This window comes from Bradyrhizobium niftali (genome assembly GCF_004571025.1).
In the GTDB taxonomy this organism is placed as follows: Bacteria; Pseudomonadota; Alphaproteobacteria; order Rhizobiales; family Xanthobacteraceae; genus Bradyrhizobium; species Bradyrhizobium niftali.
Map to the genome: position 1 here is coordinate 1 of NZ_SPQT01000044.1, position 49,535 is coordinate 49,535.

Sequence of the window (49,535 nt, forward strand, 5' to 3'; positions counted from 1 at the left end):
GGCTACGCCCGAGGCCCGAGATCGCGCGCACGATGGCGGCGCAGTCGGAACGTTTGGCAAGATCCTTCACAAAGGAGCGATCGATCTTGATCTTGTCGAACGGAAAGCTGCGCAAGTAGCTCAGACTGGAATAACCTGTTCCAAAATCGTCCATGGCGATGGAGACCCCGAGCTCGCGCAGCTGGTGCAGGATCGCGAGATTGGCTTCAGTCTCCGCGAGGAACACTGACTCGGTTATTTCGAGCTCGAGCCGCTTGGGCGGCAGGCCCGAATTGGCCAAGGCTGAGATCACCACCTGGACCAGATTGCGGTTACGGAATTGTGCCGGCGACAGGTTGACCGCGAGCTTGACTTCGGACGGCCACTTCACCGCTTCGTTGCAGCCTTGGCGGAGTACCCACTCGCCGAGCGAGACGATCAGTCCGATGTCTTCTGCCACCGGAATGAACTCCGCCGGCGAGATCATGCCCTTCTCCGGATGGTGCCAGCGCAGGAGCGCCTCAAAACCTGAGATCTTGTCGCGCGCGAGGTCGATCAGGGGCTGGTAGTGCAGCTCGAACTCGCCATTGGCAAAGGCGCGGCGCAGGTCGAGCTCCAGTTCGCGGCGCCGCTGTACCTGGTGATCCATCTCGCGCTCGAAGAAACGTTGCGTGCCGCGGCCATCTTCTTTGGCGCGATAGAGCGCCATGTCGGCGTTGCGCATTAGTTCCTCGCTACTCGTACCGTCGCCTGGTGAGAGCGCAATTCCGATCGAGGCGCCGATCATCACGTCATTGCCGTCGATCTCATAAGGCACACTCAATATCTCGATCAGCCCGGCGGCGAAGTCGCTCGCCTGCTTCGGTGACATGTCGTCAGCCAGGATAACCGCAAACTCGTCGCCACCAAGCCGTGCCGCCAGATTCTTGCCGGCTACTTGCGAGCGCAGCCGGTCGGCGACCTTCGTGAGCAGGCGATCTCCCATAGGATGGCCAAAGGTGTCATTGACGTTCTTGAAGAGGTCAAGGTCGATGCACAGCACCGCGACGCGTTTGCCGGCGGCATTGCTGCCTTCGAGCGCCTCGCCAAGCCGCTCCTGGTGGAGCGCGCGGTTGGGCAGGTTAGTCAATCCATCGTGGAGCGCCATATGAGCAATGCGGGCCTCGGCCTTGCGCCGTGCGGTGATGTCGACCACTGCGATCAGGTAGCCCTCACGCTCCTCAAGCATGAGGCGTCGCCCGAAGGTAAGCACACAAATCTCGCTGCCATCGGCTTTCACGTGACGCCAGTGATGTTCGGACTGGTAAGTATCGTCGACGTCCCGCAGCGCTTGCGTATAGCTGAGCCACTCGTCCTTTGGCCAGATCTCGTGAACTTTCATCCGCAGGAAGGTCTCGCGCGCGTAACCGTAATGTTGCACCGCTGCGTCGTTAACTTTCACAAAGGCCATCGTCTCGGCGTCCAACGCCCACATCGGCATTGGATTGCTGTCGAACAGCAGCCTCAACGAAGCGTCTCGGCGCTTCGAGGGCGTGACGTCGGAAATAACCAGGGAGAGGATACCGCCGAAGGCGGTAATTGCCAACCGCAAGCTGCGTTCATTGCTGTCAATCTCGAACTGGTCACCCCGGTCGTCCTTAGCCGCAGCTTCAACGATGGCTCGTGGGGTAAACTGAAAAAGGAGATCGACAAGCGATCCGGTGTGACTGGATGGCAGGTGCGCGATCTTCGGCGGACCTTCCGATCCATGCTCGCGCGCCTCGGAATATCGCGCGAGATCGCAGAGATCATGCTCAACCACGTGACCGGTGGGGGCACAACTGACCTCGACGAGATTTACGACAGGTATGATTACCTGCCCGAGAAACGCGCTGCGCTGCAAAAGCTCGAAGCTCACGTAAAAAAATTAGTAGTTGCGTAGGAAGTCCTACGGCTCAGAGGGTATCGGGTGTTTTAAGCTCGTGCTTGACCTGCTCTGCTTTGATCTGCCGCTCGGCCTCGTACCAGAACTCATCCATACGCCCTTCGGGCTTGCCGGCTTCTTCCCAGAGCTTATACGCGCGTGCTCGGATATCGTCCTCGTAGGCATGCGTCATGTGAACCTCCCAATGAGGCGCGGCCTCGAAAGCGGGCCTGCTGGTTTGCTCGCCTAGCATGGCAGCATGGAGCTGATCGAGCCTGCCCTTGATCTCATCTGCGAAGCTTGCCAGACGCTCCGCCGTCGCCTCATCCCTGATCAGGACGGTCGCGCGGCTGGCCAGTTCGAGTTGATGTTGCAGCTCCTTTGAAGTTCTTCCCGATGGCCCATGAGCTGCTCCGGCTGCTAATATGACGCCGCAGAGCGAGGAATGTTCGTAGGCTCCCATTGATCCGGGGCCTAAGGAGTTCTTCGGTCGTAATTGTCGCACGGCCGCGTTGCTTCAGAACGCGAGGCCCGTCGTTCTGTGCAGTGCCGATCGGAACCGATTGGTAACAGGTGGATTAGCTTTCGGGAGCATTCCGGAGCGGGTCCGCCGATGGCAATCGACGATTTCAAAGGGACAAGGCCGATATTTCTTCCCGAGCAATTTTTTCTGGGACGGATCGAAGGTTGGGCGGTGGTAGAAAGTCTGGTGGGCGGGTTGCTGAAGCGCGCGACAATCGCGGCCCACGGTGAATTCGAGTCAGACACGCAAATCGTTCTATTCACCGAGACTTACACATTTGATGACGGACATTCTGACACATTGCATTGGACGATACGAAAGGGCGACGAGGGTAGGTACACTGGATTGGAAAACCGACTTGAAGGCGATGCAATAGGTGAGCAAGCAGGTTGCGCCTTTCATTGGAAGTACACCCGCGACACCCCGCAACTCGGGGGCAAATCTTTCAAGCTGAACTTCGACGATTGGTTCTATGCAATCGACGATCGCGCCTGCATCGTGCGCGGGAGTGCTGGACGTGCGGGCATTCCGTTTGCGACGGCGCACATAACATATCGGAAGTTATGAATAACCGTCGCGTGTTCTCCGGTACTTGCGGGCTATGCGCGCCTTAGTCCGGCGACGAGCGGGCCGAGCTGCTCACGCGCCATGTCTTTCTGAGATTTTTCGAGCTCCACGCCCTTCATGGGGCGCGGCCCCATGCTCCGTTTGCCCCGGCCCATCCACAGTAAGCCTTGCGATTCGCCGCGGGCCGCTCCAGAGCTCGACCACCGGATGCGCTTCGAGGAATTTCAATGATCGACGTCTCGCATCGGCGTCGTCGCTGCATTCTAGCTCGTAGGTCGCGTGCGCGACTCCCCAGAGATCGACAGCGTATGCCACGTAACGCCTGGTCGTGCACTCAGACGGCGATGGCGGATCGGCGAAAAGACAAGGCTCCTGAATTCAATATGGATCAGCTTGTTTATTCCTGCCAATTGCAGAAATCTTAGACCGATCAAGCGCGCGATATGCCATTGCCTAAACGAAAGCGTCCTGTTAGTTGGCCGGCCCGGCTCGAGACGCTTTTCGCGATGCGAGATTACGAGGCTACCACCGATCGTCACTCGATGCGACAGGTACCGTTACCTACCTGCACAACGCTCCGCGCTGCAACAGCTCGAAGCTCATGTGAAAAAATTGCGCGGTTAACGAGCGCTTCGGATAAGCTCTCCTCGTCGGCTGACTTAACAGCCGTGCGCACGGCTCCAACAGGAGTACGACGCATGACTGGTAAAGCAGTGGTTACGTTCAAACGACTTCGCGGGCAATTCGGTGTTCCTTATTCACGAACTCATTTAGCACGCTTGGAAGATTGCGGAAAATTTCCGTCCAGCTTCAAACTGTCGGATCACCGGAATTCACCAATCGTCTGGTGGGAGGATGAGATCATCGACTGGCTTGAGAAGCGTGCGATGGCCAGCACCGACAGCTCCTAAGGGAGCGGGCGGCCCGACGAGGCCAGCATCCAACACTGGTCGAACGCTGGCCGCCTCCTCGGAGGCCGCCATGCGCTTCACAAAGGACAGATGTCTTAGTTGCGGAACACCCCAGCGTCGCCGTGCAGTCGATTCAAAATATTCCAATCTCGATGAGACGGGCAGAGTCACGTTCACCGAATACTGGTTTTGCTCAGAGGAATGCTACGAAAAGGAAATCAGCAAATATCTCGAAAAAGAATATGCATTTGACGTCAACGCCGACGGCGACCAAGTATGTATCCAACGGCCTTCGATGCGATCCAGAATTTATCAGGGCACAACGAAAAATAAACACACACGCGGTGTTCGCTTGTTTCGTTCGCAACCTGATGAGAAATCCTGCGTCGGTGTCCGTGCCCTGGCAACCATTTCTCCGTGAGTCACAGATGACGGAGCATCAACATCGAAAGATGTTAGAGCGCAATCGTACTCTCTTCAGTGTTGACGGGCGCGAGGCCGAAACGCACGAAGAGCAAGAGCACGAGCCGCTTCAGGGTGCCACTTCTCCTCCTCCGATCGCAGCAACGGGAACGCTATTGAGAGCAGCATCAACCGAGGACAGTGCTTCCCCAGCTGAAACTTCAGCTCCACAACAAAGCAACGGTGACCCCAGTAAACCCGCTAAGTGGAAGCGTGGTGCTGACCACTACAAATAGCTCTCACAAATAATTGTCTCCCAGCCTCGCTTGTACGGTGTGCCACATAGTGCATCACGAGTGAGCTAGATCCCACGTAGCTGCCGTCTATTTTCGCCTTCTAAGGCGTTGTAGCTATGCTCCATGAACTCTCGGTGGTCCACAAATCCCATTAGACGTGACGGTCAGGTCGTATCCGTTCGACCGAACGTCGCTGGCGATATTGAAATCCTCAAGTGCCTTGGACGCTACACCGTTCTGACGGCAGAAGATATCGCCGCGCTCACGAGACGCTCCTACAGCGCGGTAATCGCGGCTCAATCTCCTCAAGCGCGAACCAAATAAATTCATCCAGGTACACCGCAGTCGATTGGAAAGTCCGAGGCTGTATCAGTGGTCGGCACAAGCACTGCATCTCACCACTAAAGGAATCGCCAAGCTTCAGGAGATCGGTTTCGAGGTCGCACCGCGCGAACTCGATCAAATCCGTCAGCAACTGAAGGCAGAGGAGGCCGCCTTCTCAACAGCCAAAAAGCCACGCCAGAAAAAACAAGTCGACCTTGCGCTGGTACATCAGGTGAAGGCGCAAGATAGAATATTGGACTATCGAGAGAGAAAAGGCCCGCGGGAATGCGGGCCTGAAGTTTTTAGATTACACGCACTGTAAGCTCAAATGAAGCGGATGGCACTGCTCGCCAAACGCGCTATGCGCAAGCGAGTACCTACTCAGTCTCGGAACGTTCGCGATCTTGTCCGTGCGTTACCGAAGGCAGTCGCATACGCGACAAACTCAAGGGCGAAGAAACCGGGTCAATCGAGCGCAGCTCCCCCCGGTTGCCGAGCTGGCGCCAGGTCTCCGATCGTGTCTGCCCGCCCGCGTGGGAGTAGCGAACAACCGCTTTCTGGAGTCGTTCCACCTCGTGGACGATCTCCCGGACTGCTCGCTCATATGGTGGATCAGGCCTGTTCTTCAGGTCACTCAGCTTCTCGGTCAAATGCCACAGCGAATCGTTTACCTCCGCATAGAAAGGGTTACATCTCTTACGTGCGTCTTTGAGCTTCTCTCCAGCTGACCAAGTCACTGTAGTCAGGCTTACAGACTCTTCAGCGGAAACATCACCGTCGAGCTCGACCGCCTCTCGTGCAAACACCTTTACGCTCAGATCGGTGTTTCCATTCCGATTCAATGTCTTCAGATAGAGCACGCTCGCATTCCAGACATCGAGGATGCCATAGAGTAAAGTCGTCGTGTTGGCGACAGTAGTCACAGTGCCATCCGGATTCTTGATCGTAAGTGGACTGTTGACCGTAAGCTGTGTCCAGCTCCCGTGCACCGGTGCCGGAACATCATCAATGCTCCAATTGAATCTTGCGTTCGCCATCCCTCGCGCTACAGCGAAGATGGGCTGCTCTACCATTTGCTCGTGCTTGAAGAAGTCGAAAGCAGACGGCGGGCACATCAGTCCGGGCTTCACCACGAAGGAGGTCGAGTTGGGCTCGTCGAAGTGACCTTTGTCGATGGGGTCACCTTGCGTGGTCTGAATGCTGCGATGCGCCGCATCAAGCAGCGGGAAGATGTTATCCCGTCGCATGCTGTTCGTTGTGGAGTTGCGAATATGCGCCGCAAGAAGCGCGTTGAATGCCGGGTAAGCGGCACTGGCTGGCTCTCCAGTTACACGCGAATAGGTCTCCGCGAGAGTGCTGCCTCCCGCGCGAATAACCTTCTCTAACGGAATCCCGCGCTGGTAGACGAGATAATTGATGAACAGTATTGCACAACCGTAGGAGTAGATATCTTGGTCGGTATTCTTGGTTGTCGTTACGAAGTCGAAGCGCGGCGAGTTACCGCTCCCACCGTTCAGCCACTGATTGATTCGGGGCCCCTGACCGGCATCATAGTAGCCTCGCGGATGCAGAAGCGCGCCCAGCAAGTTCGACAGACCTTCTCCCGGTGATGCGCCCGCGTCCCATCCGTAGCCGGTGAACCCCATCAGGATTTCGGCCAGCTCCGCCACGAAGACGAATCTCGGGAACTCAATGACCGCGGCATTCAGATCTGGACCACTGAGGGGTGGCGGATCTGGAGGGAAGAGCGATGGAGGTGGAGGCGGAGGGGCCGTGAACGCTCGCCGTATCCAGATTTGACTGCTCTCTTCGGTCTCGTAGCCATAGTTCCAGCCATTGGCAGTCGCTGACGGGTCATCTTTCAAGACGACGACCCAAATGGAATGCGGCGAGCTCATTCCCGCTGCGAAGTTCGTACTGAAAAGCTGATTGAGCCTAAATAGGTCCGCTTCGCAGGTTGCTCCGATGCTTTGAGCACGCTGCCGGGCGCCTGGATCGTCTTCGCAGGTGACGAGGAAGTTCTTGGTCTCGGCAACTATCTCGTAGCCAGAAAAAAAGCCCGGCATTGCGTGACCTCCTTAAATTGAATCTCAGTATTCATCATTTGATCTTGTACGAAGAACTGACGAGCATGCGTATGAAGCTGTTCACATCAGGTGAGAGATAGCTGTCCGACTGCACGCTCCCCGACAGCTTGCGTTTGTTGTTTCACCCATACAAGCGCAACACCTGCTTTACTTTCGTAAAATACGAAAAGGAATTTAATGAAAAACGGAAATTGATTGCGGGTGCGACCCATCGTCAGACCGAGGTTTTGAGCCACGTGCTTGGCGGCGTTGCGTTCTGAACTGTCTGATCTGCCTCTACCGGTATCCTAACTAGAACAGCACCGGCACTGGCCCGTTTTAGCCCTAAGTGGCCTATTGGAGTTTGGGAGCCGCCGAGTTTGCAAAGCCTGGCAGCAAGCGCTACGAGGCCATTCCCCGCTGTGACCGGGGTGACGAGTGTCCTCGACCTCTGCCCGAGGTAATCAATCTAGTCGACCCATAGGAGGCCGAGAGCAGCAACAGAAAAAGCGCCCTAGCTGCTTTGTATCTGGCGGCGGCGCGGCTGTTCTCCCGACCCGACATCACGATCCTCTCTTCGCAGGTGCACACGCGCCAGGTCCACCTTCGGCCTCGCCGTTCTAAGGCGATATCAAAGATTTTGAGTTGGTCAGGCATTGCGCTGCGAAAGAGCGAGGGACGGTCTGAGAATAGTCGAAATGCCTGACCCGATCCACAGGTGCCGACACCCCTTTTTATGCGCCCGGGGGGAATTTTCGCTCGAATGAGGTGTTTGAATTACTCTTGGCTGCTGCAAAATTGTTTGAAGGTTAAAGGACCTCGGTATAGCATCGGAGGTCCGGCTTTAATGAAAGTTTTTAGAAGTGCCGCCTCATTGGCGGGTTCACATATACGCCCCCCGCAGCACGGCACGTCCTCCTCCGGAGATCACGCTCATGTCTTCTCCCAGCAAGATTGCGCTCTTTATTGATGGGGCGAATCTTTACGCGACGGCAAAGACGCTCGGTTTCGACATCGACTACAAGCGCCTGCTGAACGAATTTCAGAGCCGCGGCACGCTGTTGCGCGCGTTCTACTACACCGCCATCATCGAGGACCAGGAATACTCCTCGATCCGCCCCCTGATCGACTGGCTGGACTACAACGGCTACACCGTCGTCACCAAGGCGACCAAGGAGTTCATCGACGCCTCCGGCCGCCGCAAGGTCAAGGGCAACATGGACATCGAGCTTGCCGTGGATGCCATGGACCTCGCCGAGCACATCGACCAGATGGTGCTGTTCTCCGGTGACGGCGACTTCCGCTCCCTGGTCGAGGCCGTCCAGCGCCGCGGCGTGCGGGTCACGGTGGTCTCGACCATCGCCAGCCAGCCGCCGATGATCGCCGACGAGCTGCGCCGCCAGGCCGACGTCTTCACCGATCTCGTCGAGCTGCAATCCAAGCTCGGCCGCGATCCGTCCGAACGCCCCGCTCCACGCGAGCGCGAGCCGCGCTATCATACGCAGCAATTCCCGCGGCGTGAGACCGTCGTGGGACCGAAGGGAAATGATAGCGTTTTTGAATCCTGAGCGAGACCGCTCAGGAGCAGGCGGCCACCGATCACCTTGGGACTCAGGCGGCTAAGCAGCGTAACCGGATACTTCTGGCCCAGCTTCCCGAAAGGACAGCTCAGCCCTCCTTGGAATCTGAGCCGCGAAATGAAGAAGCCCAAGTCCCGCGTTGAAGATACGCAACTCGACAAGCGCGCCGACATCGTGCCAACGAGCGGCTACGCGATGATAGGCGACGGGCAGTTCAAAACAGTTCATTGATGAGGCAGCGGCAAAGAAGGCGGCCACGGACTTGCTTGCAAAATATCCGATGCTGAAGATCGAGATCTATGACGCAGCATCGAAGTCACGGGCCTCAGTGAAGTAAGAAGTCGAGCCGGTGCTATCGCGGCGACGCCTGTTTCGTGGACAATCTGTACGGCACGCCGCCTGCGACCTGCCATTAGAAAGCCCACCCCAAAAGCGAACGTCTGAAGAGTTCACGCCGTAGCCGAGAGCAGAACCTTTGCGTTCCTGCTCGACCAGCAAGAGAAGATCGGGATTGAACTGACGGCCCTTCGAGAACAAGCCGCGCAAGAGTTGGAGGCGTTTTCTACTCCGAAGCGAAAGCGCCATACGAAGGCTGAAATCGCCGCACAAGAATAGAAGATCTAGATCGTCCCTGCCTCAGGGGTAGAGCGTTTAGGAAAGGCCCGCGGGAATGCGGGCCTCAATTTTGCGACCAGAGATCCCGAGTTGTGGCAGCTCGATTGAGCATGAAATCCTAGTCCGTTGTCCGCAGGAGTAGTGAAGCGCTACCTGTCCGCCGGGCACAGCTGGTACCTGTCTCCGTCGTGCCGCTCCACATTCATTCGCGCCATGTAGTTGACTTTGACTTCCTCCGAAGGACAGAGACAAGGCGGCTTGTTGCCATAGTGGATCTTCCAGCACTCGCTTGCGGTGGCATCAATGAGCTCCCAAGCAATGACATTTTCCGTCTGAACAAGAACGCTAGGACCAGGAATCGCTGTTGTACGTGTCCCTTCAACTCTGCACGCAGGCGACAGAAAGACTTGCGCGGGATCGAGTTCGGTCGGGTAGACCCGAAAAAAACCCTCTACGGTCGCATAGTCCTTTACGACCGCTCGCACCATTGCCTTCGTATAGACCAGCGTGGTTCTCACGCGCATCGACGGGACGGACACCCACACAGGTAAAACTTTTCTTCAGCACATACAACAGCGGATGCTCTTGAGTGGTCTTGGTAAGCGACACGAATGGTATCTTGTTCACCGCAGCGATGACCCAATCGTCGTTGTAGGCGACGGTTCCCAGCGACCCATGTAATCCTCCTATGGGTGCAGAATCTACAAGTGCTGCCAGGCGAAAGAAATTGATTCTCGGTCGGCGCAAGCTCCCTCAGCGAGCTCACCGGCGGGAGCCGGTCGAAGATGGCTGCGAGACACCACCGAAGCACGAGGTGTCGAAACGGCCGGAAGACATGGGCACATATCCGGAAGGCCTCGTCATCCGCGACTTATAGGTCCGCTCGTAGGTTGAACGCGGTTCGGGCGCTTCCATCGAGCAGATCGGTCAGGCGATCTTACGCAACTGTATTGCGCTCTTAACTTCGAAGGGCCGTGTCGCTCTTATCGAGCACAAGGCAAAGCAACAGGCCTCCAGTCGATCGGAATCAAGATGACTACAACCACGCCGTGAGCTAGGATTACGCTTGTTTTTGCGCTGCCGAAGGCGTGGGTCTTCGATTCAAGCTCGAGCAAAGATCCGAACGAAGCATCGTGGCTAGAGTCTTCTTGTCCATGAGGAGGGTCCCCGATGGGTGTCAATGAAACTACTCCATCGGTAGTCGTTACAGGCGTCCTTTCTGTAGACGAAGCGTCGCTTGATGCGACTATGAGGAATTTCAAGAAGGGCGATAAAATCGGGGTTAAGTGGCCTCAATCGTCCGATCAGCTCATCTCTCTTGTACAAGAGGTAACGAGGAGGTTTGACAAGGAGCACATTGCGGGCGTTGGTGCCGACGAATTCATAAAGAGTGCCCCCGAAGCGTTGCGCAATACGTTTCGCGACCGAGCAAAATGCGAAAAACGCCTCCCCGAATTGATGGACATCATGAGTGACTTCGGGAAGTACAGAGAAGGGCGTCCTGACTTAGAAGAGTATTATCTAAATTGCAGAGCGGGAGCGATCAAGTTCTACTTGCTACGGGCCAACTTTTTTGCCCATTGGAAGCTAGGGTACTTAAGTTCTTGGGTGGGGCTGAGTAGACTTGGCCTGAGCGCGCCCGCGGCGTGGAAGCCGTACCAGGGCATGCCGTCTGATAAATTCTATCCGTTCCTGTACGACGAATACAGAACCCAGCATATTTCGAGTATCCGTCTTGTGAAGATTGGAAACTATGAAATTACCTGCCATGGGTGTCCGGATTGGATATACATCGATATACCGGAAGCTTCACTCGACCGCAGTGGTAATTTGTGCGCTGGCGAGGACGTGCTCTGTCGGTGGGCTATACCTCAGGTCGAGCTTTCCGGGCAATTGAGAATTCCGCCCCCCGATTCGTACAATGGAGAATGGGTCGGTTACACGGCGTAGCGAGCCTCGCCTCCTCCTGCGCTGCCGGCCGGAAGCGGGAACGCAGGACCGTTCGATTCACCAACAGCTCAATGAGCAAAACGGACTGTTCATGAAATCGCGCAAACCGGGAAGAAGGATTAGCCGACTGTTTTGCCGGCCCACAAACCTGCCCTTACATGCTACAATCGACACATGTCTTCCGATATATTCGACGGCTCCGATCGAAGCAGTTGGCGGAGAATCTTGGCTCTGGTCTGGGTCTTGCTCTTTGTTCCCGCGATTTATTTTATTGGAGTTGGCGTGCTTCTCGGCAACGGAATAGATCTGGACCGTAAGCGTAGCTCTGCGGCCCTTTTTAATGGCGCTTGACGTCTATTTTGTTCGCGTGGCGCGTCGCCGCGGTTTCCATGTGTCGGACAAAGCGTTGACGGCGGCCTCGAGCGCCTTGATGTCGATCACGTTGGGATCGAACCGCTCCGGGCCCCAGCGGCGCATATGTTCGTGCTCCGGATGAGCAGCGTCGCTGATGGCGTCGAGGTATTCGGCATAGCCTGGCGCACCGCCGACGTCTTCCGGAGGACAACGACCGGCGGCCTCGAGCAGGAAGGGCATGCCCTCCGTCGTAGTGTTGTCGAACCATTTTTCGAGCTTGATCACATGGTCCCAGCTGTCGCCGAAGTCATAGAGATAGTGGATCGTCTTGGCGCCGGTCTCTCGAACGATATCGCAAAGCCGCGCTTTACGGGCATCCATGGGCTGGTGGCCGTAATCATTGTCGGGGTCGGGAATCCCCCAATGTGCCTCACCAGCGAAGAACTCGAAGAGGTGACTGTTCGTCCAGCCGAATGCCTCCTGAAGCGTCAGATGCAACCGATCAAGGCGCAGGGTGACGGGTACGACAAGGCGACGCATCACCTCCGGCTTCACATCCTTGAGAGTTACCTTGATCCGGACCGCGGTCGTGTTCAGGCTCATGCCGCCAGCCTCGGATCGTGTGCATGCATCGTGTAGATCGACGCCCAAGGGAGCAGTTCGTCCAGTCGCGCCGCAGGCCAACCATTGACGAGTTTCGCGAGAACATCAGCGAGCCAATGCTCGGCACTGACGCCATTGAGCTTACAGGTCTCGATTAACGAAGCCAGAACTGCCCAATTCTCGGCGCCCTCGTCGCAACCGGCAAAAAGGGAGTTCTTGGCGTTGAGCTTGATCGGCCGCATCGCACGCTCGACAGCGTTCGTGTCCATCTCGATGCGCCCGTCATCAAGATAGAGCGTCAAGCCGTCCCAATGACGCAGCGCGTAACGCAAGGCCTTCGCCGTGTCGCTCTTCTGTGCAAGGTGATCAAGCTTGGCCTCAAACCACTGCTTCAAGGCTGTAGCCAGAGGTCGGGCATGCGCCTGCCTGCCAGCACGGCGCTCGACATCTGATCGGCCGCGGAGCGCTTTTTCGACCGCGTAAAGTTGGGCGATGCGCTCAAGAGCCTCGCGGGCAACTGGAGCTGGCGCCGGAGCGGCCTCGCGCTCGATCTTCACAAACTGGCGCCTCAGATGCGACCAGCAGAAGGCGAGCGTCCCGGACAAGGCGTCCCCACGCGTCTCTCGGATCATAGTCTTGTAAGCCTGATAACCGTCGCAGTGGATGATGCCGCGAAAGCCCTCAAGCAGCTGCAAGCCATGAACGGCTCCACGGCCCGGTGCATAGGCATAAACTACTCCGGGCGGATCAGGCCCGGCCCAGGGCCTGTCATCGCGCGAGAGCGCCCAGAAGTAGCCGGTCTTGGTCCTGCCGCGCCCCGGATCCAGCACCGGTGCCGGCGTCTCATCGACACAGAGCTTCGAGGAGGCGAGCAGAATCTCGCGCAGACGATGCCACAGGGGTTTCAACTCCTGGGCGGCGTAGCCGACCCAGAAGGCAAGCGTGGAACGGTCGATGGCGATACCGTGCGTCGTCAGCATCTGCGCCTGGCGGTAGAGCGGCAAATGCCAATGATACTTGGCGTCGATCACATGCGCGACGAGCCGCTCGGTCGGCAGTCCTCCCCTGATCAATCGCTCGGGAGCAGCATGCTGGAGGACGACGCCGTGACAGGCGCGGCAGGCCAGTTTGGGGCGGCGGGTGACGATGACGCGATACTGCGCCGGTACGACGTCCAGCCTCTGGCTCTCATCGTGACCGATCTCAAAAAGGTCGCCTGCGCAGCACGGGCAGCAGGTTGCAGCGGGCATCAGGGTCTCGATGATGCGCGGCAAATGCTCCGGCAGCTTGCCACGATTGGCCCTGCGCTCGGCAGCTCTCTTCTCGCGTGCTTTGGGATTGGCGCGGTCCTCGGCTGCCTCGAGAGCCGCGACAGCCTGATCGATATCCTCCAGAACAAGCTGGAGCTGATCAGCGTCAAGCTTTTCCGAGGATCGACCGAACTGCGCGTCTTTTGCAAGCTTGAGCAACCGCTCGAGCCTGGCGCAGCGATCCAGCAGAGCCGCGGCAAAGGCACGCAACTCGGCTGGATCGCTCGGCAGCTCATCAGGCAAATCACTCATTGGCCCGAGTCTGCCATGCTTCGCGCCCCGATGCAGCGAAGATTTTATGTCCTACGCAAGCGCTTTCGGCTGCGGGATTCGAGGCGCATGCATGCGTGTCCAATCCATGCCGGCTAGAAGCGCGGACAACTGCGCGGCGTTCATTCGCATGACGCCGTCAACGACCGGCGGCCACTTGAAGGCGCTGCCCTCAAGCCGCTTCCAATACAGCACGAGGCCACTACCATCCCAGACAACGATCTTCACCCGATCAGCGCGCTTCGCACGGAAGACCACCGCCACGCCCTTCATCGGATCGTGGCCCAGCGTCTCCTTCGCCAACAGCGCCAGGCCATCCGCGCCCTTCCTGAAGTCTACAGGTCGGGTCGCAACGTAAATCATGAGGCCAGCAGGAGCCGTCAGCATGAACGTGTCCGGCGCAACGCAACAAACACATCACTCAACACGGCAAGGCCAGGCGTCCCTCGCACCTCAACTCGTGCCCCATGGAGCTCAACCGTCACAACGGCTGCTTCCGGCGACCCGGAGGGAGCTGCAGCCACCGATGGCGACGATTCCGACACCAACGGCACAAACGACAGTGCTCCCGCCGCAGCTGGCAGCACCAGTTGACCTGAACGCGCCCGGCGCCGCCAGTCATGCACCTGCTGGGGCCGGCAGCCATGGCGACGTGCGACATCTGTTACGATCGCGCCCGGCTCGAGACTGTCCGCGACAATCTGCGCCTTCAAATCATCTGGCCACTGTTTCCGGCCGCCGCCGGCGTACACTTCTATGCGCGGTGACAACGGTCGTCTTATGTCGTCCGAATGGTCGTCCATTGTGAGCACCCTTGCAGAAGATGACTCTTCTAACGGCGCTCACAGGTCTACGCACAAACAATCTGATGGGCCTCGCTGCCCCGCTTACTCTGGACCTATTCTCCCTTTCTCTTCTCCTTTTCCCAGCTGCCCTCTTGATTGGCGCAATAGCAGGCTTCAGACGGCCATTCTCATCATGGCTCGTCCTTTTGCCTCTCCTCCTCATCTTTACTTATTTGTTTGGCGCAATGAAGCAGCCAGTTTGCTGTAGGCAAACGTCGACTCCCCCGCTTGGATCATATTCAGTTGTTTTACGCTCGACGCCATCAAATAAAGATGTCGTTGGAGTACCTGGAATGAGCAGGTACATGGATGCGGAATTTGGAGTGTCTTTCTGGTATCCAAGCCAATGGACTGTATCGGAGATAAAATTAACTGACATCGAAAAGGCGCACTATCCTGAAGGCCGCATTCAAAGGCGACTCTTTGTCTCAAATCACGACAAAGGATTCTACTTTGATGAGATCAATTCCGCGACAAGCTCACTAACATCTCCAGCGGATCGAGGATGCGCGCTGACCTATTCTCTTAATCTGCAAAATGACGCGTGGATGCAGCAAACCACTGGCTGTGATGGCGATCCCACACCCGTTCCGGCCGCTCTCGTGGAACAGTCATTTTATACCACGGGTGGTCTAAGAATTTTAAATGGTGCCTCTCGGTTCCAGACCGAGCTCCTCGTGCCCCTCACCGCTTGGAAGTTTATAGACGTAAGTTATGAGGGGTCGCTTGAAGTTGGTTCGCGCATGAGTACGCTACCAATTGTTACCTCGATTTCGTCCCTCGAATTCGACCAGGCCACCAGCGTGGAAAAAGAAATACAAGTCATTCAGGCCGAGCAAGATTCTTATGCAGGTCAGTGAGTAATTTTATGGACCTCTGATCGTGTGTTCACACCACTGGTACTCAAACTATCCAGTGACCCCACTGACCAAAGTGCTGAGTCAGGGCAGTGTCCAAGTCGACACCTTGAGTGCTCGCGCCAATTGTGAGAGGTTGATTCTTTTGTCGGGTTCCGTTCGAAAACAGAAACGATGGATAGATCATTGTGTTCAAACAGGCCAGCGTCAGGATTAGTTCTAATATAGCCACTGTCTGGGCTGGTCCCCAAATAAGTACCAACGAACTGTGTGCCCCCATTGTGGCTATATTGTCCAAATCCGTCGTAGTCCGAAATCGCCGACAGGTCCACGCCAGTAGTGGCGGTCCCAGAATGAACGCGATAATCAACTCCATATGAGATAGATTCTGCGGGCGGCGGGCTGCTAGTTACCGTAATACTCAAACTGGAAATTGCTTGCCCGTGATGACCGTCATCAACGGTGTACGTAAATGTATCTACGGCGCCGCTGCTCGTGGCCGACCTTAACGGTTCTGTCTCTGTGTAAGTGTAATTTCCAAATGCATCGAACGTGAGCGCGCCGAATGCGCCCGGAATGGTTGCGGAGCTGTTGGGCGCAACCGTGACGGTCTTAGTCCCGAATTTGACCTCGGTCACATGCAATGCGTGGTGAATGTCCGGGTCAGTATCGTTGGCAAGCACATTGCCGATGATCGAATGGCCCTTTTGCACGAGCGCAGAATCAGGCGACGCTTTCAGATCACTCGATCCATGAATCGTCACGGCGACATCTTGGTTGGCTATGCCGCCATGGCTGTCGTTGACCTGGACCGCCGACGTTACGATCAACGTTTCATCCCCGTTTAGGAAATCAAGTGCGTTGTCTGCGATCGTGTAGCCCCAGTCGATCTTGCCGTTGTTACTGTTGGCCGAATCTGGCACAAGCAAAAAAGCCTTCTCGAAATTAAACAATTGATCGTCGAGCAGCGGAAGACATGTCCTAGTGAATCCTGGTACGTTACGGTCTGATGGACAACGCTGGCCGTCGGCCTGTCACCAAGATCCGCATCGGTGAACGCAATTGCTCCGTTCGCGATGTCAAGCGCGAGGCTTCCTGTAACGTTCGGAAGTTCATTGATCGTCGCGGCGATAATCGAGTGCGCCTTGTCAATCAGCGGCGCGTGATTAGTTTGGACAATGGGCCCGGTCGTGAAGGACCCATCGGTGCGCATATCAAACCCTTGCGTGCTAGAACCGACAACCAAGCGGTCTGAAAAATCTAACTCGAAGGTGTAGTTCGTATTTGGAGAAAGTGTGTTTGCCGGGATCAGGGCTGTCGTAGACGAGGAGCTTTGAAAGTCGTCCTGAAAAACGACCTGATGAGTGGTAGCATTCCAGATAGTGAGAAATGTAAAGCCAGTTGTCACGTGGGCATCGGGCGCGAATGAGTTGTAATGCACCGTGAAATCGTTGGCAGGATTGAACCCGTTCAGACTGCTATAGTTCGTTACGAACGGGACCGCGCTAGTGAAATAGTTTGCCTGATACGAGACGCTGCTTGTGGAGCTGATCTGATTTCCAACGGCCGTGACAGTGTAAGTCCCGAACGGATAAGCGGCCTCCAGATTCGAGAACGAGGTAAATGCCGGAGAGCCGAAGTCAAACGTCGTCGGTGCAATGAGGCCCATTGTTTGCGGTGAGCCGGGACCTGGATAACTTGCGCTGGCGGCACTGTAATCACCGGCCGTTAAGAATGTCGCGCCGATGCTGAAAAAATAGAACCACGGCACCAGCGGAGCGGTGTCGCTGGTTTGATCGAAGACGGTATTGTCGAAGATGTAGGGACTGATCTGGTCAGTTGTGGTGCCGCCGGAAGTGAAAGCCGTCAGGAATAGCGGATTAAGAAATCCGGGATATGCCCCGGAAATCCCGGTCAGTTCATGTGTTCCCGCTGACGTTCCGTCGGTCACCCACAAGCCAAAGTCTTTGGTCGGATTGAAAAACACATGGCCATTGAAGCTGGCAAAGTTTGCGTTACCCTCAATGCTTGGCCACAGCCCGCCGGATGTCAGTTGGTGGGTGCCGGCCGCCGTACCGTCGGTGACCCACAGGTCAAACTGCCCGTTTGCATCTCCGCCAATGAACACGACCTTGTTGTTAACAATGGTCATGTTGCGAGGACTAAGCCCGTTGGAATAGGCGCCGCTGATTCCGGTGATCTCGTGCGTACCGACCGCCGTTCCGTCGGTGACCCACAGACCAAAGACCCCGCTCGCATTGAGGCCATTGAACAGAACTTTACCGTTATAGATGGTGAAATCGGGATCGGGGTTGCCAACATTCGAAAAGAGGCCACCCGAATTCGCGCCGCTGATGCCGGTAAGCTCGTGCGTACCGACCACGGTCCCGTCGGTCACCCAAAGATTTAAGTTGCCGTTCGCATCTTTGCTCTCAAACAGCGCCTGGTCATTGAAAACGGCTAGGTGACTGCCGCTGATGCCAATGAGTTCGTGCGTACCTACCGACGTCCCGTCAGTGACCCACAAGCCTTGGCTGCCGCTCTCATCGGAGCCGAAGAAGAGCACTTCGTCGCCGAAAACTGTCATAACCGAAGGATTGACACCTGCGAGATTCGCGCCGCTGATGCCGGTGATTTCATGCGTACCTGCGGCCGTCCCGTTGGTCATCCATAGACCTTTGACACCGTTCGCATTGACACCACTGAACAGAACCTGGCCGTCAAAGGCTGTAAAATCCGGGTTCACAGTCGAAAAGAGGCCGTTCGAATTCGCGCCGCTGATGCCAGTAAGCTCGTGTGTACCGACCGCCGTTCCGTCAGTTACCCACAGACCAACGGCCCCGTTTGCATTGAATCCACTAAACAGGATCTTGCCGTCAAATACTGTTATGTACCTCGGCGAAAGCCCGCCCGGATTTGCGCCGTTGATCCCAGTGAGTTCGTGCGTCCCGGGGGCCGTCCCGTCGGTTACCCACAGACCTGCAGTGTTGTTAGCGTCGAAGCCCTCAAACAGAAGAAATTGATTTTGCATAGCGTTCCTCCCGGGTTGCCACCAGGCCCACACGCTTATTAAGTCTTTGTTTTTGGCCTGACCGGTTCGCGAGCCATTCGCTCCGGCATAATAATTAATGCGACGAGCACGAACCTCGCCGTTTAGGAATAGCTACGTCAGCGAATCTAGCGCAGGGGTAGTGCACAACCGCAGCGCCGTCTCTGCGGTGCCTGCCGATGGCATTGATGCTGCCAGTTGAGGAAACGGAGACGTCGGTGCGTCGCCGTTTTGTGGACAGCTATCAGGCGCGCAATTACGCCCGTTACAATTTGATGCCCTTTTTTATGGGTAAGCAAAGGAGAAATTGCACGTTTGACGCGAAGCGCACTCCTTCCACACTCAATTACCAGCCTCGTTGTCGATCGACTGAAAGAACACAAGTCCCAACGCCGCCGCATCGAATAGACCCATCCGGCGATCCTCGCTCATCCACGGCTTGCGAGGTGGCGGAACGTATCGCTCGAACGCCGGAATGTGCTTCGCAATGAGCTCAGCCAGGCGATGTTTGTTCGGGCATTCATGACGCTCGAACGCGGCTCGGACCTGATCGCGCGAGTATGTAAAAACCGGAATGTCGCGGCCTTCGCTAGCCCAGCGATCGATGTATTGAGAACACGACGTGCTGGCGTTGGTTCATACCGCGCATCGACGACGGCGTCGTCGCGCTTCCCTCGCATCCTCGCTGGGGCGATGAGAAAGACAACTATCGCAAACAGATCTGCAGCGGACCGAAAGCAGCGAGGTGACGCGATCGGTCCCAAGCCAGGCGCGCTCTCGCGGATGCCAGCTTAGTCGCCGCATTGTGAAGGCGCGTCATCGTAAACACCGACTGCGATGATCTCGTAGGGCATTGACCAGCGCAGCGCATCGCCGCCATGGCGGATGCGCCAGGAGACCAAGGCAAGGTCCACTCGCGGAATTCCGAGCACGAGCATGCAGTCGCCGACCTGCAGTGACTTCTGCTTCTCGTCGGGTGCGGTGCCTGCGACGAAACCAACTCGGCGATCATGAACCAAGAGTTCTTGTTCGTCTTCCTTAGCCGAATAGATAGCCGCAGAGACAAACTCACCGTCTTCCTCTCGGTGGAATCGTTTGCGAAGCTTGAGCATGAACTTCACGTAGTTGAAGCCAACCATGCGCATGCGGAGACGAACGCGATCCTCCGATGGCGTGATTTCAAACGTGCTCCGCTCGTACCGCGAAAACGCATCCTCAGCCTCTTTCTCCTCATAGCCCGCGATCGGCTGGAGAGTGTCGCGAAGGTCTTGACCGCCGAGATTAAGGATCGGATGGACCTCAAACACGTGCGGCGGATTGGTGGGCGCGGGTCCCTCGTACGGAGCCCCAGCTCCAGACTGTTGAATATGGCTGTTGTCGCCGCCGTGCTCCGGCCAGATGCGCCAGACGCCGGAGAGAGCAATGCTTTGGCCAGTCCCCTCGACTGCGTGTATTGCATCGACGGCCGCGGGGACACTCTTGGCATTTTGAATTTCAGCGACAGTAGCCAAGCCAATCTCCGGCGCCCGGCCCGCGACGTGCATATCACCGTCCTTGCTGCCCGGATTCGGCCTCTTATGCGCCGCATCGACGATGTATTGTGCGGAGATCGTTAGGCGGTTCTTGTACTTCTCAATGAAGCTTCGATTGAGTTCGAGAATATCGTCCGCGTATGACGGTGCGATGGAAAATACGAAAAGAGTCGCGCACACTAAACCCGATAATTTGTTCACGCTGATCCCTCCTTCAAAATGCATCAAAATAACTCAATCGAGCCGCTCGCGGCTCTAGAAACGCGTCGAAGAATAGCTCAGCCGGTCATGGCTTAGCAAGATCAGAGGTAGTCTCTCAAACGTAACGCAACTGACGTCTTGGCGGTTTGGGCGTGCACCTGCGCGCGGACCGTTTCGGTCATTATTCGTTGAGATCGAGTGGTTGTTAAGGGTTGATTTAGTTCCGAGCCTAATCATCGGTGAGCCACCAGAGATTCGATCATGCGATTGCATCAGGTTACTGCAAGCAGCAGCGAAGTACCGATGCCTCCCGTGATGCTGGACCCCGGGGATTTCTCCAATCCTGATCGAGACGAGGTTCGGGCGCTCCTGAAGACGAACGGCGAGCGAAATAGCACCACTTGGCTGGTCGTGGGCGCGCTGGTTGTGGGCTTTGGCGCGGGATGGGCTGGTGGCTTTGGATGGTACAGCTCCGTGGCTCTCTGGTCCCTCAGTCCGACCACTCAAGCACAAACGCCTTCGCGTCGAACTGCCGAAACAAAGTCTGGCGGCAGCGGCGAAAGCCTGCGAAAGGCGGCATCGCCTCTTGCTATGCGACGGCCGCCAACCGTAGGGGCGGTTTCAGCAACCGGAGCGGCCATTTCCGCCAAGACCGCCGCCGCTTGGTCAGATGCGGTTCGCCCTTCTCTTGGCTCTGGGGACACCGCCTCCGCGGCTGTCCAAGCGGACACGACGGTGACCGGCTCGATAGCCCCCACCAGCACACCTCCAGCGCCTACGCCGGAGACAAGACCGACAACCATTGCGGGTTGGGCGGTGTTGGACGTTCGAGGCGGAACGGCGGTTCTCGAAGGACCCGATGGCGTTCGGATGGCAATCCGCGGGGACACAGTCCCCGGCATCGGACGGATCGATTCGATCGTGCGTTGGGGCAACCACTGGATAGTGGCAACCGATACCGGAAGCGAAGAACCGCAAGCACCGGGATGGAGCAAGTGCTTGACCATTCGCATGAGCACCCTAAGCCGGCACCCCGATTACCCTGGAGAAGATTAAGTGACCAAAAAGACGAAAAGCAAACGCAAAGAGTACACCAAGGACGACGTCAAGCTCCTCAAAGCACATTCCAAGGCCCGCACCCGCGTGGCCAAGTTCTCGAAGTTGATGAAGCGATCCGAAGGCTCGTTGAGACAGAAGGCTCGGAGCCTTGGAGTTGGACTAGGCCATCAGCGTTAAACGAAAAGGCCCCGGCGTGTTCACTCGCCGAGAATCTTCTACGCATTCCGCCACTTCCCGCTTACGCCAGTCGGCTCGCGCGCAAGGTGTTGGCAAGCGAACACGTATTTTCTAGAGCGGGTGCTCGACCATCATCGGCGCCTCGCGAGCTCGGTACCATCCGGGGCATCTACAGAAAACCCAGCCTCACAGCGTTGAGGCCGCTGCCACGATTTCGCCTCGGGGCGATCGGCTAATTCATCAGTGTCGTGAAGCGATTCGCGTGAGGCATTTGGGATGCCCGACTTGACGCTCTGGAACAAGCTAACTCGCAGGGAGCAGAGAATTGTCATTAAACTGTTCGGCGGAGGTTCCACGCAGGGCGACAGTCTGATCGAGACGGCCAACCTCATGCAGCTGGGCCTCGTCACTGAGAACGGTTTAACCTCGGCCGGCCTTGAGGTCTTCGTCGCTGCTTTCAAAGCGCAACGTGACGCGCGTCAGCGAGAGTCGCTGGCGTAAATCGCGCGGCGCTAGCAGAACGGCAAGTGCGTATCTTGCAGCGAACCAGCAGGATTGCTTCGTTCTATCGGATATGGCGCGGGAAAGCGGCGAGATGTCGGGCGGCCACGATCGGCACAAGCTGCGTCATCCTACGGATCTCATCGATAGAGGAAGTCGTCGGCGCAGGCGCCCCGAACTTGCGATGCGTTCGCGGATCTCATCAGCGCTCTCGATCTCACACCGCCCCACCGTCTAATTCAGGTTAGCGCAGTTACTCTGGCCGCTTAGCTTCGGCGATCGATGAAAGGCATAGGTCAGTCCCCGCGTTTGCGGTGACAGAGGACATCGGGGTCGGCCCAGCTCTCGGCCCCGCCTTAGCCACCGCTGAATAATAATGAGTTCGGGCGCCCCATGCCGCGCCGGACGTGGCGAACTTCAAGAATTTATCTTTTCTCTGCTCCGCGCAAATAGCCCTGCGACCGCTTTATCGGTCGCAGGGCCGCCGAAAGCCGCCAGATCCCCTGCGAATAGCTTCGAGAGATACGAGCTCTAGCGCCAGAATCCTGAGGGTCCGTCATTTCTTACTTGGCCAGTGGCTGGAGCTAGCAGCCGTTAGCTGACGACTTAGCTAGAATCTAGCTGAGGCGCCGTTCCGGCAGATCGCCGATCTTCACTCCATGGTTCAACCCGCACGTTGAAACGACGTAGCCCACCACGCCGTCCTTCGATTTGACGAATGCCACCGTGGATTGCCCACCGGAGAACGTGATTTGTCCGGACGCGATTTCCAGCGCTGCGTTTTCACCCAGGTAGTGATGGAGGGTGATCGGGCGTTCCGTGACTTCAATCTCCAGTACATAAGTGAATATGATATCCTTCACTTGGAAGCGCTGGCTCAGATTGTCGACAACGAAGAATCCATCCATCAGAACAATGACTTGACCGTTGAAGGTCTGGCGTTTGGTCGAGTTACGGACCTCGGGGGGCAGTTTGTCGATGATGTGGGATTGAATACCCTCGCCGGTGTAGGGCAAGCCGTCAGGCGTATAGACCGTGGATGGATTCGTGACCTTTCGCTCATCTTCCACCACGCGAACGCGGGCGTCGACCGCGGTGAAGTTGTAGAATTGGCCGATGATGGTGACAGTACCAATCCATTCAAAGGATTCCGCCTCGGCCAAATCCATGCACGTCAGGTTCAGCGCTTTAGCCTTGGTGCGAGCCGTTCTTGTAAAGCCGTTCGCAGCAACTACGATTCCGTGATGGATCCCGGTCTTTTCGCACTTCTTAGCGAAGGCCTCGATCTGAGGAACTCCCACCTTTCGCCCTTGGTCCCTGCACTCAATGGCGGTCAGGTTCGCCCCGTGATGGGTATGACGGATAATCACCACGTCATGTTCGCGAAGCCGCCCGGTGTCCTTGTCGGGCAACCGTAAGGAGGAAGCCACGGTCACTCCGTCTTGGTGCGCGAACATCCGCTCCAAGCCAGCGACTAGATTATGGAAGCGCTGCCCGGTTCGTTCAAGAGAGACGGTTTCTTTCACGTGCAGCGAGACCGAACTTTGGACCACCCAGAACTAGAGTTTTGCGCTTCTTTCACGGTGGCGGGCTGGTGGCGCCATCGCGGTTGTGCAGTAAAATCGGCGGCCTGTTGCCGACTGCCCCATGCGGGCGTTCTTCATTGTAGTATCTGCGCCAAGTCTCTACCTTTTCCTGGGCGTCCGCAAGGCTGAGGAACCAGTGGGCGTTGAGGCATTCGGCCCGGAAGCGACCGTTGAAAGCTTCGATGAAGGCATTGTCGGCAGGCTTGCCGGGCCGCGAGAAGTCCAGCGTGACGCCGCGCTGGTAGGCCCACAGGTCAAGATCGCGCGACACGAACTCGCTGCCCTGATCGACGCGGATCGTCGCCGGGAAGCCCACTTCCTTACAGGCCGTTTCCAGGATCGCCACGACGTCGCTGCCGCGGAAGGTGAACCGAGGCTGCAGCGCCGGTGAGAAGCGGGAGAAGATATCGACGATCGTGAGCACGCGCAGCTTGTGTCCCGTCGCCAACTGATCGTGAACAAAATCCATCGCCCAGGTCTCGTTCGACCGAGTCGCCGGCCGGCGATCATCGCGCAGCTTGGCCTTGCCCCGGCGCTTCGGCGTTTTGTTGCGCAGTTGCAAGCCCAACTCGCGATAGACGCGCCGCGTCTGGTTCTGGCCGTGGTGCCAGCCCTCGCGGCGGAGCAGAACGTGGACACGGCGATAGCCGTAGCGAACGCGTGCATGACAGATCTTCTTGATCCGATGTTCGAGGGCAGCCTGGCCGGAGCGCCGCGATTTGTAATGGTAGGTCGACCGGTCGAACTCGAGGGCTTCGCAAGCCTTGCGGATCGAGACTTGCCACTCACCGCGAACCTCGTCGACCAGCTTGCGCTTCCGACCAGGCTTCATAGCTTTCGGCGGATCACGTCCTGCAGCATCTCCTTGTCGAGCGACAGATCGGCCACCAGCTTCTTCAGCTTGGCATTCTCGTCCTCGAGCTGCTTCAACCGCCGCATCTCGGTCGGCAGCAGACCGTCATACTTGCTCTTCCAGTTGAAATAGGTCGCCTGGCTGATTCCGGCCTTGCGGCAGATCTCCGCGACCGGCAAGCCGTCGGCACCCTGCTTGAGAATGAACGCCTTCTGGGCGTCCGAAAACTTCGAGGCCTTCATCGTTCTTCGCTCCTCCCAGCCGGGAATCGGTGCGAAAAACTCTAGCCAAAAATGGTCCAGTTTGCCGGCCTCAGATCAGGCCCGTCGCCGCTCGAAAAGCGCCCTCACCGCACGCTCTGCGGCACGGGCAGAGCCAAAATGACCGCCGTCAAGGCTGTCAAAGGCACGTTCGGATGAGAAGAAGCGAACACCGCGCTCCTCGCTGACAACGATGCCCGCGGTTCGATCCGATACTTCGATGACATAGGCTTGGAACATAAGCACTCAATCGCCGGCATCCGGCGCTCCTGTCTGGTTGTTGATTGGCTGGGATTTGTCGATCCGAATCAACAACAGACGCCGGTCGCCGCCGAGACGCAGCGATGCAACATGCGGTTCCGCATGTTGCTCATCACGCCTCGATCGTTCGTTCTCATCACGGTGACCCTGAGCGGCACAACTTGCTTCAATATCCGGCAGAACGGCGCGATAGTCAATGAAATGGGTATCCAAAGGTGGAGCGTCGGCCGCTACAGTCTTTCGCAATGGAGCGGAAGCGAGCAAAGTTCTTACGACATCGATCACAAGCGGCCAGGAGGCAATGACTACTCGACCAACAGAAGTGCAAGACTTGACACCGATCAAGACTTACATTGGGAGTCGCAAAGCACGACAGAGCCGAGGCGCTCGTAGCATCGGTGGAAGCCCGCGATACCGGCCGGATCGGCATGTTTTGGGCCTGTCGACGGTCCAACGGAAAGTGCGATGGCTGGAAGCGCGCGTCACTGAGATCGATGCGGCTGCGCACATCACCGCCACAAACACGCGCGATAGGATCATTTAGAGTTTCTGTCGAGCCTTTGGAACTTCTCAGGAAGACCGCGAGCATCGATACCGCCAACAACACAGCCAATTGGAGAGCGCCGACTACGGCTGTCTTGGTGCTGATTCCAGATGAATATCCTGCCACATCAACATTGCGAGTGGAGTTTTGGATGGCGGACTCAAGAACATACTCAAGACGAGATCATCCAACCCTGCGAGGAAAGCGAAAAGGAAGGCGCTGGACAGCGCGGAAAACGAGAAGTGGCAGCGTAACTGTCAAGAAGGCCGTCATCGGCGCGGCCCCTTCGAGATCGTCTGGAAATCATGGACCGTAGATGTCAGTTGGCAGTGGCATGACCAAGCGCCCCCTCCAGGCCCACGGCCCGCGAAAACGCGCGGGACCGGCGACCGAGATCGACGCGCAGAGCTATTCGGCGTTCGTTGGCGATCTCAAGACGAAGATCGCCGAGGCGAGCATCGTGCTGGTCTATCAGCGAATCACGAAGTGAACTGCCAGCGGCGTCAACGCCGGGAATGGTTTTGCATTAAACGCAAGAAGCCGATGCATCCTGCTGCGGTTTTGGCGACATCTGCCAGAGGTCCCGCTTCTACTCGGATATCACCGGAAAAAGGCCGCTCTTGCAGACCAATGAGTCCCAGCGCCATCACAACGGCGATTGAGAACACGCTTAGCGCCGCAATTTGCGGACCGGTCTTCTTCAGGTGCACCAATCCGATCGATATCTGTGTCACCACGCCAAGGATCAGGACGAGAATCCATTTGGCATCGATCGTGCGGTCCGAGGCTAACGCGAGTCGTTCGGAGCGCGCGCTGCCCGCTCCGACTGCGGCATTTAGCAAGGCCGTCTGTACCGGAGCACCCGCTGCTTGACCGATCCGAGGATCGCTCACTTCTCGCAGCAAAGCGTCATAGACGGACTCAACCGAATGGGCCTTCTGGTCCCGCGCCATCGCCGGCCACTCGTCATCCACGAGAGCGGCGACGTATTTCGCGAGCACTGAGCGAAGGCTGCCCATGTCCGAGACGGATGCCTTACTAACAGCATAGATGTTGCGCAGTTCCGCCGCCTCTGACTGCACCGCACGGACCGCTTGACGGTTGCGATCGGTTATATCATTGGCCAAAAAACCGGTCAGGAAAGCAAACAACACTCCGACCGTGCCGAAAAACGGAGCGACCACGCCATCTACGCGGCGCACCAGCGCAACCGTTGCAGGGCTGAAACTCGCGATCACAATGACAGCGCCAGTCGTTGCGTAAAGGGCGATGAGGACCGCGAACAATTCAAATGCTGGAAAGTCCAACCAGGCTCTGATCATTGGGTTAGACGATCCTGAATTGCAAGGGGGCGACTTCGACACAAACATATGAGCAGCGAGCCGCCCAATAATATTTTGCTAGTGAAAGCACAACCAAGGGGCCACAACAGAATGGTTCAGGGATGGTTCGTTCGCTTAAGGATCATTGTTCTCTCAGAATTTTTCCATGGCTTTTGCATGGGCAAACTCTGGGCACCGCCAGATCACCTCGCTAAGACACCTAACTAGTAGTGCATGATTTCAGCGATTCTTGATGCCATTGCGCAGGATTTCAACGGACAGACGCGACACGTGGTCGCTATGAAAACCGTGGCCGGGCTCAGCACAAACGCTAGGATTAGTCAGACTAAACTCGCGAATCGGAATGGAGCGGTCGCGCTGTGGACCGCATCATACATCTCAGCCGAACCAAACGATCATAAGCATCGTCGCTTTCGCTTGGGGGCCAGCTTCCTTCTTTTCAAGAAAGAAGAGGAACGGACGGGAGCATTCAAGCAATTCGTTAGAAGCGGACAACCGCCGGGTGGATGAATCGCAAGATAAAATTTCATTCGCATGCCGAAGGCCGTGAGTAGCAGATGGAGACCTTCGTCGATCTTTCTTGCCGAGTTCACGTGATCGTCAGCGAAATGTTTTTCTAGCAGGGGTTGAATATCGTTCTCCGATCGAATACAGAAATCGCGGGCGGGTAGCTCGGTTGGTAGAGCAGCTGACGCTTAATCAGCAGGGTCATAGGTTCGAATCCTATCCCGCTCACCTCTCCGGAGGTTGGCATCGAAAGCACGGTTGTCGAACGCTTTCGGAAGACGCAAGTCGCAAGCGATAAATCGAGAGACTGCGCAAAGTCTTGCGCGGTTCTAAGCGAATCTCTCCGTACTCCTGATGAAATCAGTGATCTTTCGCAATCGTCGTCAACAAGACATCGTAGGCGTGCGCCTAAGATGTTTAGCTTTCAGTCGAGGCAATCGATGTCCCGCCAAACAGGACTGAGAATTCTGTCTCAGTGCCTCAACTGCGCACTTCACAATGTCGTTGCGACAAACCAAGCAGCGTTGCGTCTTGAAGGCGACATAATCAGCACTTACCTTCAGGTAGTCATATATATAGAATGCTACTTCCGGTAACACGCCGTAACGGCATGATTGGGGGCAAGGAAAATGAATCCGCCGAATCCCTTTCTAAGGCTCCAAGCAACAGGTCCAGCGGCGAACGCGGTGTCCCTCGACGAAGCGGAAGGCCCTGTCACTGTCCGGGATCTCGGCAAGCTTCTCACTGAGGCGGGGCTGACGTGGGACGCCTTCATCAATGCGGTATGGAATCTAGGTGTCGCAGATGCGGGCAATCTGCTGCGTTATCTCGATGCTGCAGTCTTCAAAGGAAGCGCGACACCTGAAGCACTGCGCTTCCATCTTCGCTTCCTCAGATCCGCACCTCCTGCCGACTATCCTGTTTGGGAGGATATCGTTCGCTCCATTCTCGACGATCGTCCGCTCTCCGACTCTTCCGAGCGCTTTCTGCAAAACGAAGGCATCGATCGCCTATGGCGTCAGATGCTCGCGACTGTGCGACAGGAGAAGATCACCGATCCTGACGGTAGGTCAGATCCGCGTCTGCTTGTTCAATCGCTTTTCAGGTTCCTGGAGCTAGGTGACGCGCTGATCGTAGACGACCCGAATATTCCTGTCGTACTCGATGCAGTGAACCGGTTCGGCAGTATGCGGCAATATTTCGGTCAACACGATGTCCCGCGCGCGGCGATCAGGCAGCTATCGACCGCCGGCTTTGATGCGAATTATCTTGTGTTCGGAAGTCAGGATGTGCTCTCCCGCAGCAATTACGATCAGCCTGACAGGCGAGCCGCATGGCGCAGTGAATTCGACGAGCTGATCACGACGATCGTCGGCACCGAGCAAGCGCCGCCCGAAATTGAACTTGGAATCGACCGGTTCAAGTTCCTGGGTGAGTTGGCAGACGACCGGGAGATGGTGAAGACCGAGAACAGCCTGCCTGCGGCACGGCGGCTGGCGGCTCGCTTGATTCCACTGCTGCGAGCGAGAAAACTAGTCTTGCAAAGGCTGCGGCTTCTGGTGCCGGCGAGCGTGCTCGACGAATATATTCACCGTATCGAGCGATACGCCGCTCCGTCCGACGCGGGCCAAGCCCGAATCCTCGGAAAGCTCATTGCCCGCCGAAGCACCAAAAGCGTCCCTGAGCTGTTCTTTGACGATACGCGGCTCGGGTCCTGGCTCTTCAAGCCCGACGGCATCGTTCATGGTGAGATCTGCCGGATCCTGTTGGATCCCGCGGTACCCTTGCTGGAGATCTGGCAGGAGCCCTACTCGGAGTTCATGGCGGCAATTCCTCTTTATCCAGGCTTCAATGCGAGCCGGCAGCGCTGCGTTCTGGTCGAGACCTATCACTTCGATGACCGGATCTCCGACCTGCTCGGACGCCAGGAAACGCTAAGCTTCATGCTCGACGCGTTGTTGTCCGACGCGTTCCTCGGCCAGGCCGAGAAACTGGTGGTCTTCGCCGCCCCCTGGGGCCGATCGGCCATCTTTGCCGACTACGTTGCTGAGCTCGCCAAGCAAAACGAAGCTATCCGCTATTTCGAAAGCTATGAGTTCGAGGCCGTCGATCCGGGCGCAAGCGCCCTGCAGAACTCGCTGACGGGGCAGTTCCACTATACAGAGTCGCTCGGTTACAACCGGCCGCTGAAAGGCGTCATCGATTTCGGCTTCAATCTGGTCGGCCACCAAACGATTGACAAGCTGGTGAGCGGTGGGCGCGGCGTCTTCGAGATCGACATCCAGGCCTTTCTGGGAGCGCGTCATCTGCTGAACTCCATTCCCGATAAAGAGAAGACAGCGATGGAGGGATCCGAGGCGGCCTTCTTCGACCGGCAGGGAGACCGGGAAGCCGAGCTCACGCGCCGATCCGGAGAAAAACTGAAGCAGGCTGAATTCTCGCTCAGGTCAATGCTTCCTGATGCGCATCTTGAGATTCATCGCGAGATCGATAGTGTGACGTGTGCCGAACTGCTGGTGCTACATCGGCAAGCTTTTCCGGAATATGCCTTCGTCGATGAGCAATACTACACCGAACGGATGCGCCAAAGAGATGCGACGCTGATTGTCGCTCGCAGTGGCGGCGCAATGGTGGGGATGGCGCTGACGTTCTGCAGCGGCTTACTGCCCAATGACGCCGTCTATATTGATGAGCTTGCGGTACGCGCAGACCAGCGGCAGAAGGGGCTTGGCTCTGCACTCGTGGAGCTGGCTGTGCGCACTGCGTCAGGTCGTGGAATTCGGGAAGCTTGCCTGCTGACCCGGTTCGATCCCGCGGGATCACCGCTTATGAGGTTCTACGAATGGCTGCACTTCCGGGCGGAAGCGGATTATCCGGACAGGGGCAGACTGTTCCGCCGCTCGATGTCATTGTTTGGGCCGGAGAATCGCGAAGCCATCGACGCAATCCTTGCGCGTCTCGAGGCACGGCTCAACGCCACCGTTCCGCAGCTGCGGATCGAATGCTTCACGGCCATTACGCCGGGCTTGATCGAGATGATGCAATCGCTGGAAACGGTGTTTCCCGAGGACATTCGCTACAGCTGGGATGAGTTCTCAGACCGGATGAGCTTCCGCGACGCCTACGTGCTGGTCGTCAAAAGCGGCGATGACCCGATCGGGTTTACGCTCTGCTACCATGATCCAATTCTTCCGGACCATGTCATGTTTGGCGATGTGCTGGCGGTCAAGCAGGAGTGGCAGCACAAGCGCATCGGCGTGGAATTGGTCAAGACGGTGCTGGAGATCCCGGCCCTTACGAACTACACCGATTTCCTCTTGTACTGCACTGAACGCACCAAGGACGGGAAGTCCCTTGTGCAGTACTACAGGTACTTCGGTGGCAGGGTCATCGATGTCGCAGACAAAGTGCGAATGCTGATTCCGCTGCGGGAAAATCGCGCAGGATCGAGGCGCTCACATCTACCATCGCTCGGGCGGACCAACGGTTGCGGGCCCGAGGCATGCTTGTTGCGGCTCGATGTGAAGAGAGCGCGGCCGCTACGATCGCGCTACCCGCTGAGCAATTTGCGGGCGAGCCGCAGTGTGACTGCACTTGGGAGCTGCCGTCGATCGTGATGCCCGGTCGGGCTAGGTTTCTCGCGGCATGCGAGGACGCCGTTTAAGCGAAGGCGCACGCAGAGTTTTGATTGTAAAAAGGGAAGTGTTATGGGGGCCGCTTTGCTCACGGACGACATCGTCGGAGCTCCACATTGGTCTCAGTCGCTCGCCGCGCCCGGTCCGGCTCCGGGCGCATCAATGGGCTGGACCTCAGCTGGGCCCGACCCGACCCCGCCTCATGCGTTCTCCTTGTCCGGCCCGTCCGCGCCTCGGCTCAATGGGCAGGTGTCGCCCGGTCAACAATTGTATAATGAGCAGTGGTCTAGCCAGACGCTGGGGGTGCAGAGCGCAGACGAGGCCATTCAGCCGATCGCAAATGGGTCGATCTGGGATGTCGTGACGCGTCTTTCACAGCTCGGCGCGCCGGTTGATCGACTCGTGACCTTCATACTTGGGCTTGCACCTCATTTCGTTGGCCCTTTCCTGCGCTACCTGCAGATGGCGGCTCTTGATGATGAAGAGTTCAGTCATGAACGGTTAGCCGTTCACTTGGATATCGCGCTCGCCATTCATCCGCGCCACTACGAACTGCTTCGCAGGTTCGTAAGCGAGGTGCGGCACCGCATGAAGCTCTCGCCGGAGGTCGCGCATTTTGTCGAAGATCTGGCTCTGGAAGGCCGCTTGCATGGTTTTCTGGTTAGTAAGTTCGGCTTAGTCCCGCTGGCCCAGGTCGAGCCGCGCAAGCAGCGGACTGCCTTTTTGCGCTCGACTCTGCGATTTCTGGAGAGCTTCGGGGCTCTTACAGCAGCGGATCCCAATCTCGCCCTCCTCTATCGCACCGTAAATCACTACGGAAGCATCCAGAACTATTACGCACAACACGATCGGCCGCGCCGTACCGTTCAGCGCCTCGCTGAGCTCGGTTTCGACGTCGATCACATCGTATTCAGCCGCGACGAACTGTTGTCGCTTGGCCCGGGCGAAGACGATCTTCGTAAGCCATGGGCCGCTTGGCTGCGTGATACCATCCAGCGCTTGCTGGGGAGCCGTGGCGAAGAGCCCGAGATCGACCTCGGGCTCGATCGCAAGAAATTCTTCGGCGTGATCAGGCAAGATTATCAGGCCCTGCTGAAGGATGAGGACGAAGCCTCTGGCTTGCGGCTGGTGAACCGGCTTCTGCCCGAACTTGAGAGGCGACAGGAGGCTCTGCTGCGCAATGGAGACTTGGTCGGCGAAACGTCCGTCAAGCAGATCATCCTCGAGCTTCAGGCGATCAAGAAGAAGATATCGGGCGATACTGAGCATCTTCCGACGCAGCGCTTGGTTGCCATTCGCAGCCCGAAGCTGGTTCCTGAACTGCTTTTCGACAATACCCGCTTGTCCTGCTGCCTGTTCAAGCCGAATGGTCTGTTTCACGGCGAGATCTGCCGACTGATCCTAGATCCGGCGACCCCCATCATCGAGTTCTGGCTGGAGCCTTACCCTGAGTTCCTGGGACTGGCGACGCTCTATCTCGGACTGAATGCGCGCGGCGAACGCACGATCCTGATGGATACGGTCGACTACAACGACCTGCTGCACGATCTGCGGGGCTACAACGGCACGATGCGGTTCATGCTGGATGCCATTGTTGCCGATGCCCATCTGGCGAAGGCGAAGCGGGTTGCGATCATCGCTGCACCGTGGGGAAAACCGCTGGGGTTCGCCAATTTCATCAAGCAGATGGCCTCACGTTCGGACGCCATCAATTATCGCGAGAGCTACTATTTCGAGGCTGCCGATCCGGCCGATGGAGCCCTCGAAGAGTCACTCGTGGCGCGACATCATTATACGGAGGCGTATGGTTACGACAGTCCGCTGGCCGGTGTGATCGACTACTGCTTTAGCATGGTGGGCTGGGGCACGGTCGAAAAGCTGTACACAGGTGGCCGCGGGGTCTACGAGATCGACGTCGAGCAATATCTGCTCGAGAACGAGACGCTGAAGAACAGGATCGGCAAATCTGGTGCGCCCGTTGTGCAGGCGCGGAAGAGCGAGATCTTCGCTCCACCCGCTCATCACGAAGACGAGCTGTCGTGGCGTCGCAACGATGCTATCGCCCGCGCTGAACAACGTATGTCGCGGCTGCTCGCCGATGTGCGGATCGAAAGGATTGCCGAGCCGTCAGATGCGATCATCCGCGAGCTCATTGAGGTCGAGAACAGCGCGTTCCCGGAAGAATTGAGGTACGGCCGCGAGCACTTCGCCGAACGACTGATCCTCAAGGACGCCGAGCTACTTCTGGTTCGGCAGCAGCAATCGCTCGCCGGTTTCGCCTTGTCCTATGTTGCTCCCGCAATCTCGTGGCAGGATGTATTCCTTGACGATCTGGCGCTTCGATCGGATTTGCGCTCAAAGGGCGTGGGGTCGGAGTTGGTGGCGCTACGCGCGGAGCTCAGCGCGATTGCCGGGTATCGCGGATTGTACGTCACGGCGACCATCTCGCCCGACCTGTCGCGCTTCTATGAGCGGCTGAGCTTTCAACTGGTCGGCATGGTCCAGGGCATTGGTCAGATCCTCTACCGGCCGCTCGGTCTGCTTAGCTCAGGCGACGTTGAGGTCCTTCCGACGATCCTGCGCGAGGCGGAGCGGCTTTTGCAGGCGCAGTTTAGCCGGCCAAGCGCGACCGTGCATTCGGCGCTGGATCAAGATCTTATGCAGATTGCATTGGGTTTGGAGACGGCGTTTCCCGAAGATCTGCGGTACGACCAGGACGCTTTCCGCGAACGGATGGCTTGCCCGGACGCTCACTTGCTGGTCTTGCGGGAGCAGAATGAGCCGATTGCGTGTTGCATGTGCTTCCGCGCCCCCGGCATTCCTCGACATGCGATCATGATCGACTCGGTGGCGGTCCGGCCCGAGCTACAGGGGCGAGGCATCGGCCGTGTCCTGCTAAAGACCCAGCTCGCCGTTCTTGCGCGGACCGGTTACACCGCGGCGATGCTGACCTGCCGTAAACGAAGCGTGAATGGCGTCGATCTGGTCGCGTTTTACCGCAGTCTCGGGGCAAAGGAGATCGGCCGCACCGGCAACAACGTTCAAATGTGCATCCCCCTGCGCGCCAACGGTCATGACACCACGAGTCAAGACGCCAAGGATCAAGGCACCAGGGGTCAAGACATCGATGCTGGTCTTGAAGACCAGGAAGAGCGGCCCTCCGGCGGTGATTTCGCGAGCCATCAGCTGAATAGTCACAAGATGAATGGCCACGAGACGAATGCTCATGGGATGAATGGTCACAGCTCAGCCATGGCAGGCTCGTTAGTCGCGAGCAGGCCGCAGGCGGACGTCATACACGGCAACGGGCACGCCAATGGTAGTGCCTACGCGGGCAGACCTGGAAATGGTGCCGCCGATGAGCAGCTCGGCGAGCTCACCCGTCTTCCATCGATCAATCGTGGCATCGTCGAGAAGCTCCGCAAGGCGGGTATTCACACCATTGACGACTTTTTACGGTCAGCAGGACCGCGAGAAGGACGCTCGGCCTTGGCGGAAGAAGTCGCCATTGATGCGGATGTTTTGCTTCAGGCAGCTCTGTTCGCCGATTTGACCCGGGCAGGTGTGGCGCCGCGCGATTTGGGCCGACTGCGGCGGGCGCGCGTGCAGACGCTGGATGAATTGCGTGACTGTCCGACGGAGAACTTGCGGCGCGCGCTGCCGCCGGAAGTTTCCGATGCTGATATTCAACGATTCCGTGAAGCTGCGATCGGCTTGGAAACGGCCGTCGAGCGCTGATCTGTAAACTCGAAAGCGGGGTTCATATGCCAGATACCATTGATTTCGGAGCTGGACCAGCGGTCGTCGTTTTTCAGCCGCCCGGGCGTATCGGCGGGATCATCCCCGAGGCACTGTCCCAGGAGGGTATCAGCTTTGTAGAGCGCCCAATCGATCAGGTCGGAGAGCTCAAGACGGACAACAGTCCACGCCTGGCTATCGTGATCGGCGCGCCGGCAAACCCGTCGGCGCGGGACAGCCTGCGCCAATGGGTGGAGAAAGGCGGATCGGTCATTCTGCTCTGGTGTGACCAGTGGCCGGCCAACGAGTTGCGCGACTGGTTCGGCATCGAGCGGCAGTCCGAAGACGTGGAAGGCGGCTATCTGTGGCCGGCCGAAGAATTGGCAATTCCGGGGCTTTCCTCCGAATGCCTGCAATTGATCGGCCGCCGCTTTCTGTATCGTCTACCAGCTGATGCGCAGTCGCGCGTACTCGCGCTTGGCTCAGCCCACCCTACAGCTGCCATTGCCTTTGATGCGACGCGCGACGGATTTGCTGACGATGAATGGTTCTGGGCAGGTCAGGAACTGTACCGCTATTCGCGGGGCCGCACGCTCATTGGACCGTTTGAGGTGCCGGGGATCGGACCAGTGACGCCAACGACCGCGGGCTCAGGCGATTTCACGGGCGACGGCTTTCGCGACAACCTGATTGTTTGCAGAGACTATAGTTACGCGATTCTGCGCAATGGAGCATGGGTGGACGGCGGAACATTGCAAAACCGGATTCGACACGTCTTGACCTGGAATCCAGGCGCGGGGATTTGGCCAATCCAGCTGTTCCTCGAGGACGGTTCGTTTTGCATCGAATCACTGGACGGAGGACGAACCTGGAGCAGCGCAAAGGTCTTTGCGCCTGATGGCAAGACGCCAATCCCGACAGATTTCGGCTATAGCTACGAATACCTCGACGATTCCGGCGTGGTGCACGTCGCGCTCAACCTCTTCAGCCAGGGGGCCTTCTTCACCAACTTCGGCGCCGGGTGGATCCTGCCACCTGTCTTGCCCAATATCGGCCCGAAATATCTTTACGCCAACGTGATCGCGCCCACGATCGGCTACGCGTCCGACGCCGCGCGAACGGGTTTGCGCGATCAGATTTCCTTGCTAGTCTATTCGAACGTCTATGCAAGGGATCCCGTTTCCGGAACGTTCAATTATCCGTTGCAGTTTCACAAGCTTTACAGCGCAGGACCAGCGGGGCGGCATCCGCTCGTTGTTAACCGCGGCCGCGCAACGGCCGTGCTCTACGATATCGAGCGCACTATCTATCAGTTGCAGCAGGGCCTGGATCACGATCCGAACGCGGCGATCATCATGGCCGGAGGGCTGACCACCTTCAATCCGGTGATCAACGTCTTTGACGATTGGGTCGACTATACGCAGCTGGACCTCCCCCAAGCCGATCTTCATGAGCGGTTGCTGAGAGTGATGGTCACCTCACTCTCGCCGGCGCCGATACCACGCCTGTGGTATTGGCCGAACGGCCTCCGGTCGGTCGCCAGCCTGAGTCACGATGTCGAAATCTCCGTACCCGACCAGAATACGCAAGTTGCGACGGAAACGATGAGGATCGGCGGGATGGCGAAAGAGGCCAAACGCCACGATACGTTCTTCGTCCTGATGACGGGCACAGACGTGAATACGATGTCGAGGAAGGATTTGGCCAAGTTGGAGGCCGAGGGTCACCAGGTGACGATCCACTTCGACACCTTCGGATCAACCGACTTCACGGCGGCCAATTTTCAGATGCAGTCGAACCTGCTCCGCGAGCGCGGCGTAAACCCCGTCTCGGGAAATCGTGATCACGGTCTGTCCTGGTTGAAGGACTATCTGGGTTACGCAATCATGAGCCAACCGGAAACGGTGTACGACTCGTCGTTCGGTGGTGGGCCTGGCTACTCTCATTGCGGTTCGGTTTTGCCCTATCGGCTATATTCCTTGGCGGGCCCCGCTTTCGAGTCCTTCGACGAAATCTCCCATGGTTTGATGGACATCGCCGACGGCGATTTCTATTTCTCCCAATTAGTGCCAAATCCAGAGACATCGATGGTGCTGCCGCTCGATGACCTGTTCGAGCGAGCCCAGCAAATGGTGCTGCGCAATCACAGCGCCTATTACGGCTTTTTCGACTGCTTGTTCCATCCCGTGGTTGTCGCTGGATTGACGCCACCCATTCCGGAGTTCTTTGACAGGGTGAAGAAGCTTGCACAATTTATGACTGATAAGAACATCCCGTCCCTGTCCATGAAAGATGTCGCTGTTTGGTGGCGGGCAAGGCGAAAGGTCCAAGTCCGTCTGCGGAGCTGGGACAGAAGAACCTTGCGTTTCTCCGCCGCCACGTCCGAGCCTTTGGACGGAGTGACGCTAGTGCTCCCGCAACGTGCGAATGGGATGGAGCTTCAGTCTGTCACCGATGGCAATGGTGGAGCGATAGCGATCAATCCCGCCGTCCTTGATGGCAACAATTACGGGATGGTGACACTACCTCGCCTCGACATGAACAAGGACCTGGCCGCAAACTACTCCTAACGTTGAACCACACACCGGTGCGAGTAGCCGGCGCAACTTATCCCCCTTACACATAGCCCATTTGAAGAGCGGTACGCGCGAGCGCGGGACTGTTCTGAATTGTGATCTCCGCATTTCCCAGGGTGGCAAAGCTTGCACGCATGAGCTGCGAATGAGCTTGACGTAGCAAAGTGCCGGGAAGCCTAAGACATTTACGCCCTCTTGGCCTGCCATTGATATCACCCGAACTGCGCGAAGAGCGGGACGAGATCATGCGTGTGTCGAAAGTCACGCTTCCGGATCTCGTCACCGATCATGACAGTGGTTTCAGGCAATAGTGGCTCTCATGCTCTCTTTATGTAGATCCTACGCGGAGGCTCGGTCCCTGCAACCTTCGTCAATTCGTCTCCGCCTATGCGTGTGATCTGGAGTACGCTGCGGGCATCTCGTGCTCCGTGATGCGACCACCGATGAAAGCGCTCTGTTGGCCGTCATCCAGCTCGGCCCAGAACCCATCCGTCGCCGCGAGCAGCGGCGTGTTGTCCAGCGCGATCGAGCAGAAGGCTGGCTCGACGAACTCTCGCGAGTGGAAGCTTCGCGTGAGGCGATGACGAGCGTTATCGTTCGCCGCATCGATCCAGCGCCACAGCCGAAGCGACATCCCTGAAACTGACGACACCCGGCTTAGAACTCCGGCGGGACCAACAAGCTCCGCGGAAAAATGAACGGAGCCCGCTCAACGAGGACCCTAACATTTAGGAGCGCGATGCGTGCGACAGTCAAAAGGGCCATCTGAGTCAGAGGCCAGAAGGGCCGGCGGCACCCTACTGGTTCACCTCAGGTTCGGCAAATAAGCTGCCGCGACATTCGTTCCGTGCTCTATAAGCGCCTACCGCGACTGTTCGCCGAGTTCGCCTGGCGCGCGGCAATGGTCGCCATCAACGCCTGTCGCACGATCTCGACCGCATCGAGCTTCTGCTCCTGGACCACCGCGGTCTTGAGCCGATCGACACTGGCGCCCCTTGCGCGCTAGTTCGGGATTAATGGTCTTCCATTCAAGCACAGCTGCCAGCACAACGCCGCAGCGAGCCGACTGCTTCAAATGAGCTCTAGATCTGGATCGTTGACATCGATTGCCCACCACGTTCCGTCCATGCATAGCAAGGGCGAAGACTCGAGACTTTTACATCCCTTGCCAGAACGCGCGTTGTTAAGCTCAACCTTCACGATTTCCGCTCCCACCCAATTCAGATTTCAGTGTCGGCAAGCCGCTCTCTATCCCATTGGCGAGGTTATGTTCTTTCGCTCCGCTTCTGCGTTTGTCCTCTGCGCGGCATTGATCCTCCCGGCAACGGGCATGTCAGTCTTTAACACTCGGCGGCCCCGCGCCCACCTTGCGCGCGGGCTGTCGCAGTCGATCTCGCAGACGTTCACTGTCATCGCCGTTAATCTGATGCCCCTTGCCCGCCAGGAGCGTGTTTTTCTTTGTGATGGTTTTGGCGAATCACGCGGTCGGAGTATCCCAAGAGGGCTTTCTTGATGTACGGAGTTGTCGCTGCTCTGAATGTTGGCAAAAGGTATTTCGTTGCATTTTCCTGTCATTCGGAGGATTTTCCGCATCGTACGGGCATTTGGCGCGAAATTCACCTCAGCCGGTGGAGCCGATTGTGCGATACGATCGAATAGACGCCCGCATCCTTGAAATCGTGCAAAAAAACAACCGTCTAACTTCCGAGGTGCTCGGCGAAATGGCCGGGCTTTCTGATACGGGGTGTCAACGACGACTGAAGAGGCTCCGCTCGGAGGGCATCATCGAAGCCGACGTCTCAATCGTCTCACCGAAGGCGGTTGGAAGACCTATTCAAATGCTTGTTCTGGTCACCTTGGAGCGGGAGCGTTCAGATATAATTGATAGGTTTAAGAAGGCCATCAAATCGTCAGCTGAAGTCGTCAATGGATTTTATGTGACTGGCGACGCTGACTTTGTCCTATACGTAACCGCGAATAGCATGGAAGACTATGAGCAGTTCACTCGGCTCTTCTTCTATGCGAACCCGGACATTAAGGGCTTCAAGACGTTGGTCATAGTGGACCGCGTAAAGGCGGGCTTTGCCATTCCAATTGAGGCGCCGTCCGAGGATTGACGCAACTGTTGGCCCTCGAACCTTCAAGAGTTCCGACTAGAAACTAAAAGCCCGGCGCCCATGGAGACAAGGACGGGACCGCTCCCCTGTCCCACGAGGGTGCAGCCTCGCGGCCGAGAACAGTGGCGCCCCTCGCGCAGACACACTGGCAAATTTGCGGCGGCAAATTTGCTGCCTTTGCTCATTGCTCCGACGGAGACGGCGTGTAACGAACGAACAATCTCAGTGCCCCCTCACGGCTACAGTTTGGAGCACTTCCCGAGCGACCTAGCAGCCACTCGATGTGAGTAGGACAGGCCTCCTTAAAGGGTTGCTATTCCGCGGCTGTCCTTTTAGATCAGCGCGAAGTGCTCGTCGCCGCGGACGATTTGCCCCTCGTTGACGCTGGCCAGGCTTCACTAAAGCAAACAAGGACAGACATGGCGACGGCGAAGAAGAGCGTTCGGCGCGAATATTCCAAGGACGACGTGAAGGCGCTGAAGGCGCACTCCAAGGCCAGGACGCCCATCGCCAAGATCTCGAAGCAGATGAAGCGGTCTATCCCTGCGCTGCGGGCCAAGGCGCACCAGCTTGGCATCGGGCTCGGCCACCAGCGCTGAGCCGCGGCGACGGGGACTGGCTGAAGATCAGCGTGAAGCGCTCGCTACCCACGCACTGGGGCGACTGCGTACGACGTCTTTTGAATACCGTTTAATCGCTCGAAACCGTGTCCCTGGAACCATTGTCGCGCAGCGGGACTTGCCGGGCATTGAAACGCGGCTCGCGATCGCGCGGCGTCGATCGTTCCAACGGATCGCGGCCAACCTTCGACTGCAGCTCCGCCAAATCGGTAAAGACGTCAGCCTGACGTCGCAACTCGTCCGCGATCATCGGCTGTTGACTTGAAAGGGTCGAGACCACGGTTACCCGCACGCCGCGGCGCTGCACCGCTTCCACCAGCGAGCGGAAGTCGCCGTCGCCGGAGAACAGCACCATCTGGTCGATGTGCTCGGCAAGCTCCATGGCATCGACCGCGAGTTCGATGTCCATGTTGCCCTTGACCTTGCGGCGGCCCGAGGCGTCGATGAACTCTTTCGTTGCCTTAGTGACCACGGTGTAGCCATTGTAGTCTAGCCAGTCGATCAGGGGACGGATCGAGGAATACTCCTGATCTTCGATCATGGCGGTGTAATAAAAGGCGCGCACCAGATTGCCGCGGCTCTGAAATTCCTTGAGCAGGCGCTTGTAGTCGATGTCGAAGCTGAGTGTCTTGGCGGTTGCATGGAGATTGGCGCCGTCGATGAATAGCGCGACCTTGTTCGGGGAGGACATTCGAGCACGGGCCTCAAAATTGGATCTAGGCAATGGACTGATTACGACGCAGCGGCCACTGCAGCCGACCCGAACCCGATTCGCCCGCCACGACAGCGCTCGATCAAAGCATTCAGCAACTCGCGGCGATCGGTTTCGGTCATCCTGCAGTCTGCCATGCAGCAATCATCAGAGACGCAAGAATAAGCAACAGAATAACGTAGAGCAGAAGTTGAGAGAACAAGTCACCATCACGTTCGAACATTATATCTCGCATCCGCGTTGCCCCTGTTCAGGCTGGACCGGCACGCTGACTTTGCCAGCGCATTGGGCGCCTTTGCTCCGACCAACACTGTACGAAACGAACGAACAGTCTCCTTTCTCACCCGGATGTGTCGTCTCGGCTTCACATTGGAGCGTTTCGTTCAACCAATTAATGCAACGAGTCGCAGATTCACGCCCAAATCCTGCATTTGGCTGGCTTCTCCAGTGTATTTCAGCACCTCCAGCCGAAGACGGTGACGGCGGCGGGGGCCATGCCTAGGTTCGCTGTGGGTATTGTGCCTACTCGCTAGGAAGCGCTCGCTACAATTCGAAGGCGTCGACCTCCTCGTCCGGAAACTTCTCGGCCTTCAGGTCCAACCTGTACCGCGCCTCTTCCAGCTCCCCGGTAATGAGGACGTAGTCTTCGAACCTGCTCGACAAGTTGATGTGCTTCTCGATCAGCTGCCGCAGCTCCTGTCTGAACTAATATTTTCTGACGGTCATTCGTCTCCTCCACGCCACCCAACGCCGGATCTGGTCCTTTTATCAGCGCTAAGCGCTCGCCGGCCACGCCCTGTTTTGCCTCAGCCACCAGCGGTGAGCCAGCGCGGGCCGCAATGCCTGCATTGCGGCTGACGAACTGCTCCTGAAGCTCTTTGATTTTCAAACACGGCATGCGTACGACGAGCTAAAGTAGCCGAGATTAAAATCAAACTGAGCTGGATGGCTCAGCTCGAAATGTCTCAAAGATTTGCTGCGCCTTGGCGAGTGTTTTCTCGTATTCGGCCTCTGGATCCGACATCGCCGTTATGCCGCTCCCCGCATGAAACACGGCCTGATCGCCGTCGATCGTAACCGTGCGAATCGCAATGTTCGTGTCCATCTGCCCGTTGAAGCCGACGAAGCCGATCGCCCCGCAATAGACCTCTCGCGCCACCCGCTCGATTTCCGTAATGATTTCCATCGACCGTACCTTTGGCGCCCCGCTAATGGAGCCGCCGGGAAAGCAAGCTCGAAGAAGAGTGACGGCGTCCTGGTCTCTTGCCAGTTCACCGGTAACGATCGACATGAGGTGGTGCACTGAGGCGTAAGATTCGAGATTGCACAGCGCTGTAACCTCCACCGAAGGCGGAGTGCAAACGCGTGACAGATCGTTCCGCAGGAGGTCGACGATCATCGTGTTCTCGGCACGGTCCTTTTCGGCGAAACGAGGATTTCAGCGCGGCGCTGGTCTTCCTAGGCATCAGCGGGGCGCGCTATTGTCCCTTTGATGGGGCGCGTTTCGACCTGTCGTCCGTCAAGCTTTAGGAACCGTTCCGGCGAGCTCGACGCAATGGGTAGCTTGCCGTAGCGCAATAGAGCCGCGAAGGGGCCGGGTTCATTGAGCGCAGCTGGCAGTAGAAGGTGAAAGGATCGAACAAGCTGGACAGCCTGGCGCTGAAGCGCTGTGCATGTGCTTGGAAGACGTCTCCAGCCAGGATCAAGTCGATGACGCGCTGTACCGCTCACGGCTAAAGTACGATCGCCATGCGGATGCTGTGCCAGGGGCACAAGCCGCGGCGACTTTGGACTCGCAAGCAGTGCTGCAAACTCGTCAGCTCGACGGCGTGCGCGCTCCGTCCTATCTGCGGCATCCTTCCCCGGCCATCCGTAGAAGCGATCCAGCATCTGTTTTCCCGTGTTCGTAGCTGAGTCCTACGGCACAAAGAAATGCAGCACAGATTGGGGCAAAGGCTGACCGGCAATAGCGGGTGGCAATTGCTCCAATGTCCTGTTCAGATCGTAAGCAAAGAATCCAGCCGCGCCTCCCTGGGACGGCGGGAGATCGGGGCGATGCCGTTGCGGATACCTGGCAAGAAGTGTGCGAAGAACTTCCCATGCATCGTCAAGAGTCTGTCCATTCCAACTCGCCTGTCCGTCCGCGACTATATAGGCGCCGAACGGATCGCAGGTCAGATAGGAGTGGCGTCCGAGCTCATAGAGTCGATCAAGCCGAATGAGTATGGATGGTACTTCCCGTCGGCGACCGATCCGTCTAAGCCGGTCAGCCACGGCACGCTCTATTCCTTCATGTGACGCCAACGAGATCGCGAGGTCATTCCCGTGCTAACCAATCGCGACCTTCGCCGCACATGGAAGACGCTTGCTGGCAAGGCCGGCCTATCAAAAGAGATCCGTGACCGATTGCAGAATCACACGCTGCAGGACGTCAGCTCCAAGAGCTATGACCGTTGGAATTATATGCCGGAGAAGCGCGTCGCCATAAACAGGTGGGACAAATTTGCCGCGAACTGCTGGCGAAGAAGAAGCGCAAGTCCGTGCTGATGGAAGAACTACGACCGCTGGCATTACATGTCCACTCGAAACGTCAAGTATATGCGGGCCTTCGCGGAAGCCTGGCCGGACGGCGAATTTGTGCAACAGGTTGTTGCATTATTGCGTCCGACTGCTCGATGCCGTCAAAGCCCTTAAGCAACGAGCTTGGTATGCCCGCCAGACGATCGAACACGGATGGAGCCGCAACATCCTCACCCTTCAGAAACGCGGACTGTTCAGGACCGAATACACCGGAACGACGCTGCGCGATCATTTCGGCCTGCCGCGACCGGTGAGCCGCTATGCCAAGCGGGCTCCGGAAGTTGCCTCGGCCTAGCCGCCTCGACCTGAGGACTGGGCCTGCCGCTCGACGGGCCCAGCCGATCGCCTCGCCCGCACACGCGGTATCACCTCGAGTGCGAAGCGCCGCATCTCGGCCTCGAACGGCTGGAACTGCAGCATGAACAGCTCGATGCCGGCGGCATGGAACTCCTCGACGCGCGCGGCGACCTCGTCATAGCTGCCGACTAGTCCTGCTGCCGTACCGCCATTGCTGCCGACGTGCGGCGTCTTCTGCATGGTCTGTATCATCACGACCTTAGGGTCAGTGTTCCGCTTCTGGATCGCCTTCATCGGCGCGTCCTTTGCTGCCAGGCTCAGAAGCCGCTCGTAAGCGGCCTGCGCCTGCTCACGGGTTTCGCGCGCGACGACGAAAGCGGATAGGCCGAAACGCAGCGGCGGCGCCGCACCGCGAGGCCGCGCCGCGACATCGGCGATCAGGCCGGCGACGTCTTCCAACGGCTGACCGTTGATGAACCAGAGGTCGCCATGGCCGGCGACCAGATCGCGCGCCGGCTCGGACTCACCGCCGACATAGATGACCGGGCGCCTGCGATACAGGCTGGATGGACGTAGCGCATAGTCGGTGACCTTGAAGTGATCGCCTTCGTAGCTGAGGCGCTCGCCCTCCATCAGGCGGGCCACGACGGAGATCCATTCTTTGCCGTAAGCATAGCGAGCATCATGTTCCGGGAAGCCGATCCCGGCCTTTTCAAGCTCCGGCCGGTTCCAGGCATTGACCAGATTGATCGCAAACCGGCCACGGCTGATGTTCTCGATCCCGAGTGCGAGCTTCGCCAGCACCACCGGGTGATAGAGATAGGGCTTGATCGCGGCGATGATCTCGATTCGCTTCGTCAGCGCCGCGATCGCCGCCGCGGCACTCCAGGCCTCGAGCTGATCGAGATCTTCCTGATGTGGATTGATCGTGTGCTGCGCGATCAGCGTGGAATCATAGCCGAGCTCCTCGGCTGCAAGAATAAGATCACGATTGCGCTCCCAGGAGGCATCATAGGGCTCCTCCGGATCCTGATGCGCGCCGCGCGGCCCATGCACGAGAGCCCATATGCCGAAGCGAATAGGTGTAGTCGCCATTGTGCTCTCCCGGAATCTTGTCTGGTCATGTCTTCAATCGTGGCCAGTTCTCGCCAATGACTGACGCAAGATCAAGCATATCGATCTCAAAAGATTTTCTTTGTCGCGCAGCGGTGCCGTGACGACAGCAGATCACTCCGAAGCGAACGACAATTGAAATAGCGCTCTATTTCTGTCGGCGCGATTTCATGGGACATTTTCCACGAACCGCAAGTCATTTGCATCGCACTTCCTGCCCCGGATGTCAGGGGGTGGAACGAGGTCTCGCGTCTTGAGCAATATCGAACTGAGCCAAGTCGACCGCACGGCGATCGGCGCGGATAACCCGCCGTTATCGCAACGTCGTCCGCGATCGTCCGCGACAGCAAGCAAACTTGGCGCTCGCGGCGTTCAGCTCCTGTCCTGGATCGCGCCCGTGCTGCTCGTCATTGTCTGGGAGGCGCTTGCAGACGCGGGATGGCTTTCGCCACAGGTTCTGCCCGCGCCGAGCAAGGTCATCCGGACAGCATTCAAGCTTGCGACCACCGGAAGCCTGTTGAACGACCTCGGCGTCAGCCTGCTGCGTGCCGCGGCCGGCTTTGCGATCGGGGCTACGGTCGGCGCCGCGCTGGGCGTTCTCGTCGGCTTCTCACGAATTGCGGAGGCCGCGATCGACCGCAGCGTCCAGATGATCAGGGCCATCCCTTTCCTCGCCGCACTCCCCCTCGTCATCGTCTGGCTCGGCGTCGGCGAAGCGGAAAAGATCTTCCTTGTCGCGCTCGGCGTCACGTCTCCGATCTACATCAATACCGTGCTTGGTATCCGCCAGGTCGATCCCAAGCTGCTCGAGCTCGGGCGGGTCCAGGGCCTGAGCTCGCTCCAATTGATCCGTCGGATCATCCTTCCCGGCGCATTGCCGTCGATCCTGACCGGTGTTCGTTATGCCCTCGCAACGGCGTGGCTCGCGCTGGTGGTGGCTGAAACCATCGGCGCGCAGTCGGGGATCGGCTTCCTCACGATGGATGCCCGCGAATTCCTGCGCACCGATGTGATCGTCCTGACGATCGTGATCTACGCGCTGATCGGCGTCGCGGCCGACGCCATTGCCCGCTTTCTCGAACGTCGCCTCCTCGCCTGGCATCCGAACTACGGAGCGGAGCGATGAACGTGCACGTCGCTCCGCAGTCTTCCACGCCATTCGAATCCGGACCGGCTGTGGTTGTCAGCAACCTGGTCCGCAGCTACGTCAGCCGCGTCGTGATCGAGAAATTGAACCTGCGCATCGATCGCGGAGAGTTCGTCGCCCTGCTCGGCGAGAGCGGATGCGGCAAGACAACGCTGTTGCGGGCGCTGGCTGGGCTCGATCCCATCCAAGGTGGCCGTATCGTGGCGCCTCGGCGGCCGGCGGTGGTGTTTCAGGAGCATCGCCTCCTGCCATGGGACAATCTCTGGCGCAACGTGGCGCTTGGCTTGCAGGTTCAGGATCCTCGCGCGCGCGCCGCCGAAGCGCTGACCGAGGTCGGCCTCGGGGACAGGCTCGAAGACTGGCCCCGAAATCTCTCCGGCGGGCAAGCCCAGCGCGTCGCCCTCGCCCGCGCGCTGGTGCAGCAGCCCGAGCTTCTGCTGCTTGACGAGCCGTTTGCCGCGCTCGATGCGCTGACCCGTATCCGCATGCACCAGTTGGTCCGCGAACTGGTGGCCAATCATCAGCCGGGCGTCCTGCTCGTCACCCACGATGTCGACGAAGCGATCGCGCTTGCCGATCGGATCCTCGTGATGCGCAACGGCGTAATCGCCTTCGAGCATCGCGCCGTGCGTGACGGCTCGACACCCATCTCGCGCGCCGAGCTCCTCAGCGAGCTTGGCGTGGTCCCCCATTCTGCCAGCTAGTCATCCGGAAGGCCGACATGTCCGACTTTTCATCCGCCAAACCATCCCGGCGCAGCTTCCTCGGCTCCGCAGCCTTCGGCATTGGCGCGCTCGCTGGCATGAATATCAGTGAATTCGCCCAAGCCGCACCTGGCCGGACCACCGACACGGTTCGCCTGACCTGGGGCTTGAGCGGCCTCAATCTGATCGCCAAGGAGCGCGGCGAGTTCGAGAAAGTGCTGGCCAAGGACGGCATCAAGGTCGAATGGCTCGGCCCCTTCCCGAACCATGCGCCGACCCTGCAGGCGGTCACTGGCGGCAGCGCCGACTTCAGCTTCGGCGGCAGCACCACGCCCGCGCTCGCTGCGATCATCGCCGGCTCGCCGCTGGTGTTCACACAGTTCGTGGTCTACGAGCCGCGCACCACGGCGATCATTGCCAAAGACGGCTCCGGGATCGACAAGGTCGAAGACTTGGTCGGCAAGTCCGTCGCGGTCAACCGCTCCGGGCTCGGCGAATTCCTGCTGGTCGCCGCGCTGGAAAAGCACAAGATCGATCGCTCCGCGGTGAAGTTCGTCTATCTCAATCCGCCTGATGCCGCGCCGGCACTTGCCTCAGGCAAGGTCGACGCCTGGTCGATGTGGAGCCCCGGCGTCGATATCGCGCGGCTTGAATACAAGGCGCACGACATCTTCCTGGAAGGCCGCGATCTCGAATTCCAGATCGACTACACCTCCTACCTGACCACCCGCAAATTTGCGACTGACAATCCCGCACTCGTCCGCGCCGTGAACAACGCGTTCCACGCCGAAGGCAAGTGGATCTCGGAGAACAGCAAGGACGCTGAATACATCGCCCAAAAGGCGGGGAAATACAGCGATCAGGTCCGCGACCAGTTCATGGCGATGAGCCGCAAATACCGCTACTTCGCAGTCGACGACGAGCAGTTCGTTGCCGAATTGCAAAAGGCTGCAGACTGGCTCGTCGCCCGCAAGGTTTTGCCCGAACCGGTCAAGGTGACCGACCATCTCGCCCAGCTCTGAGAACGTGACCAACAGACCAATCATGAACAAGACTGTTTCTGCCCCTCCTCGACGACGTCCGAGCTGCTCAAGACCGGCTCGCCGGACCTGGAAGCGTTGCTGAACCAAATTGCCGAAGGCGCGAGCGCGACCGCGTGTTGCCTTTCGAGGTCGTCGACCTCATTCGCCGCGCCCGCCTCGGTGCCTTGCGGCTGCCCGTCGCCGCCGCAGGCAGCACGATCCGCGATCTCTTCGCCTTCGTCATCCGCCTCGGCGAGGCAGACGCCAATGTCGCGCATATCCTGCGCAACCATTTCAGCGTGGTCGAGCGCTGGTGCGTACACCCAAGGATGAGCAGAGCCGGCAATGGCAGAGGGCTGTCGCGGGGGGCGCCATCATCGGACTTGTGACGACCGAGCTCGAAAGCCCGCGGGTCGGTAATGTCGCGCCCGGGACAACGTTCACGCCCGACGGGAACGGCGATTATCTGCTCAATGGCACCAAATATTACATCACCGGAGCGGCCGATCTGTCCGGCGCGACCGGTGCCACGATCGTGCTGGTCAAGCGCGAGGGCATCGGGCTGGTCGATGACTGGGACGGGCTCGGGCAGCGGCTCACGGCGACCGGCACCACGCACTTCCGCAACGTCAAGGGTCAAGCGCGAGGAGGTCGTGTTCAACACGCCGGACGGCGGTTATGGCGTGCGCATTTCGAACACGTTTGCGCAACTGTTTCTGACGGCGATCGTTGCGGGCATTGCGTGTGCGACGCTGCGGGATGCGACAGCCCTGGTCCGCTCGCGCAAGCGTACGTTCTACTATGCGCCGACCGAGATCCCGAGCGACGATCCGCTCCTGCAACAGACGGTCGGCCAGATCGCCAGCGGCGCCTTTGCGGCCGAAACCGTCGTGCTGGCGGCCGCCGAGGCGCTGGACATCGCGACCGACGCATTCGATGCCGGCGCCGCGAACGCGGCAGATGCTGCGCACACGGCCGCCCTGCTCTCGGCCAAAGCAAAGATCATCGCCGACGATTTCGCCATCCGCGGCGGCAGCCTGCTGTTCGACGTCGGCGGCGCGTCAGCTACCAAGAAGGTCACGAACTTCGATCGTCACTGGCGCAATGCGCGGACGCTGTCGTCGCACAACCCGACCACCTACAAGGCGCGCTCGATCGGGGAACACGAGATCAACGCCACGCCATTGCCGGCCAAGGGCTTCTTCTAAGCAAGAAGGCGCCGGCATACGACGGTCCGGCACCAGGAGAGACAATCATGGGAAGGTCGGACATCCATCTCGTCACCGACAGCAACGAGATCGAAGAGCAGTTTCGGGGAGTCATGCGCCGCCTCGCCGGCGGCGTGAGCATCATCACCGCAGGGCGTGACGAAGACATCACAGGAATGACTGTCACGTCCTTGACATCCCTGAGCGCGAGCCCGCCTCGTCTGCTCGTCAGCGTCAACAGGCAGGCCTCGTCATTCGTCCCGATCGAGCGTCAACATCCTCGGGGCCGACCAGTAGGAACTCGTGCCGTCACGGCGGGGTGAACATCCCGCTTCGGTCCGGCCGGGGCTTCAGGCTCGCGAGGCTGCTCGCATAAATCGGCTTGAGTGCTGGTGTCAGCTAATCGGGCGCAGGAGAAGGATTTGGAGCGCAAGACCGCTGTTCCTTGTGTGTCCGGACATTCACGCCGCTCTCGACGCCCTTACGCCAAAACGACGCAAGAGCTGCTCCACCTCAGCGGCCGGCTTGGCGCCGCTGAATAAGAATCCTTGCACCTCGTTGCAGCCCTCGGCGCGAAGCCAATCGAGCTGCTCGGTGGTCTCCACGCCTTCCGCGGTCGTGGTGATGTTGAGGCTACGCCCGAGGCCCGAGATCGCGCGCACGATGGCGGCGCAGTCGGAACGTTTGGCAAGATCCTTCACAAAGGAGCGATCGATCTTGATCTTGTCGAACGGAAAGCTGCGCAAGTAGCTCAGACTGGAATAACCTGTTCCAAAATCGTCCATGGCGATGGAGACCCCGAGCTCGCGCAGCTGGTGCAGGATCGCGAGATTGGCTT

General features: G+C 58.2%; 40 protein-coding genes, 1 tRNA gene and 2 pseudogenes. 22 read left to right on the top strand and 21 right to left on the bottom strand.

Annotation, left to right across the window (positions count from 1 at the left end):
- Both E4K65_RS42470 and E4K65_RS49140 read right to left on the bottom strand, forming a co-directional pair.
- A partial coding sequence (locus tag E4K65_RS42470; protein WP_135179171.1) for a putative bifunctional diguanylate cyclase/phosphodiesterase occupies nucleotides 1–1,876 on the bottom strand: 1,876 nt, incomplete at its 3' end.
- Between the two features lie 37 nt (nucleotides 1,877–1,913).
- Nucleotides 1,914–2,345 (bottom strand): DUF2934 domain-containing protein, encoded by a 432-nt coding sequence (locus tag E4K65_RS49140; RefSeq protein WP_235885977.1) that lies wholly within the window; start codon nucleotides 2,343–2,345, stop codon nucleotides 1,914–1,916.
- 150 nt (nucleotides 2,346–2,495) lie between these two features.
- On the opposite strand from E4K65_RS49140, the gene E4K65_RS42480 reads away from it, so the two are divergent.
- From E4K65_RS42480 to E4K65_RS42495, 4 genes are all read left to right on the top strand, one after another.
- On the top strand, nucleotides 2,496–2,972 hold the full coding sequence (locus tag E4K65_RS42480) for a DUF3833 family protein (protein WP_135179172.1): 477 nt from the start codon (nucleotides 2,496–2,498) through the stop codon (nucleotides 2,970–2,972).
- A 698-nt stretch (nucleotides 2,973–3,670) separates the two neighbouring features.
- Nucleotides 3,671–3,883 (top strand): helix-turn-helix transcriptional regulator, encoded by a 213-nt coding sequence (locus E4K65_RS42485; RefSeq protein ID WP_135179173.1) that lies wholly within the window; start codon nucleotides 3,671–3,673, stop codon nucleotides 3,881–3,883.
- Nucleotides 3,884–3,953: 70 nt separating this feature from the next.
- Nucleotides 3,954–4,304 carry a hypothetical protein gene (locus tag E4K65_RS42490; RefSeq protein WP_135179174.1) on the top strand — a complete coding sequence of 117 codons (351 nt, stop codon included), beginning with the start codon at nucleotides 3,954–3,956 and terminating at the stop codon, nucleotides 4,302–4,304.
- Nucleotides 4,305–4,930: 626 nt separating this feature from the next.
- Nucleotides 4,931–5,227, top strand: coding sequence for a hypothetical protein (locus E4K65_RS42495; protein WP_135179175.1), 297 nt, complete (start codon nucleotides 4,931–4,933; stop codon nucleotides 5,225–5,227).
- Nucleotides 5,228–5,282: 55 nt separating this feature from the next.
- On the opposite strand, the gene E4K65_RS42500 is transcribed toward E4K65_RS42495, so the two are convergent.
- Nucleotides 5,283–6,971 carry a hypothetical protein gene (locus E4K65_RS42500; RefSeq protein WP_135179176.1) on the bottom strand — a complete coding sequence of 563 codons (1,689 nt, stop codon included), beginning with the start codon at nucleotides 6,969–6,971 and terminating at the stop codon, nucleotides 5,283–5,285.
- 935 nt (nucleotides 6,972–7,906) lie between these two features.
- Here E4K65_RS42500 and E4K65_RS42505 point away from each other — a divergent pair.
- On the top strand, nucleotides 7,907–8,539 hold the full coding sequence (locus tag E4K65_RS42505) for a LabA-like NYN domain-containing protein (protein WP_135179177.1): 633 nt from the start codon (nucleotides 7,907–7,909) through the stop codon (nucleotides 8,537–8,539).
- Nucleotides 8,540–10,336: 1,797 nt separating this feature from the next.
- Nucleotides 10,337–11,116: a hypothetical protein gene (locus E4K65_RS42515; RefSeq protein WP_135179178.1), complete on the top strand. Its 780-nt coding sequence runs from the start codon at nucleotides 10,337–10,339 to the stop codon at nucleotides 11,114–11,116.
- A gap of 354 nt (nucleotides 11,117–11,470) precedes the next feature.
- On the opposite strand, the gene E4K65_RS42520 is transcribed toward E4K65_RS42515, so the two are convergent.
- From E4K65_RS42520 to tnpA, 4 genes are read right to left on the bottom strand one after another with little or no spacing between them, the layout of a single operon-like run.
- Nucleotides 11,471–12,073, bottom strand: coding sequence for a plasmid pRiA4b ORF-3 family protein (locus E4K65_RS42520; protein ID WP_135179179.1), 603 nt, complete (start codon nucleotides 12,071–12,073; stop codon nucleotides 11,471–11,473).
- Nucleotides 12,070–13,635: an IS66 family transposase gene (gene tnpC / locus E4K65_RS42525; protein WP_135179180.1), complete on the bottom strand. Its 1,566-nt coding sequence runs from the start codon at nucleotides 13,633–13,635 to the stop codon at nucleotides 12,070–12,072. Before tnpC ends, E4K65_RS42520 begins: the two co-directional genes overlap by 4 nt.
- A 51-nt stretch (nucleotides 13,636–13,686) precedes the next feature.
- Nucleotides 13,687–14,040 (bottom strand): IS66 family insertion sequence element accessory protein TnpB, encoded by a 354-nt coding sequence (gene tnpB / locus E4K65_RS42530; protein WP_091898177.1) that lies wholly within the window; start codon nucleotides 14,038–14,040, stop codon nucleotides 13,687–13,689.
- Nucleotides 14,034–14,456, bottom strand: coding sequence for an IS66-like element accessory protein TnpA (tnpA, locus tag E4K65_RS42535; protein ID WP_135179181.1), 423 nt, complete (start codon nucleotides 14,454–14,456; stop codon nucleotides 14,034–14,036). Before tnpA ends, tnpB begins: the two co-directional genes overlap by 7 nt.
- 335 nt (nucleotides 14,457–14,791) lie before the next feature.
- Between tnpA and E4K65_RS42540 the strand changes: the two genes are divergently transcribed.
- Nucleotides 14,792–15,358 (top strand): hypothetical protein, encoded by a 567-nt coding sequence (locus E4K65_RS42540; RefSeq protein ID WP_135179182.1) that lies wholly within the window; start codon nucleotides 14,792–14,794, stop codon nucleotides 15,356–15,358.
- Here E4K65_RS42540 and E4K65_RS42545 read toward each other — a convergent pair.
- The 3 genes from E4K65_RS42545 to E4K65_RS42555 form a co-directional block, all read right to left on the bottom strand.
- Nucleotides 15,352–16,308: an Ig-like domain-containing protein gene (locus E4K65_RS42545; RefSeq protein ID WP_167771602.1), complete on the bottom strand. Its 957-nt coding sequence runs from the start codon at nucleotides 16,306–16,308 to the stop codon at nucleotides 15,352–15,354. The two genes, E4K65_RS42540 and E4K65_RS42545, sit on opposite strands and share 7 nt — an antisense overlap.
- Nucleotides 16,200–18,386 (bottom strand): PQQ-binding-like beta-propeller repeat protein, encoded by a 2,187-nt coding sequence (locus tag E4K65_RS42550; protein WP_135179184.1) that lies wholly within the window; start codon nucleotides 18,384–18,386, stop codon nucleotides 16,200–16,202. Before E4K65_RS42550 ends, E4K65_RS42545 begins: the two co-directional genes overlap by 109 nt.
- An 809-nt stretch (nucleotides 18,387–19,195) precedes the next feature.
- On the bottom strand, nucleotides 19,196–20,137 hold the full coding sequence (locus E4K65_RS42555; RefSeq protein ID WP_135179185.1) for a hypothetical protein: 942 nt from the start codon (nucleotides 20,135–20,137) through the stop codon (nucleotides 19,196–19,198).
- A 1,521-nt stretch (nucleotides 20,138–21,658) separates the two neighbouring features.
- On the opposite strand from E4K65_RS42555, the gene E4K65_RS42565 reads away from it, so the two are divergent.
- Nucleotides 21,659–21,874 carry a hypothetical protein gene (locus E4K65_RS42565; protein ID WP_135179187.1) on the top strand — a complete coding sequence of 72 codons (216 nt, stop codon included), beginning with the start codon at nucleotides 21,659–21,661 and terminating at the stop codon, nucleotides 21,872–21,874.
- Between the two features lie 617 nt (nucleotides 21,875–22,491).
- Here E4K65_RS42565 and E4K65_RS42570 read toward each other — a convergent pair.
- The 3 genes from E4K65_RS42570 to E4K65_RS42585 all read right to left on the bottom strand — a co-directional run bounded on the left by E4K65_RS42570 (nucleotide 22,492) and on the right by E4K65_RS42585 (nucleotide 24,813).
- On the bottom strand, nucleotides 22,492–23,400 hold the full coding sequence (locus E4K65_RS42570; protein ID WP_135179188.1) for a restriction endonuclease: 909 nt from the start codon (nucleotides 23,398–23,400) through the stop codon (nucleotides 22,492–22,494).
- A gap of 52 nt (nucleotides 23,401–23,452) precedes the next feature.
- A protein-coding gene (locus tag E4K65_RS42575; RefSeq protein ID WP_135179189.1) for an IS3 family transposase occupies nucleotides 23,453–24,555 on the bottom strand; the annotation gives its coding sequence in 2 pieces (ribosomal slippage) (nucleotides 23,453–24,294 and nucleotides 24,294–24,555; 1,104 coding nt in all).
- Between the two features lie 75 nt (nucleotides 24,556–24,630).
- Nucleotides 24,631–24,813 (bottom strand): hypothetical protein, encoded by a 183-nt coding sequence (locus tag E4K65_RS42585; protein ID WP_135179191.1) that lies wholly within the window; start codon nucleotides 24,811–24,813, stop codon nucleotides 24,631–24,633.
- Between E4K65_RS42585 and E4K65_RS42590 the strand changes: the two genes are divergently transcribed.
- Nucleotides 24,805–25,227 (top strand): hypothetical protein, encoded by a 423-nt coding sequence (locus E4K65_RS42590; RefSeq protein WP_135179192.1) that lies wholly within the window; start codon nucleotides 24,805–24,807, stop codon nucleotides 25,225–25,227. The two genes, E4K65_RS42585 and E4K65_RS42590, sit on opposite strands and share 9 nt — an antisense overlap.
- Before the next feature lie 485 nt (nucleotides 25,228–25,712).
- Nucleotides 25,713–25,868: a hypothetical protein gene (locus E4K65_RS42595; RefSeq protein ID WP_235885978.1), complete on the top strand. Its 156-nt coding sequence runs from the start codon at nucleotides 25,713–25,715 to the stop codon at nucleotides 25,866–25,868.
- Nucleotides 25,869–25,881: 13 nt separating this feature from the next.
- Here the strand turns inward: E4K65_RS42595 and E4K65_RS42600 are convergent, their stop codons facing one another.
- Nucleotides 25,882–26,700 (bottom strand): bestrophin-like domain, encoded by an 819-nt coding sequence (locus E4K65_RS42600; protein WP_135179193.1) that lies wholly within the window; start codon nucleotides 26,698–26,700, stop codon nucleotides 25,882–25,884.
- Between the two features lie 682 nt (nucleotides 26,701–27,382).
- On the opposite strand from E4K65_RS42600, the gene E4K65_RS42605 reads away from it, so the two are divergent.
- The 4 genes from E4K65_RS42605 (at nucleotide 27,383) to E4K65_RS42620 (ending at nucleotide 37,171) form a co-directional block, all read left to right on the top strand.
- Nucleotides 27,383–27,456, top strand: a tRNA-Lys gene (locus tag E4K65_RS42605).
- A gap of 458 nt (nucleotides 27,457–27,914) precedes the next feature.
- Nucleotides 27,915–30,845, top strand: coding sequence for a GNAT family N-acetyltransferase (locus E4K65_RS42610; protein ID WP_167771603.1), 2,931 nt, complete (start codon nucleotides 27,915–27,917; stop codon nucleotides 30,843–30,845).
- Between the two features lie 321 nt (nucleotides 30,846–31,166).
- Nucleotides 31,167–34,601 (top strand): GNAT family N-acetyltransferase, encoded by a 3,435-nt coding sequence (locus E4K65_RS42615; RefSeq protein ID WP_167771604.1) that lies wholly within the window; start codon nucleotides 31,167–31,169, stop codon nucleotides 34,599–34,601.
- 26 nt (nucleotides 34,602–34,627) lie between these two features.
- A complete protein-coding gene (locus E4K65_RS42620; RefSeq protein WP_135179196.1) occupies nucleotides 34,628–37,171 on the top strand; it encodes a polysaccharide deacetylase family protein in 2,544 nt (847 codons plus the stop codon).
- Between the two features lie 391 nt (nucleotides 37,172–37,562).
- Here E4K65_RS42620 and E4K65_RS42625 read toward each other — a convergent pair whose 3' ends face one another.
- Nucleotides 37,563–37,811 carry a hypothetical protein gene (locus tag E4K65_RS42625; protein ID WP_135179197.1) on the bottom strand — a complete coding sequence of 83 codons (249 nt, stop codon included), beginning with the start codon at nucleotides 37,809–37,811 and terminating at the stop codon, nucleotides 37,563–37,565.
- Nucleotides 37,812–38,817: 1,006 nt separating this feature from the next.
- On the opposite strand from E4K65_RS42625, the gene E4K65_RS42635 reads away from it, so the two are divergent.
- Together E4K65_RS42635 and E4K65_RS42640 are read left to right on the top strand one after the other, a co-directional pair.
- Complete coding sequence (locus E4K65_RS42635) at nucleotides 38,818–39,294, top strand: Lrp/AsnC family transcriptional regulator (protein WP_135179198.1); 477 nt, start codon at nucleotides 38,818–38,820, stop codon at nucleotides 39,292–39,294.
- Between the two features lie 419 nt (nucleotides 39,295–39,713).
- A complete protein-coding gene (locus E4K65_RS42640) occupies nucleotides 39,714–39,893 on the top strand; it encodes a hypothetical protein (RefSeq protein WP_135179199.1) in 180 nt (59 codons plus the stop codon).
- Between the two features lie 91 nt (nucleotides 39,894–39,984).
- On the opposite strand, the gene E4K65_RS42645 is transcribed toward E4K65_RS42640, so the two are convergent.
- The 3 genes from E4K65_RS42645 to E4K65_RS50110 all read right to left on the bottom strand — a co-directional run bounded on the left by E4K65_RS42645 (nucleotide 39,985) and on the right by E4K65_RS50110 (nucleotide 42,516).
- A complete protein-coding gene (locus E4K65_RS42645; RefSeq protein ID WP_135179200.1) occupies nucleotides 39,985–40,605 on the bottom strand; it encodes a LabA-like NYN domain-containing protein in 621 nt (206 codons plus the stop codon).
- A gap of 952 nt (nucleotides 40,606–41,557) precedes the next feature.
- On the bottom strand, nucleotides 41,558–42,025 hold the full coding sequence (locus tag E4K65_RS49640; protein WP_283813930.1) for a chorismate-binding protein: 468 nt from the start codon (nucleotides 42,023–42,025) through the stop codon (nucleotides 41,558–41,560).
- Between the two features lie 59 nt (nucleotides 42,026–42,084).
- The gene (locus E4K65_RS50110) at nucleotides 42,085–42,516 is read right to left on the bottom strand and encodes a chorismate-binding protein (protein WP_430649054.1); all 432 of its coding nucleotides are present in this window, start codon (nucleotides 42,514–42,516) and stop codon (nucleotides 42,085–42,087) included.
- A gap of 294 nt (nucleotides 42,517–42,810) precedes the next feature.
- On the opposite strand from E4K65_RS50110, the pseudogene E4K65_RS48295 reads away from it, so the two are divergent.
- A pseudogene (locus E4K65_RS48295) lies at nucleotides 42,811–43,166 on the top strand (site-specific integrase); the annotation flags it as partial.
- 331 nt (nucleotides 43,167–43,497) lie between these two features.
- Here E4K65_RS48295 and E4K65_RS42670 read toward each other — a convergent pair.
- Nucleotides 43,498–44,598 carry an LLM class flavin-dependent oxidoreductase gene (locus tag E4K65_RS42670; RefSeq protein WP_135179202.1) on the bottom strand — a complete coding sequence of 367 codons (1,101 nt, stop codon included), beginning with the start codon at nucleotides 44,596–44,598 and terminating at the stop codon, nucleotides 43,498–43,500.
- Between the two features lie 241 nt (nucleotides 44,599–44,839).
- Here E4K65_RS42670 and E4K65_RS42675 point away from each other — a divergent pair, with 241 nt between their 5' ends.
- The 3 genes from E4K65_RS42675 to E4K65_RS42685 are packed head-to-tail and all read left to right on the top strand — an operon-like array spanning nucleotide 44,840 to nucleotide 47,489.
- On the top strand, nucleotides 44,840–45,742 hold the full coding sequence (locus tag E4K65_RS42675; RefSeq protein WP_135179203.1) for an ABC transporter permease subunit: 903 nt from the start codon (nucleotides 44,840–44,842) through the stop codon (nucleotides 45,740–45,742).
- Nucleotides 45,739–46,467 carry an ABC transporter ATP-binding protein gene (locus tag E4K65_RS42680; protein ID WP_135179204.1) on the top strand — a complete coding sequence of 243 codons (729 nt, stop codon included), beginning with the start codon at nucleotides 45,739–45,741 and terminating at the stop codon, nucleotides 46,465–46,467. Before E4K65_RS42675 ends, E4K65_RS42680 begins: the two co-directional genes overlap by 4 nt.
- Nucleotides 46,468–46,484: 17 nt before the next feature.
- Nucleotides 46,485–47,489 carry an NrtA/SsuA/CpmA family ABC transporter substrate-binding protein gene (locus tag E4K65_RS42685; protein ID WP_135179205.1) on the top strand — a complete coding sequence of 335 codons (1,005 nt, stop codon included), beginning with the start codon at nucleotides 46,485–46,487 and terminating at the stop codon, nucleotides 47,487–47,489.
- Between the two features lie 20 nt (nucleotides 47,490–47,509).
- Here E4K65_RS42685 and E4K65_RS49150 read toward each other — a convergent pair whose 3' ends face one another.
- On the bottom strand, nucleotides 47,510–47,782 hold the full coding sequence (locus tag E4K65_RS49150; protein ID WP_235885980.1) for a hypothetical protein: 273 nt from the start codon (nucleotides 47,780–47,782) through the stop codon (nucleotides 47,510–47,512).
- 360 nt (nucleotides 47,783–48,142) lie between these two features.
- Between E4K65_RS49150 and E4K65_RS49155 the strand changes: the two genes are divergently transcribed.
- Nucleotides 48,143–48,697 carry an acyl-CoA dehydrogenase family protein gene (locus tag E4K65_RS49155; RefSeq protein ID WP_235885981.1) on the top strand — a complete coding sequence of 185 codons (555 nt, stop codon included), beginning with the start codon at nucleotides 48,143–48,145 and terminating at the stop codon, nucleotides 48,695–48,697.
- A gap of 47 nt (nucleotides 48,698–48,744) precedes the next feature.
- Nucleotides 48,745–48,975 (top strand): annotated as a pseudogene (locus E4K65_RS42695) (flavin reductase family protein); the annotation flags it as partial.
- A gap of 183 nt (nucleotides 48,976–49,158) precedes the next feature.
- Here E4K65_RS42695 and E4K65_RS42700 read toward each other — a convergent pair.
- The coding region (locus tag E4K65_RS42700; protein WP_135179207.1) for an EAL domain-containing protein at nucleotides 49,159–49,535 on the bottom strand (377 nt) is incomplete at its 5' end.

Excerpts from the sequence above, each read along its gene's own strand:
- E4K65_RS49140 (WP_235885977.1), bottom strand. The coding sequence starts at position 2,345 with ATGGGAGCCTACGAACATTCCTCGCTCTGCGGCGTCATATTAGCAGCC.
- E4K65_RS42480 (WP_135179172.1), top strand. The coding sequence starts at position 2,496 with ATGGCAATCGACGATTTCAAAGGGACAAGGCCGATATTTCTTCCCGAG.
- E4K65_RS42485 (WP_135179173.1), top strand. The coding sequence starts at position 3,671 with ATGACTGGTAAAGCAGTGGTTACGTTCAAACGACTTCGCGGGCAATTC.
- E4K65_RS42490 (WP_135179174.1), top strand. The coding sequence starts at position 3,954 with ATGCGCTTCACAAAGGACAGATGTCTTAGTTGCGGAACACCCCAGCGT.
- E4K65_RS42500 (WP_135179176.1), bottom strand. The coding sequence starts at position 6,971 with ATGCCGGGCTTTTTTTCTGGCTACGAGATAGTTGCCGAGACCAAGAAC.
- E4K65_RS42505 (WP_135179177.1), top strand. The coding sequence starts at position 7,907 with ATGTCTTCTCCCAGCAAGATTGCGCTCTTTATTGATGGGGCGAATCTT.
- E4K65_RS42515 (WP_135179178.1), top strand. The coding sequence starts at position 10,337 with ATGGGTGTCAATGAAACTACTCCATCGGTAGTCGTTACAGGCGTCCTT.
- E4K65_RS42520 (WP_135179179.1), bottom strand. The coding sequence starts at position 12,073 with ATGAGCCTGAACACGACCGCGGTCCGGATCAAGGTAACTCTCAAGGAT.
- tnpC (WP_135179180.1), bottom strand. The coding sequence starts at position 13,635 with ATGAGTGATTTGCCTGATGAGCTGCCGAGCGATCCAGCCGAGTTGCGT.
- tnpB (WP_091898177.1), bottom strand. The coding sequence starts at position 14,040 with ATGCTGACGGCTCCTGCTGGCCTCATGATTTACGTTGCGACCCGACCT.
- tnpA (WP_135179181.1), bottom strand. The coding sequence starts at position 14,456 with ATGGACGACCATTCGGACGACATAAGACGACCGTTGTCACCGCGCATA.
- E4K65_RS42540 (WP_135179182.1), top strand. The coding sequence starts at position 14,792 with ATGAGCAGGTACATGGATGCGGAATTTGGAGTGTCTTTCTGGTATCCA.
- E4K65_RS42550 (WP_135179184.1), bottom strand. The coding sequence starts at position 18,386 with ATGCAAAATCAATTTCTTCTGTTTGAGGGCTTCGACGCTAACAACACT.
- E4K65_RS42585 (WP_135179191.1), bottom strand. The coding sequence starts at position 24,813 with ATGTTCCAAGCCTATGTCATCGAAGTATCGGATCGAACCGCGGGCATC.
- E4K65_RS42595 (WP_235885978.1), top strand. The coding sequence starts at position 25,713 with ATGACCAAGCGCCCCCTCCAGGCCCACGGCCCGCGAAAACGCGCGGGA.
- E4K65_RS42600 (WP_135179193.1), bottom strand. The coding sequence starts at position 26,700 with ATGATCAGAGCCTGGTTGGACTTTCCAGCATTTGAATTGTTCGCGGTC.
- E4K65_RS42620 (WP_135179196.1), top strand. The coding sequence starts at position 34,628 with ATGCCAGATACCATTGATTTCGGAGCTGGACCAGCGGTCGTCGTTTTT.
- E4K65_RS42625 (WP_135179197.1), bottom strand. The coding sequence starts at position 37,811 with ATGTCGCTTCGGCTGTGGCGCTGGATCGATGCGGCGAACGATAACGCT.
- E4K65_RS42640 (WP_135179199.1), top strand. The coding sequence starts at position 39,714 with ATGGCGACGGCGAAGAAGAGCGTTCGGCGCGAATATTCCAAGGACGAC.
- E4K65_RS42645 (WP_135179200.1), bottom strand. The coding sequence starts at position 40,605 with ATGTCCTCCCCGAACAAGGTCGCGCTATTCATCGACGGCGCCAATCTC.
- E4K65_RS49640 (WP_283813930.1), bottom strand. The coding sequence starts at position 42,025 with ATGATCGTCGACCTCCTGCGGAACGATCTGTCACGCGTTTGCACTCCG.
- E4K65_RS50110 (WP_430649054.1), bottom strand. The coding sequence starts at position 42,516 with ATGCTGGATCGCTTCTACGGATGGCCGGGGAAGGATGCCGCAGATAGG.
- E4K65_RS42670 (WP_135179202.1), bottom strand. The coding sequence starts at position 44,598 with ATGGCGACTACACCTATTCGCTTCGGCATATGGGCTCTCGTGCATGGG.
- E4K65_RS42675 (WP_135179203.1), top strand. The coding sequence starts at position 44,840 with ATGTCAGGGGGTGGAACGAGGTCTCGCGTCTTGAGCAATATCGAACTG.
- E4K65_RS42680 (WP_135179204.1), top strand. The coding sequence starts at position 45,739 with ATGAACGTGCACGTCGCTCCGCAGTCTTCCACGCCATTCGAATCCGGA.
- E4K65_RS42685 (WP_135179205.1), top strand. The coding sequence starts at position 46,485 with ATGTCCGACTTTTCATCCGCCAAACCATCCCGGCGCAGCTTCCTCGGC.
- E4K65_RS49150 (WP_235885980.1), bottom strand. The coding sequence starts at position 47,782 with ATGGTTGCGCAGGATATGCGCGACATTGGCGTCTGCCTCGCCGAGGCG.